Annotated in this window: 43 protein-coding genes and 5 pseudogenes; 19 read left to right on the top strand and 29 right to left on the bottom strand. The window is 63.2% G+C overall.

Features of this window, described 5'->3' with window-relative positions; genetic code table 11:
- Window positions 1-98 precede the first annotated feature (98 nt).
- Together IVA87_RS03950 and IVA87_RS03945 are read right to left on the bottom strand one after the other, a co-directional pair.
- Window positions 99-938, bottom strand: a pseudogene (locus tag IVA87_RS03950) (toprim domain-containing protein); the annotation flags it as partial.
- Window positions 939-1,071: 133 nt separating this feature from the next.
- Window positions 1,072-1,381: pseudogene (locus tag IVA87_RS03945) on the bottom strand (DNA-binding protein); the annotation flags it as partial.
- A 1,570-nt stretch (window positions 1,382-2,951) separates the two neighbouring features.
- Between IVA87_RS03945 and IVA87_RS03940 the strand changes: the two are divergent.
- Window positions 2,952-4,253, top strand: coding sequence for a hypothetical protein (locus IVA87_RS03940; RefSeq protein ID WP_247332798.1), 1,302 nt, complete (start codon window positions 2,952-2,954; stop codon window positions 4,251-4,253).
- Window positions 4,254-4,301: 48 nt separating this feature from the next.
- On the opposite strand, the gene IVA87_RS03935 is transcribed toward IVA87_RS03940, so the two are convergent.
- Both IVA87_RS03935 and IVA87_RS03930 read right to left on the bottom strand, forming a co-directional pair.
- The gene (locus IVA87_RS03935) at window positions 4,302-5,084 is read right to left on the bottom strand and encodes an enoyl-CoA hydratase/isomerase family protein (protein WP_247332796.1); all 783 of its coding nucleotides are present in this window, start codon (window positions 5,082-5,084) and stop codon (window positions 4,302-4,304) included.
- A 136-nt stretch (window positions 5,085-5,220) separates the two neighbouring features.
- On the bottom strand, window positions 5,221-7,311 hold the full coding sequence (locus IVA87_RS03930; protein WP_247332795.1) for a molybdopterin oxidoreductase family protein: 2,091 nt from the start codon (window positions 7,309-7,311) through the stop codon (window positions 5,221-5,223).
- A gap of 234 nt (window positions 7,312-7,545) precedes the next feature.
- Between IVA87_RS03930 and IVA87_RS03925 the strand changes: the two genes are divergently transcribed.
- Genes IVA87_RS03925 through IVA87_RS03910 form a run of 4 tightly spaced genes read left to right on the top strand, consistent with a single transcriptional unit; the run spans window position 7,546 to window position 11,830 of the window.
- Window positions 7,546-8,520 carry a tripartite tricarboxylate transporter substrate binding protein gene (locus tag IVA87_RS03925; RefSeq protein ID WP_247332794.1) on the top strand — a complete coding sequence of 325 codons (975 nt, stop codon included), beginning with the start codon at window positions 7,546-7,548 and terminating at the stop codon, window positions 8,518-8,520.
- Window positions 8,521-8,535: 15 nt separating this feature from the next.
- Entirely contained in the window at window positions 8,536-9,006 is a 471-nt protein-coding gene (locus IVA87_RS03920; protein ID WP_247332793.1) for a (2Fe-2S)-binding protein, read from the top strand.
- Window positions 9,003-11,135, top strand: coding sequence for a molybdopterin cofactor-binding domain-containing protein (locus tag IVA87_RS03915; protein WP_247332792.1), 2,133 nt, complete (start codon window positions 9,003-9,005; stop codon window positions 11,133-11,135). The genes IVA87_RS03920 and IVA87_RS03915 overlap by 4 nt, the downstream gene beginning before the upstream one ends.
- A complete protein-coding gene (locus tag IVA87_RS03910) occupies window positions 11,132-11,830 on the top strand; it encodes a substrate-binding domain-containing protein (RefSeq protein ID WP_247332791.1) in 699 nt (232 codons plus the stop codon). Before IVA87_RS03915 ends, IVA87_RS03910 begins: the two co-directional genes overlap by 4 nt.
- A 12-nt stretch (window positions 11,831-11,842) precedes the next feature.
- Here the strand turns inward: IVA87_RS03910 and IVA87_RS03905 are convergent, their stop codons facing one another.
- The 4 genes from IVA87_RS03905 to IVA87_RS03890 form a co-directional block, all read right to left on the bottom strand.
- Window positions 11,843-12,649 (bottom strand): SDR family oxidoreductase, encoded by an 807-nt coding sequence (locus IVA87_RS03905; protein WP_247332790.1) that lies wholly within the window; start codon window positions 12,647-12,649, stop codon window positions 11,843-11,845.
- Between the two features lie 22 nt (window positions 12,650-12,671).
- Complete coding sequence (locus tag IVA87_RS03900) at window positions 12,672-13,964, bottom strand: TRAP transporter large permease (protein ID WP_247280617.1); 1,293 nt, start codon at window positions 13,962-13,964, stop codon at window positions 12,672-12,674.
- The gene (locus IVA87_RS03895; RefSeq protein ID WP_247332789.1) at window positions 13,955-14,506 is read right to left on the bottom strand and encodes a TRAP transporter small permease; all 552 of its coding nucleotides are present in this window, start codon (window positions 14,504-14,506) and stop codon (window positions 13,955-13,957) included. Before IVA87_RS03895 ends, IVA87_RS03900 begins: the two co-directional genes overlap by 10 nt.
- A 66-nt stretch (window positions 14,507-14,572) precedes the next feature.
- Window positions 14,573-15,544, bottom strand: coding sequence for a TRAP transporter substrate-binding protein (locus IVA87_RS03890; RefSeq protein ID WP_247332787.1), 972 nt, complete (start codon window positions 15,542-15,544; stop codon window positions 14,573-14,575).
- Window positions 15,545-15,849: 305 nt separating this feature from the next.
- Here IVA87_RS03890 and IVA87_RS03885 point away from each other — a divergent pair, with 305 nt between their 5' ends.
- Complete coding sequence (locus IVA87_RS03885; RefSeq protein ID WP_247332785.1) at window positions 15,850-16,632, top strand: cyclase family protein; 783 nt, start codon at window positions 15,850-15,852, stop codon at window positions 16,630-16,632.
- A 4-nt stretch (window positions 16,633-16,636) separates the two neighbouring features.
- On the opposite strand, the gene IVA87_RS03880 is transcribed toward IVA87_RS03885, so the two are convergent.
- The 3 genes and pseudogenes from IVA87_RS03880 to IVA87_RS03870 form a co-directional block, all read right to left on the bottom strand.
- Window positions 16,637-17,365, bottom strand: coding sequence for a Crp/Fnr family transcriptional regulator (locus tag IVA87_RS03880; protein ID WP_247332784.1), 729 nt, complete (start codon window positions 17,363-17,365; stop codon window positions 16,637-16,639).
- 292 nt (window positions 17,366-17,657) lie between these two features.
- The gene (locus IVA87_RS03875; RefSeq protein ID WP_247332783.1) at window positions 17,658-20,351 is read right to left on the bottom strand and encodes a bifunctional acetate--CoA ligase family protein/GNAT family N-acetyltransferase; all 2,694 of its coding nucleotides are present in this window, start codon (window positions 20,349-20,351) and stop codon (window positions 17,658-17,660) included.
- 65 nt (window positions 20,352-20,416) lie between these two features.
- Window positions 20,417-20,506: pseudogene (locus IVA87_RS03870) on the bottom strand (universal stress protein); the annotation flags it as partial.
- 188 nt (window positions 20,507-20,694) lie between these two features.
- Between IVA87_RS03870 and IVA87_RS03865 the strand changes: the two are divergent.
- The 3 genes and pseudogenes from IVA87_RS03865 to IVA87_RS35270 form a co-directional block, all read left to right on the top strand.
- The gene (locus IVA87_RS03865; RefSeq protein ID WP_247332782.1) at window positions 20,695-22,227 is read left to right on the top strand and encodes a bifunctional aminoglycoside phosphotransferase/ATP-binding protein; all 1,533 of its coding nucleotides are present in this window, start codon (window positions 20,695-20,697) and stop codon (window positions 22,225-22,227) included.
- Window positions 22,228-22,252: 25 nt separating this feature from the next.
- Entirely contained in the window at window positions 22,253-23,224 is a 972-nt protein-coding gene (locus tag IVA87_RS03860; protein WP_247332781.1) for a CHAD domain-containing protein, read from the top strand.
- A 2-nt stretch (window positions 23,225-23,226) separates the two neighbouring features.
- A pseudogene (locus tag IVA87_RS35270) lies at window positions 23,227-23,391 on the top strand (CBS domain-containing protein); the annotation flags it as partial.
- A 19-nt stretch (window positions 23,392-23,410) separates the two neighbouring features.
- On the opposite strand, the gene IVA87_RS03855 reads toward IVA87_RS35270, so the two are convergent.
- The 3 genes from IVA87_RS03855 to IVA87_RS03845 all read right to left on the bottom strand — a co-directional run bounded on the left by IVA87_RS03855 (window position 23,411) and on the right by IVA87_RS03845 (window position 26,242).
- On the bottom strand, window positions 23,411-23,872 hold the full coding sequence (locus IVA87_RS03855; RefSeq protein WP_247332780.1) for a RidA family protein: 462 nt from the start codon (window positions 23,870-23,872) through the stop codon (window positions 23,411-23,413).
- 15 nt (window positions 23,873-23,887) lie between these two features.
- Window positions 23,888-25,579, bottom strand: a complete 1,692-nt coding sequence (locus IVA87_RS03850) for a benzoate-CoA ligase family protein (RefSeq protein WP_247332779.1) — start codon at window positions 25,577-25,579, stop codon at window positions 23,888-23,890.
- Window positions 25,580-25,723: 144 nt separating this feature from the next.
- Window positions 25,724-26,242 (bottom strand): MarR family transcriptional regulator, encoded by a 519-nt coding sequence (locus IVA87_RS03845; RefSeq protein WP_247332778.1) that lies wholly within the window; start codon window positions 26,240-26,242, stop codon window positions 25,724-25,726.
- 250 nt (window positions 26,243-26,492) lie between these two features.
- Between IVA87_RS03845 and IVA87_RS03840 the strand changes: the two genes are divergently transcribed.
- A complete protein-coding gene (locus IVA87_RS03840) occupies window positions 26,493-27,668 on the top strand; it encodes an ABC transporter substrate-binding protein (protein WP_247332777.1) in 1,176 nt (391 codons plus the stop codon).
- A gap of 27 nt (window positions 27,669-27,695) precedes the next feature.
- Complete coding sequence (locus IVA87_RS03835; RefSeq protein WP_080136282.1) at window positions 27,696-28,151, top strand: cupin domain-containing protein; 456 nt, start codon at window positions 27,696-27,698, stop codon at window positions 28,149-28,151.
- A 9-nt stretch (window positions 28,152-28,160) separates the two neighbouring features.
- Here IVA87_RS03835 and IVA87_RS03830 read toward each other — a convergent pair whose 3' ends face one another.
- The 4 genes from IVA87_RS03830 to IVA87_RS03815 form a co-directional block, all read right to left on the bottom strand.
- Window positions 28,161-29,411, bottom strand: coding sequence for a flavin-dependent oxidoreductase (locus IVA87_RS03830; RefSeq protein ID WP_247280606.1), 1,251 nt, complete (start codon window positions 29,409-29,411; stop codon window positions 28,161-28,163).
- A gap of 51 nt (window positions 29,412-29,462) precedes the next feature.
- Complete coding sequence (locus IVA87_RS03825) at window positions 29,463-31,814, bottom strand: bifunctional salicylyl-CoA 5-hydroxylase/oxidoreductase (RefSeq protein WP_247332775.1); 2,352 nt, start codon at window positions 31,812-31,814, stop codon at window positions 29,463-29,465.
- Window positions 31,815-31,909: 95 nt separating this feature from the next.
- The gene (locus tag IVA87_RS03820) at window positions 31,910-32,746 is read right to left on the bottom strand and encodes an enoyl-CoA hydratase family protein (RefSeq protein WP_247332773.1); all 837 of its coding nucleotides are present in this window, start codon (window positions 32,744-32,746) and stop codon (window positions 31,910-31,912) included.
- A 43-nt stretch (window positions 32,747-32,789) separates the two neighbouring features.
- On the bottom strand, window positions 32,790-33,551 hold the full coding sequence (locus tag IVA87_RS03815) for an SDR family oxidoreductase (RefSeq protein ID WP_247332771.1): 762 nt from the start codon (window positions 33,549-33,551) through the stop codon (window positions 32,790-32,792).
- Between the two features lie 210 nt (window positions 33,552-33,761).
- Here IVA87_RS03815 and IVA87_RS03810 point away from each other — a divergent pair, with 210 nt between their 5' ends.
- From IVA87_RS03810 to IVA87_RS03790, 5 genes are read left to right on the top strand one after another with little or no spacing between them, the layout of a single operon-like run.
- Window positions 33,762-34,559 (top strand): alpha/beta fold hydrolase, encoded by a 798-nt coding sequence (locus IVA87_RS03810; RefSeq protein WP_247332769.1) that lies wholly within the window; start codon window positions 33,762-33,764, stop codon window positions 34,557-34,559.
- Between the two features lie 12 nt (window positions 34,560-34,571).
- The gene (locus tag IVA87_RS03805; protein WP_247332766.1) at window positions 34,572-35,861 is read left to right on the top strand and encodes an acyl-CoA dehydrogenase family protein; all 1,290 of its coding nucleotides are present in this window, start codon (window positions 34,572-34,574) and stop codon (window positions 35,859-35,861) included.
- 2 nt (window positions 35,862-35,863) lie between these two features.
- Complete coding sequence (locus IVA87_RS03800; RefSeq protein WP_247332764.1) at window positions 35,864-37,399, top strand: long-chain-fatty-acid--CoA ligase; 1,536 nt, start codon at window positions 35,864-35,866, stop codon at window positions 37,397-37,399.
- Entirely contained in the window at window positions 37,396-38,484 is a 1,089-nt protein-coding gene (locus tag IVA87_RS03795) for an NAD/NADP-dependent octopine/nopaline dehydrogenase family protein (protein WP_247332761.1), read from the top strand. The genes IVA87_RS03800 and IVA87_RS03795 overlap by 4 nt, the downstream gene beginning before the upstream one ends.
- Before the next feature lie 3 nt (window positions 38,485-38,487).
- Complete coding sequence (locus IVA87_RS03790) at window positions 38,488-39,480, top strand: 3-hydroxybutyryl-CoA dehydrogenase (RefSeq protein ID WP_247332759.1); 993 nt, start codon at window positions 38,488-38,490, stop codon at window positions 39,478-39,480.
- Here the strand turns inward: IVA87_RS03790 and IVA87_RS03785 are convergent.
- The 6 genes from IVA87_RS03785 to IVA87_RS03760 form a co-directional block, all read right to left on the bottom strand.
- On the bottom strand, window positions 39,477-40,523 hold the full coding sequence (locus IVA87_RS03785; protein WP_247332758.1) for a peptidase M29: 1,047 nt from the start codon (window positions 40,521-40,523) through the stop codon (window positions 39,477-39,479). The two genes, IVA87_RS03790 and IVA87_RS03785, sit on opposite strands and share 4 nt — an antisense overlap.
- Window positions 40,524-40,560: 37 nt before the next feature.
- Complete coding sequence (locus IVA87_RS03780; RefSeq protein WP_247332757.1) at window positions 40,561-41,328, bottom strand: ABC transporter permease subunit; 768 nt, start codon at window positions 41,326-41,328, stop codon at window positions 40,561-40,563.
- Window positions 41,325-42,110 carry an ABC transporter permease gene (locus IVA87_RS03775; protein WP_247332756.1) on the bottom strand — a complete coding sequence of 262 codons (786 nt, stop codon included), beginning with the start codon at window positions 42,108-42,110 and terminating at the stop codon, window positions 41,325-41,327. The genes IVA87_RS03780 and IVA87_RS03775 overlap by 4 nt, the downstream gene beginning before the upstream one ends.
- Complete coding sequence (locus IVA87_RS03770) at window positions 42,107-42,952, bottom strand: ABC transporter ATP-binding protein (RefSeq protein ID WP_247332755.1); 846 nt, start codon at window positions 42,950-42,952, stop codon at window positions 42,107-42,109. The genes IVA87_RS03775 and IVA87_RS03770 overlap by 4 nt, the downstream gene beginning before the upstream one ends.
- 126 nt (window positions 42,953-43,078) lie before the next feature.
- Window positions 43,079-44,773, bottom strand: a complete 1,695-nt coding sequence (gene ilvD, locus IVA87_RS03765; protein WP_247332754.1) for a dihydroxy-acid dehydratase — start codon at window positions 44,771-44,773, stop codon at window positions 43,079-43,081.
- A 77-nt stretch (window positions 44,774-44,850) separates the two neighbouring features.
- On the bottom strand, window positions 44,851-45,834 hold the full coding sequence (locus IVA87_RS03760) for an ABC transporter substrate-binding protein (RefSeq protein ID WP_247332800.1): 984 nt from the start codon (window positions 45,832-45,834) through the stop codon (window positions 44,851-44,853).
- Between IVA87_RS03760 and IVA87_RS03755 the strand changes: the two genes are divergently transcribed.
- On the top strand, window positions 45,728-46,936 hold the full coding sequence (locus IVA87_RS03755) for an NAD(P)-dependent oxidoreductase (RefSeq protein WP_346658336.1): 1,209 nt from the start codon (window positions 45,728-45,730) through the stop codon (window positions 46,934-46,936). The two genes, IVA87_RS03760 and IVA87_RS03755, sit on opposite strands and share 107 nt — an antisense overlap.
- Before the next feature lie 5 nt (window positions 46,937-46,941).
- On the opposite strand, the gene IVA87_RS03750 is transcribed toward IVA87_RS03755, so the two are convergent.
- The 5 genes and pseudogenes from IVA87_RS03750 to IVA87_RS03730 all read right to left on the bottom strand — a co-directional run bounded on the left by IVA87_RS03750 (window position 46,942) and on the right by IVA87_RS03730 (window position 51,199).
- Window positions 46,942-47,505, bottom strand: coding sequence for a flavin reductase family protein (locus tag IVA87_RS03750; protein WP_247332752.1), 564 nt, complete (start codon window positions 47,503-47,505; stop codon window positions 46,942-46,944).
- A 9-nt stretch (window positions 47,506-47,514) separates the two neighbouring features.
- Complete coding sequence (locus tag IVA87_RS03745; protein ID WP_346015552.1) at window positions 47,515-48,744, bottom strand: acyl-CoA dehydrogenase family protein; 1,230 nt, start codon at window positions 48,742-48,744, stop codon at window positions 47,515-47,517.
- A gap of 178 nt (window positions 48,745-48,922) precedes the next feature.
- Window positions 48,923-50,188, bottom strand: a complete 1,266-nt coding sequence (locus tag IVA87_RS03740) for a CoA transferase (RefSeq protein ID WP_247332749.1) — start codon at window positions 50,186-50,188, stop codon at window positions 48,923-48,925.
- A gap of 417 nt (window positions 50,189-50,605) precedes the next feature.
- Complete coding sequence (locus IVA87_RS35265) at window positions 50,606-50,821, bottom strand: hypothetical protein (protein WP_346015895.1); 216 nt, start codon at window positions 50,819-50,821, stop codon at window positions 50,606-50,608.
- 79 nt (window positions 50,822-50,900) lie between these two features.
- Window positions 50,901-51,199 (bottom strand): annotated as a pseudogene (locus IVA87_RS03730) (hypothetical protein).
- A 183-nt stretch (window positions 51,200-51,382) separates the two neighbouring features.
- Between IVA87_RS03730 and IVA87_RS03725 the strand changes: the two are divergent.
- Window positions 51,383-51,619 carry a hypothetical protein gene (locus IVA87_RS03725; protein WP_247332748.1) on the top strand — a complete coding sequence of 79 codons (237 nt, stop codon included), beginning with the start codon at window positions 51,383-51,385 and terminating at the stop codon, window positions 51,617-51,619.
- Between the two features lie 55 nt (window positions 51,620-51,674).
- Entirely contained in the window at window positions 51,675-52,019 is a 345-nt protein-coding gene (locus IVA87_RS03720) for a response regulator (RefSeq protein WP_247468841.1), read from the top strand.
- Window positions 52,020-52,211 lie beyond the last annotated feature (192 nt).

Below are 52,211 nucleotides of genomic sequence, written 5' to 3'. Positions count from 1 at the left end.
TCCATGACTCGATGGAAGCCACTGTGGACCCTTATCCCGGGGTCCCGATTGGATGCCGATCACCCCGAAAACGGGGTCCTTATTCCATGCCGAAACACAATATAGAGCCGACGCAAGCCAGACGGCAGCAACATGGCCGCGAGGTGGTTGGCCGAAAGCGCAGCGGCCATCGGCATCGTCGGCAACACGCAGCGCAGCGACAGCATGGTCTCGATGCCCTCGCCGGCGGCGAGCACGTCGTCCGCCACGCCGAAACGAACGGCATTGCCGAGGAGGTCGCCCATCGCGCGTCGTGGCGTATCGATCGGAGCCTTGCCGAGCCGAACGCGATCAAAGCCGACCGGGTCGAGCCAGGTACGGTGTACCCCGGTGATCCTGTCATCGAGATCAGTGACAGAAGCGATCATCGCCGGCCAAGTCTCGGTCGGCTGGTGCTCGTCCGGCCGATAGTAGCAGCGTGGGTGGAAACGCAGACTGCCGCCATGGTGGACGTCGGCTATTCCGCGCCCCTGCAAATAAGTCTCGACCACGGTCCCCTCGATCGGGCTGGATATTGCAAAGAGCCGACGGGCGGCCTCTTGCGATGCGGCCGGTGCTGCCGGACCGACGGGCTTTGAGGCGAGTTCCGGTTCAGCGCGAGGCAATTTCAAGAAGCGCCTTGCCTCCGCGGCCACCTCGCGGAAGTCGCGCAAGCCCAGACTTTCGCGGATGATGTCGAGGAGGTCGCCATGCTCACCGGTCGCAGCATCTATCCACTTGCCAGGTCGGCCTTTAGGTGATTCCTGGAGCCGTACGAACAGCGAGCGGCCCGGGGTGTTGTGGACGTCGCCGACGACCCAGTACCGACCCGACCGCTTGCCATTGGAGAGATAGTGTCGGCACACCGCCTCCGCCTCGCGCGCGAGGCGGCGTGCCAATTCAGACGCATCGCGAGACATTACGCAGCCTCCTGCTCGCCGATGCGTGCAAGCGGATAGCTGTCAAGCACTTTCGACCGGATCTCGGTGCCGCTTGCGTCCGTGGGCACGAACATGCGCAGCTTCCAAGAGATGATCTCGTCTCCATTGATGCCCCCTCGCGCACGATAAAAGGAACGGCTTGCGCCTTCGCCATTCGCTTCTGCATCGTGAGAAGTCCGAGCGCGCGGGTAGCGAAGACCGTCCGCCGGCACATCAAGCATGCCAGTCCCGTTGCCTTCCGCCTCCACAATCGGCCGTACATTGAGGCTCTGCAGCAGCGAACGGTGCGTGATACTTTGGCGAATTGCTCGATCGAACTTCCGGCCGTGAGCCGCCGAACGTTCGATTGTCTGTGTACCAGTTTGTTCGAGGGGGATGTCGCGCGAAGGCGACAGGGTGATCTTTTGGACAGCCTCCGTCATCTCGATGCTCCACGACGGGTTGCCGGGAGCCACTCTCTCGGCCTCCAACCCATCGCGGAAAACCCGCCGCAACCCTTTCACTCTCCTCCCGCCTCCCGCGCCGCTGGTGGTCATCATATCGACCGCAGCTCCGGCAAGGATCCAAGGAGTTAGTTCAGGACCTTGCGAGCTTGTGAAGAAGCCCGCACCATCACGTTGTTCTTTCGAAGGCTGTCGTATAACCCGCCACGGCAAGCTCGGCGTTTGCATCAGAAAATGCGACAATCTACGACACAGCCGCCTTTCGTCCCATTCTTGATGGGATTGAGGTGCCTAGGGCTGCAGGCGTGACCAGGCGCGCGCCAATGGCAAGTCGCCTCAACTGAAAATGGCACCCGGAGAGCGTGAGCATAGCGACCCGAAGGGGCACGCGGGTCCGAGTGCAGCGACGAGACCGGTTCAATAGCGGCACCCGGGAACGGGGCAGTGATAGCGATCGCCGCAGGCGAGCCCCTTTCCCGAGCGCCCCCGGCGAGGAGCTCCGCAAGTCTTTGCGCGAGGGATCGAAGCCGGACGGCCGAGACGCAGAGCGGCTCGGTTTCAACGAGAGCCCGGTGCGGCGGCAGCCGCACGCGCGCAAGCGAAAGAATCCGCCAATCGGAGGGCCGACATTTCCTTACGCGCACTCCTCTGCATTCCACAATCCTGATCTGGAGCATGGGAGAATGTTGTTCTTCTCACCTTCACCGGCGTCGCCTCTGGTTGCAAACTCGGCTTTGAATCGGGCGATCGCCTCAAGCATGTAGATAGAGGCGTCAGTTCACGGCTTGCTTATGCAACGAGGTGGTCGTGAATCACCGCATGGGTCGATAAGAGACCGGCCGATCATTTGCTCTGCGTCCACCACATTCCGACACCGTACAACGCTCGGACAGATTCAATGCAAGCTCACCGGCGAATCTGTGGGAAAGTCCATTGATGATGCATCTAGAGCAGTTGACTGCCTGCTAGCGGCGCCCCACTCCGCGAACGGAGATACCATTAGCTCCGCTTTCGGGGATTTCGCCGGTCAGAATTGGTTCTCGCCGAGAACTGCACGCTAGGCCTCTTTTTCGCGCGTTAATCTGGCCTATGCCCGCCACGGCGGCACTGCGCAGTAGAGCGGAAAAGTCTTTCATCGTAGAAGTTCGTTTTATGACCCACCGCGACTCTCGCTCCGCTGATCACGAGTCGAGCCCAATCTAGATCTTCCAGATCGGACGTCGTTGTTCAGTGAATTCGACTCTTGTTGGACCTAAGCGGCCCCATCAGTGAGATCAGACCGCCCACCTTCACGACGCACAGCGCTGCCTGCTCGCTACCCACCCGCTGGAACCTGGCCAGCGATGATGAGAGCGGATATGGCGGCCGCCTACCTGGACTTTGAAGACACAGGCGAACTTGCGTGCGCGATCCGCCGAGGAGATGCGCCGCCACCGGTCAGCTGTCGTGGAACAGGACGGCTGCGGGAGCCAGTCTGGTCGAAGGCGACCATGGACCATTTCGCAGCACCTCTTGGAAGAAGAGACGCCAGGGAGCCGGAGGATCTCTTATGTCTGGTATGATGTCACTTGATGCGGCACCGAAGCTTCCTCGATATTGTCAACGAAAACTGTTGGCGAACAATACGGTGGCTTACTATTTCGCGCCGCCAACCTGGGCTCGTCGGCAGGGCTGCCATTTGAGGCCTGAAGCTTTAGGGAGCGATTATGCGGGTGCCGTCGAGCGGGTTGAAAAAGTCCTCTTGCCGGCATTCGAGAGTTGGCGCTCACGGGGTCTAAGTGACATGATGCCGGCCTCTCCCGAGCCCGGCACGTTCGATTGGCTGGTCGGCATCTACCAAGCTCACCAGAAGTGGGGCGAAATCGAAAGCACCACTCAGCGGCAGTACAAAAAGAGTCTCGCGCTCTTTGCCAATCACGAGCTGAAAGATGGAAGTCGCGTTGGGTCGAAGCAATTGTCCGATTTCACCAAGGCCTTCGTCGACGCAGTTTATGGAAAGCTGCTAGTCGTAACAAAAGTAGGCAAGAATGGAGAGGTCGTCGTCCGCGAGCGTCGTCGCTACGCAAATGTGGCCATGGCGAGCTGCCGGCGGGCCTGGTTCGTTGGCCAGCGCGCTCAAGAAAAAATGGTACCAGCGAGCAATCCATTTTCACGGATGGGATTAAGATCACGTGCGCCCGGCCAGCCGATACGGCCCACACCAACCGCAACTTGGGATGAACTCGTCGCGTTCAGGGCTGCCGCGAAAAGGCTCGACTATCGCTCCATCGCAACTGCTGCTTTGTTGTCATGGGAATGGCTGCAGCGGGAGCAGCACGTATTTGGCTCCTTCGACATGTCGCACTACCGTCCTAGCGAACGGCCAAACAGCGTCAGGATCGTGCACCCAAAGAATGGAGAGGAAGCCTGGTGGCCACTGTTAGACGAAACGGGCGCCCCTCTCTTTCCTGAACTTATGGACGAGCTCGACGAGATGAAAAAGACCTCGCTCCCGGGGTTGGTATTCCGGCGTGACCATGCCCATCGTCGGTCGGGAACCCCGCTTCCATGGATTACGCCACGCAAGGACCTGCGCTATCTGCGCAGCGTGGTGAAAAAGATCATCGCAGCGGCCGACCTTCGTCAGGAACTTTCCTTTACTTCCTTCCGGCACGGAGGCTTCACCGAAGGTGCCGATAGCGATCTCACGGACGCAGAGTTGCGTGCCGCAGGCCGTCATAGATCAAGCCGCCAACTGCCAACCTACGCCAAGCGCACCGGCAAACAGTTGATCACAGCCACAAAGAAGCGTCGCGAGCAGCGCAGAAGAGCGCTCCTTGTTCGACTAAACGCCGATCACTCCTCGGAATAAAGCTGCTTTGAAGGACCACAGCATCCAACCGTGCCCTGACATGATCGCCTATTTTCCGGTCCAAGATGGCAATCGCTTCTCGCTGAACGCCTTCAATCCCTCCTTGGCGTCCTCGGTCATCGCGAGCAGCGCGATCTGGCTTTCGGTGTAGGCGATGCTCTCGTCGAAAGACATCGATGCGATGGCGCGCATAGCGTATTTGCCGCGGCGGATCGCGGTCGGCGATTTGTCGACGATGCGGCCGATCAGCCAGTCGACCTTGGCGTCGAGTTCGGCCGCAGGCACGACGTAATTGAGGAGGCCCGCGGCTTGCGCCGCCTTGACATCGAACGGCTCACCCGTGAGCGCCCATTCGTTGACAAGCCGCGGCGGCGCGATCCTCTGCAGCAGGCTCAGGACCTGCATCGGGAACACTCCGACCTTCACCTCCGGCAGGCCGAAGATGACGTGATCGGCTGCAACCGCCATGTCGGTCATGCACAATAGGCCCATGCCGCCGGCCATGCAGACGCCGCCAACCCGCGCAATCGCAGGCTTGGTGGCGTTCTGTGACAAACGTAGCAGATCCGCATAGTCGACATTTGGTTTGGAATGATCCATCGCGAAAGCCGCGCCGGAATTCTGCAGGTCGGCGCCCGCGCAGAACGCCTTGTCGCTCGCGCCCGTCAGCACAATGACGCGGACGTCCTTGTCGTCATGCGCGTCGCGATAGCCTTTGCTGATGCCGGCGATGACATCGCCGTTCAGCGCGTTGCGCTTCTCCGGCCGGTTGATGGTGATCCAGAGCGCCTGCCCGCGCTTCTCGGTAATGACGGCTGTGGTGTCGCTCATGGCACGCTCGCTTCCTTGGCCCGGTTTTGCTGTCATTTGCGGCAGCTCGGGCGCGAGGTGCAAGCGCAATCTGCGGCGAGGCGGAGCTTTAGCGCCTCGACACAAATTTAGAGAGCAATCGAAGCGACAGTGTGCTTCAGCCCGCGGCCGCCTTCCTGATCCAGACCTTGTTGTCGTGGAATGCCGCCCCGCCAATCGGCGCGATGGTGTCCGCGCCCGTCAGCATGTTGATGCCGCGGCCTCCGATATGGCCCTTGTTCGGGTGAACGGATTCGGCGATCAGAACGCCGCGCCGCACGCCCTCGAACAGCGTTGCGACCAGCGTGCTCTCACCACGGCCGTTGCCGAGCGTCACCGCATCGCCGTCGACGATGCCGAGCGCGGTCGCATCCAGCGGATGGATCATCACGCTCGCCCTGCCCTCGCGCGCCTGCGAGGACGGCGTCTCGTTGAAAGTCGTGTTGAGGAAGCTGCGCGAGGGGCTGGTCGCGAGGCGGAATGGATGGGCCTGATCCGTGTGCTCGATCACCGCCCAATGATCCGGCAGCGACGGCATCTTGTCGAAATCGCCCATCGTCTGACCGAACGGCGGATGCGCCCAATCAGCCTTGAAATGGAACTTTCCGTCGGCATGGGCGAAGCCGTCGAGATAATGCGAGGTGCGGAAATCGGGTTGCAGGTCGCGCCAGATATCAGCCTCCAAGCCGGCGATGTCGCCGTGATTGCTGAGCTTGAGCGTCGCGTCGATCAGTTCGCGGGGCGTCATGTCGAAACCCGGATGCTTCGCACCAAGCCGCGGCGCCAGCCCCTGCAACACCTCGTGATTGGAGCGGCATTCGCCGGGCGGGTCGATCAGCTTGGGCCCGACCGAAATGTGCTGATGGCCACCGCCGTAATAGAGATCGTCATGCTCCATGAACATGGTCGCCGGCAGCACGATGTCGGCCATCTCGGCGGTCTCGGTCATAAACTGCTCGTGCACCGCGACGAAAAGATCCTCGCGCGCAAAGCCCTGCCGTACCAGCGCCTGCTCCGGCGCCACCGTCATCGGGTTGGTGTTCTGGATCAGCATCGCCTTGACCGGGCCCCTGCCCTGCAGGGCTTCGGCATCGCCGGTGAGGATGCGGCCGATCTGCGACTGGTCGAGCGCGCGCGTGGTCTTGTCGATCGCATCGTGGCCTTCGATGATCGATTCGTTGAAATGCCAGAGCGCGTAATTGTTGAAGAAGGCGCCGCCGCCTTCATATTGCCAGGCGCCGGTCACGGCGGGAATGCACAGCGCCGCATGCATCTGCGTCGCGCCGTTGCGCGAGCGGGTGAAGCCGTAACCGAGACGCAGGAAGGTCCGCTTGGTCTCGCCGACGGCCTTGGCAAAGGCCTCGATCTCGGCCACCGGCACGCCTGAGATGGCCGAGGCCCATTCGGGTGTGCGCGTCTTCAGATGCGCCTCGAGCTCATCAGGGCAATCGGTGTATTTGTCCATGTAGGCGCGGTCGGCATAGCCGTCGCGGAACAGGACATGCATCACGCCGCAGGCAAACGCGCCGTCGGTGCCGGGTCGCAGGAGAATCTTGATGTCGGCCTGCTTCATGGTCTCGTTGTCGTAGATGTCGACCGCAGCGATTCTGGCGCCGCGCTCCTTGCGCGCGCGCGAGGCGTGCGTCATCACGTTGACCTGGGTGTTGACGGGATTTGTGCCCCAGATCACGACGAGGTCGGACAGCGCCATCTCGCGCGGGTCGACGCCGGCGATCTTGCCGGTGCCGATCGCGAACCCGATGCGCGCAACATTGGCGCAGATGGTCTGATAGAAGCGCGAATATTTTTTCACATGCGTGAGGCGATTGAGACCGTCGCGCATCACGAGGCCCATGGTGCCGGCGTAGTAATAGGGCCAGACCGATTCCGCGCCGAATTCGCGCTCGGCTTGATTGAAGCGATCGGCAATCTCATCCAGCGCCTCGTCCCAGGAGATCCGTGCGAATTGCCCAGAACCCTTCGGCCCAATGCGGCGCATCGGAAACGTCAGCCGCTCGGGGTGATGGATGCGCTCGGCGTAGCGGGCGACCTTGGCGCAGACGACGCCGGCCGTATAGGTCTGCTGCTTCGAACCGCGGACCCGGCCGATGCTGCGGCCCTCGACCACCTCGACATCGAGGGCACAGGCCGAGGGACAATCATGCGGGCAGGTCGAATGGCGGATTTCGATCTTGGCGTGCTGGTTCATGTCCCAGTTCGTAACACCAAAATACCCGTCAGCCGAGGGCATTTATCCGGCAATTCCCATGCGATTTGCTCAGATCACGTGCGCTTCCGGTTCCTGCCGCGACTGCGAAGAGCGGCGCGGCCACAACGAGACGGTCGCGACATTCCCGGCACGAGCGGCTTTGTGAGCCGTCGACAGTCCACATCCCCTGCCGCTACAGTGCCGGCCAACAAGAACGACATCAGGGAGGTGGGCATGAAAGCCCGAAGATTCATGCAGGCTCTGGCGGCCGGCGTGCTTGCCGCGTTCTCCGCGGCCTCCTCCTTGGCACAGGATTATCCGACCCGCTCGGTCCGCATCATCGTGCCCTTTGGCGCCGGCGGGCCTGCGGACGTCGCGGCCCGGCTGATCGGCAACGTGCTCCAGGAAAGCCTTGGCCAACCCTTCGTGATCGAGAACCGCACCGGCGCGGGCGGCGTCATCGGCACGGTCGAAGCGGCAAAGGCGGCCGCCGACGGCTACACGCTGTTGATGATGTCCAATACCCAGACCGCGAACGAATCCCTGCTGACGGCGGACAAGCGCAAATACGAGCTGATGCGCGATCTCGCGCCGATCGCGCCGGTGAACTCTTCCGATCTCGTCATCGTGGTGAATCCGCAAGTCGCAGCAAAGACGTTGCAGGAATTCATCGCGCTCGCTAGGGCGCAGCCAGGCAAACTGAACTACGCCTCCTCCGGCCAGGGCACGCCCTATCACATGGCCGGCGAGCTGTTCAAAGTCATGGCCGGCGTCGATATCGTCCATGTGCCTTATCGCAACAGTGGCGAGGCGCGCAGCGGCGTGATCGGCGGACAGGTGCAGATGATGATCGACGCCGTGCCGGCAATGGCGCCGAACATCGGTGAGAACCAGGTCCACGCGCTCGCCACCACCGGCAAGCAGCGCTCGGCCGTGCTGCCGAACGTGCCGACCGCGATCGAGGCCGGGGTGCCTGGCTACGAGGCGACGATCTGGCTCGGCCTGATGGCGCCGGCGGGGACGCCGAAGCCTGTCATCGACAAGCTCAACGCGGCCGTCAACGCAATGGTAAAGCGGCCCGACATCATCAGGCTCTGGACAGAACAAGGTGCCGTGCCCATGTCGATGACCCCGGAACAGTTCGAAAAATTCCTGCGCGGCGACATCGAGAAATGGGCCGACGTGGTCAAGAAGTTCGACAAGTCGTGAGGCCTTAGCGCGAGAATGCCTGCCATTCAATTCCAGCTCAACGGCGCAGCGATGGCCGTGGATGTCGATCCTGATCAGATCCTGCTCGACGTGCTGCGCAGCCGGCTCGCTGTCACCGGTGCGCATTTCGGCTGCGGCGCCGGTGAGTGCGGCGCCTGTTACGTCATGATCGACGGCCGCGCGATGGCTTCATGCGACATGCCGATGTGGTCGGTCGCCGGCAAGGACGTCATCACCGCGGAGGGCCTCGGCACGGTGGAGCAACCGCACGCGCTGCAACGTGCCTTCGTCTGCGAACAGGCGATGCAATGCGGCTATTGCGTATCGGGGATTCTGATCAGCGCTGCGGCGCTGCTGAAGCGCAATCCGTCACCGACGGAGGCCGAGGTTAGAGCCGCGCTGGACTGCAATCTCTGTCGCTGCGGATCGCACAACCGCATGGTCCGCGCCGTGCTGCGGGCGGCATCGGAGATGGCGACGTCATGAATGTGTCGTCCCCTGCCCCGAAGCTGTCGGCCAGCCTCGCGGCCAATCCAAGACTATCGTCCTGGGTGCGGTTCACCGCCGACGGCCGGGTAGCGATCTCGCCCGGCAAAGTGGAAATCGGCCAGGGCATCGTGACGGCGCTGGCGCAAATTGCGGCGGACGAGCTCGATCTCGATATCATCAGGATCGAGATGATCCGCGCCTCGACGGCAATGAGCCCGAACGAAGGCGTCACCTCGGGCAGCCTGTCGATCCAGCAATCCGGCCGCGCACTGCGCCACGCCTGCGCCGAGGTGCGCCAGCGCTTCCTCACTGCTGCATCGGAGCGCTTCGGCGTCGATGCGGCGCTGCTCCGTATCGATGACGGCACGATCTCGGGACCGGGCAATGTCAGCACCAGCTATTGGGAGCTGGCTGGCGAGGTCTCGCTGGACCACGACGTCACCGCGGGCGCGACAGCGAAAAGCGCCACCGAGCGTCTCGTCGCCGGACATTCCGTGCAGCGCGTCGACATTCCCGACAAGGTGTTCGCGCGGCCGCGCTTCATCCACGACTGGGCACTGCCGGGCCTGCTGCACGGACGCGTGCTGCGGCCGGAGGTTTCAGGGGCCAGATTGACTGCGCTCAATGAGGAGGCTGCGCGCGCTGTCCCCGCTCTCGTCACGATCGTTCGCGACGGCGGCTTTGCCGGCGTGGTTGCTGACAGCGAGGCAGCGGCGGAAGCCGCTCTGAAAGCCTTACGCAAGGGAGCGACTTGGTCGGCCGGCGATGCGCTGCCCGATGAAGATGATTTGACGGGCTTCCTAAGAAGCCAGCCCGTCGAGACCACCATCATCGAGATCAGGACCGGAGCGGCGACGACCAAGCCAGCCCAAACCCTGCGCCGCCAATACACCCGCCCTTACATCGCACACGGCTCGATCGCGCCGTCCTGCGCCATGGCGCAATGGGATGGCGATCGCGTCCATGTCTGGACCCACAGCCAGGGCGTCTATCTGCTGCGCGCCGATCTCGCGATCGTGCTGAAGCTGCCGGCCGGGAACATCGTCGTCAAGCACATGGAGGGTGCCGGCTGCTACGGACATAACGCGGCCGACGACGTCGCGCTCGACGCCGTGCTGCTGGCAAAGGCTGCCGGCGGCCATCCGGTGCGGGTGCAATGGTCGCGCCATGACGAGATGTCCCATGCGCCGTTCGGTGCGGCCATGGCTATCGAGATCGAGGCCGATGTCGACGCCGAAAACGAGATCGTCGGCTGGCGTCATACCATCTGGAGCAACGGTCACGCGGCGCGGCCGGGGCGCGCGGCGCAGCCGGCGCTGCTTGCCGCGACTGAGATCGCAAACCCCTACCCGCGCATGATCTCGTCCAACCCGCCGGCCGCCAATGGCGGCGGCGCTGATCGCAACTCCGTTCCACTCTATGACCTCCCGGCCTGGACGATCACGAGCCACCGGTTGCTGACGATGCCGGTACGCACCTCGGCGCTGCGGACCCTCGGCGCACAAGGCAATGTGTTCGCCATCGAATCCCTGCGCGACGAGATCGCCGCCCTGCGCGGCGAGGACCCGATCGCATTGCGTTTGCGCCATCTGCGCGACGAGCGCGCCAAGGACGTCATCCGCGCCGCTGCGCAACGCGCGGCGTGGAAACCGCAGAAGCGAACCGGCATCGGTCACGGCGTCGGCTTTGCGCGCTACAAGAACATGGGAGCCTACTGCGCCGCGATTGCCGAAATCGAAGGCACCGATGACATCCGCGTGAAGCGGCTGACGCTTGCCGTCGACGTTGGCGAAGCCATCAATCCGGACGGCGTCATCAACCAGATCGAGGGCGGCGCGATCCAGGCAACGAGTTGGGTGCTGAAGGAGCGTGTCCGCTTCGACCGGGCGCGAATTACATCGACGTCCTGGACCGACTACCCGATCCTGAGATTCAGCGAAGTGCCGGCAGTGGATGTCGAGCTCATCCAGCGGCCGGAGATCGAGCCAGTCGGCGCCGGTGAGGCCGCGCACGGCCCGGTGACGGCAGCGATCGCCAATGCGGTCTACGACTGCCTCGGCGTGCGTGTGCGCGACCTGCCAATCACGCGCGACAGGATCATTGCAGCTGCGGAGCTTGCATCGTGACGACAGTGAACATTTTGAGCGGCGGCGCAGCGCAAGGGCTGGTGCGCGGCCTCACCGACGCCTTCAAGGCGCAGACCGGCTTCGGCATCGACGGCGAATTTGGCGCGGTCGGTATCATGGCCGACAGGTTGCGCGCGGGAAAACCGGCGGACCTCGTGATCCTGACGCAAGCCCTTCTTGCAAAGCTCACCGGGGAAAAGCTTGTCACGGCCTCCTCGATCGCTGATGTCGGCCAGGTCGAGATTGCGCTGGCGGTCCGCAACCGAGATCCCGGGGTGACGGTGAGGACCGAAGCCGATCTCCGTCAAGTCTTACGCAGCGCCGATGCGATCTACGTCCCCGATACCAAGGCGTCGACGGCGGGACAGCATGTCGCCAAGGTGCTGGATCAGCTCGGTATTGGCTATGAGGTCGCGTCTCGCCTCATGATCTTTCCGAACGGAGCGACTGCGATGCGGGAGCTCGCGGCGTCCACCGCGCAAAGGCCGATCGGCTGCACGCAGGCGACCGAGATCATCGCAACCGACGGCATCGCGCTATCGGGATCGCTGCCACCGGGCTACGAGCTCGTGACGATGTACACGGCCGGCGCGACAGCGCGGGCCGCGCATCCAAAGGAGGCCGCCGCGCTGATCGCCCTGCTGACTGGCGCAGAGCAGAAGGAGCTGCGCCGGCGCGTGGGCTTTACCGGCTAATGCACATGGCCGCTATTTGTGCAGCTGGGTAAGGCCTGTCGGTGGGCCGTCCACGGCCGTCCAGCCGCCGTCGATGAACATCGTGCTGCCGCTGACATAACTCGCGGCGTCCGAGGCGAGATAGGCCACCGCGGTGGCGACCTCGTCGGCGCTGCTCCAGCGGTTGAACACGGTGTGGCCGGCGTAGAGATTGTAGATGTCAGGCCGCTGCTTGAACGGGCCGGTCAACGCGGTCTCGGCGATGCTCGGCGCGATCGCATTGACGCGCACGCCGGCATGCCCGACCTCGGAGGCAAAGCCCTTCACCAGAAGGCCGATTGCCGCCTTGGTCGAGCCATAGACGCCGAGGCCCGGCTCGATCGTGACTGCGCGCACCGAGGAGCAGGCGATGATGCTGCCGCCCTTCTGCTCGACCATGATGCGGCCAAAGGCCTGGAAGAACCAGACTGTGCCTTTGACGTTGAGGTTCAGGACGCGATCGAGATCCTCCTCGGTATAGTCGAGGATGGTCTTGCGGATATTGAGCCCGGGCGTCGTCACGGCGATGTCGAGCCGCGGAAACTTCTGCATCACGGTTTTGGCCAACGCGCTGACGTCCGCGGCGCTTGCGGCGTCGCAGCTAGCTGCTTCCGCCCAGCCGCCCTTGTCGCGAATGCCGGCGGCGGTCGCCTCCGCCGCATCAAACGCGCGATCGGCGCAAACGACGCGGGCACCGAGCCCGGCCAGCGCCTCGGCCGACGACTTGCCGATGCCGGATGCGGCGCCGAGAACGACTGCGGTCTTGCCGGTGAGATCGAAAAGCTTGCGATAGTCCGTCACTGATAGCTTCTCCCTGGTGCTGCTATCCCTTGTAGCCCATCAGCAGGCGGGGCAGCCACAGCGAGAACGCAGGGACGTAGGTCACAAACATCAGTGCTGCGATCAGCGCGGCATAGAACGGCAGGATGGTGCGCATCACCGCGCCGACCGAGATGCCGCCGATGGCGCAGCCCACGAACTGCGTCGTTCCGACCGGTGGCGTGTTCAGCCCCAGCGCGCAATTGATCAGCATCAGCATGCCGAACTGCACCGGATCCATGCCCGCTTTCATCGCGATCGGCAGGAAGATCGGGGTGCAGATCAGGATGGTCGCGGCCATGTCCATGAACGTGCCGAGCACGAACAGGATGACGTTGATGAGCAGGAAGATGACCCAGGGTTGGGTCGAGACCTTGCTCATCATCGCGCCGGCGAGATCGGCGACTTCATACAGCCCCATCAGATACTGGAACATGGTGGAGACGCCGATCAGCAACAGCACCACGCCGGTCGTCTTAACCGCCTTGGCGGCGGCACGCAGGAAGTTGCCCCAGGTCATGGTGCGGTAGATGAAGAACGTCAGCAGGATCGTGTAGGTGACCGCGACGGCTGCCGATTCAGTGGCCGTGAAGACGCCGGACAGGATGCCCGCCAGGATGATGCCGACGATCAGAAGGCCAGGCAGCGCGGCCGCGAGCGAGCGGAAGACCTCGGCCCAGCCCGGAAACTTGCCGGCCGGATAGCCGCGCTTCACCGCGACTGCGTAAGCGGCAACCAGCATGCACACCATCAGCACGAGCGCGGGTAGGAGGCCGGCGGCGATCAGCGCGCCGATCGAGACCTTGCCACCGGCGGCCAGGGCATAGATGATCATGTTGTGGCTGGTCGGCATCAAGGCTCCGACCAGCGAGGCATGGGTGGTGACGTTGACGGCGTAGTCGGTGTCGAACCCCTCCTTCTTCATCATCGGGATCATCACCGCGCCCATCGCCGACACGTCGGCCACTGGCGAGCCGGAGACGCCGCCGAACAGCGTGCAGGCGACGACGTTGGACATGCCGAGCCCGCCGCGGATGTGCCCGACGAGATTCTTGGCGAGCTGCACGATCTTGTCGGCGACGCCGCCATGCAGCATCAGCTCACCGCTGAAGACGAAGAACGGAATGGCGAGGAACGAGAAGATGTTCATCCCCGACATCATCTGCTGGAAGATGACGGCAACCGGCAGACCTTCGTAGAGGATGGTGCAGATCGCCGAGAGGCCAATCGCGAAGGCGACGGGGACGCCGAGGATCAGAAAGCCGAAGAACGTGGCGCCGAGGATGATCAGTTCCATGAGGGGACGACCTCTTCGCCGCGCAGGAGAGCAACGATGTGCTCGATTGAAAAGGAGACGATCAGGACACCGGAGGCGATCAGCGGCACGTAACGGATCACCTCGGGCAGGCCGAGATTGGGGATCTTCACCGTTCCAACCGACGCCCCCAGGATCCAGCCGTTATAGGCCATCGCAATGCCGAACACGGCCACCAGGACGTGGATCACGAGCTCGATCTTTTCCCGCATGTAATCCGGAAGCATCACAAGCAGACTGTCCATGCCGATGTGTCCGGCATCGCGCACACCGACGGCGGCGCCGACCAACGTGACATACAGGATCAGAACCAGCGCGAGGTTCTCCGTCCAGGTCGGGCTCGAATTGAGCACGTAACGCCCGAACACCTGGTAGAACACGATGATGACGATGCCGAGCAGGCCGGTCACGGACAGATACATGCCCGCGCGCGCGACGGGAGCATTGATCCGCGACAGCAAGCCGGTGGACGGGCGACCAGTGACCGCCACGTGCTCGTGGCTTGCGACGTGTGGATCTGTCATCCCGTGCCTCCCCCGCGAGGGTCCGGTGTCGCACGCTGGGCGGCTCCGGACCTGACACCGCTGTGCTTACTTCGTGTCCTGGATGCGCTTGACGAGGCTCTGGAGCTTCTCGTCACCGGCGAACTTCGTATACACCGGCTTCATCGCCTCGACGAATTCCGCCTTGTTGGCGATGGTCACGACCTGAACGCCGGCCGCCTCGACCGTCTTGCGGGAGGCCTGCTCGCGCTCGTCCCAGAGCTTGCGCATGACAGGCACCGATTCCTTGGCCGCCTTGCGGACCATCGCCTGATCTTCCTTGCTCAGCGTGTCCCAGACCTTCTTCGACATCACGAGAACTTCCGGCGCCAGCGAGTGCTCGGTGACGTTGTAGAACTTGGCGGCCTCGAAATGGCGCGAGGACTCGTAGGACGGCCAGTTGTTCTCGGCAGCGTCCACGAGGCCGGTCTTCAGGGCGGTATAGACCTCGCCATAGGGCATCGGCGTCGGGTTGGCCCCGAGGCTCTGGATCATACCGACCCACAGATCGGATTGCTGGACGCGGATCTTCAGGCCCTTGAGGTCGGCGAGCGACTTGACCGGTGCCTTGACGGTGTAGATGGACCGGGCCCCGCTATCGTAATAGGCAAGTCCGACCAGTCCCGCCGGCTCCATCGCCGCCAGGATCTCATCGCCGATGGGACCGTCAAGGACGGTGCGCATGTGCTGCGTATCGCGGAAGACGAAAGGCAGGCACAACGCGATGGTTTCCGGCACGAAATTGTTCAGCGGCGATGCGTTGATCCGCATCATGTCGAGAGCGCCGATCTTGAGCTGCTCGATGGTATCCTTCTCGGAGCCCAGGGCTCCGTTGGGAAACACCTTCACGCCGAGCTTGCCGCCGCTCGCCGCCGCGAGCTGCTTGCCCATGAACTTGACGGCCTCGACGGTCGGATAATCGGCGGGGTGGATGTCGGCGGAGCGGAAATCGCGTGCGGTCGCCAGGGGCGCTGAGACCGCCAAGGCAACGGCTGTGATGATACCGGTGAGCGTCTTCATCTGGGCTTTCCTCCTGGTCGATTGAGTCGATTATGTCGTTGTCGGCCGGCTGCGGGCCGCCTTGGGTCGCTCCACTTCAGGTGTGAAGTCAAGCGCCAATGTCGTCCGTAGGGCGGGCGGCATTCTGAGTCCAAGCCAAATCCAGCATTGATCAATGCAAGACTCGCATCGATCAATTTCGGGCGCAATTCGCATTATGGTGGGGTACGGCGGGCTGGCTCGACGTCGCCGGCACGTGACTTGACGCCACCTACGGAGCCCCCTCAACATGTTCGAAACAGCGGACCATATCGAGGGAAACGCCCATGCCGCGGAAGCTGATCGATATCTCAGTGCCGCTCCGAAACGACATAACGGCCGATCCGCCAGGCAACCATCCGACGATCCAGTACATCGATCACCAACAGGGCCTGCCGCGCATGCTGCAGTTCTTCGACGGCCTCAAGGCGGAAGACCTTCCGGATGGCCAGGGCTGGGCCGTCGAGCAGGTCGCGCTGTCGACCCATAACGGGACGCATCTCGATGCGCCCTGGCACTTCCATCCGACGATGAACCGCGGCGAACGGTCGTGGACGATCGACGAAGTGCCGCTGGAATGGTGCTTTCAACCCGGCGTGAAGCTCGACTTCCGGCATCTGCCCGATGGCTACGTGGCGAGCGCCGGCGACGTCGAGAAGGAGCTGAAACGGATCGGACACACGCTGGCGCCGCTGGAGATCGTCGTCGTCAACACCAGCGCCGGCGCGAAATTCGGCCAAGCCGACTACGTCAATTCCGGCTGCGGCATGGGCTATGAGGCCACGATGTACCTGCTCGAGCGCGGCGTCCGCCTGACCGGCACCGATGGCTGGAGCTGGGACGCGCCGTTCGTCTACACCGCGAAGAAATATGCCGAAACAAGGGATGCCGGCCTGATCTGGGAAGGCCACAAGGCAGGGCGGCACATCGGCTATTGCCATCTCGAGAAGCTGCACAACCTCGATCAATTGCCCTCGACCGGCTTCACGGTCTCATGCTTCCCGGTCAAGATCGAACGCGCCTCCGCCGGTTGGACCCGCGCGGTCGCCATCCTCGACGATCACGTCTGAGATATCACTCGCCGGAGAGGCCGCTCTCCGCGAGTTCGCGCAGCGCATCGATATCCAGCACGACGATGGCGCCGTGCTCGAGACGAACCCAATTGCGGCCGGCCCAGACGCGCAATTGCTTGTTGATGCTCTCGCGCGTCATGCCCACCATCTCGCTGATCTCCTGCTGGGTGATCGCGAGTGTGCCGCTGCCGGAGTCGAACTTGCGCTCCTCGGTGAGACCGATCAGCGCGCTGGCAAGCCGGCCCGGCAGGTTCTGCAGGATCACCTGCTCGACCTGCTGGCTGGTCCAGCGCAGGCGCGCGCAGAGCAGCTCGATGAATTTCATCGCCAGCGCCGGCTGGCTCTTCACGAATGGCAGGAAATCCCGGCGATCGATGATGTAGAGCTCGCAATTGGTGTTCGCGGTCGCATCGGCCGACCTCGGCGCGCCGTCGAGCACCGCGATCTCGCCAAAGATCTCTCCGGGACCGATCAGATTGAGAATGGCATTCCGCCCATCCGGCGACGAAGAGGAGATCTTCACCGTTCCCGAAATCACCGCGAACAGATTGTTGCCGGGATCGCCCTTGGCGGCGATCGTCGCACCGCGCTTCACGGTTGTGTGCTTGGCATAGCGGCAGAGCTGATCGAGCGCCTCCGGCTCCAGATCCGCGAAGATCGGGTGCTTGCGCAGAACCGATAGTTTGTTGCCCGCTGACTGTCGGGGGTCGCCGGTCTTGTCCTGAGGCACGCCACGGGGCTCCTAAGACTGCGAGGCATCGAGGTTCCTGCGTAGTCAACGTTATCAGGCTTTTCAACCGGAAAGCATGGGCGCGGTTTTAGGCAAATGCCGCGAAAATGCCGCGGTTAGGCGAAAGGACGGCAACCAAAGGATGCGTCCATGCATTTAGGTCGCTGCAGAATTGCAGGCAATTCAAGTCGCGATTGCGTTGAGGCGCTGCCGAACGCCCGATTCCGGTCGAGCATCGGTTGGCCAAGGGGTCTGTCACATCTCGGGCTGAAGCCCCTCCTAGCGGGTGAGCTCAGAGCTTCAGCCTGACTTCGCAGATATCAGGTTCGGTCGGATCCGGCTTGACCTCGAAGCCGAGCTGGCGGCACATCTCGAGCATCACGATGTTCTCCTGGAGCACGTCGCCCGATATGGTCTTGAGCCCTTCCGACTTCGCGTAGTGGATGATCAGCTGCATCAGGGCCCATCCTAATCCCCTGCCCTTGAGGTCGGACCGCAGCAGGATGGCATATTCGCCGCTTTCGTAGATCGAGTCCGAGTGGAGCCGGACGACGCCGACCATCTCACCGGTCTCCTCGGCGAATGCGATGAAGGCCATCGCACGCGCATAGTCGAGCTGGGTCAGGCGCGCGATGAACTCGTGGGTGAACTCCTTCATCGGCGCGAAGAAGCGCAGGCGGAGGTCGTGCGGCGTGACGTGACGCAGGAATTCGTGGATGGTCGGCTCGTCCTCGGGGCGCAAGGGCCGCACGAAGATACGCCAGCCGTCCTTCAGTACCAGGCGGCGCTCCCATTGCGATGGATAGGCCCGAACGGCGAAATTGGCCGGGCCGGAGCCGGCGAACTTCCGCTGCGGCGGCGCCACGGCGACGCGGGCATCGACCGCGGTGACACCGGTTTCGTCCGCGAGTAGCGGGTTGATGTCGAATTCGCGGATTTCGGGAATGTCAGCGGCCATCTGCGCCAGCTTGACCAGCACCATGGCGACGGCATCCGGCTTCACTGCCGGTACGTCTCGGTAGGCGCGAAGCAGCCGTGACACGCGCGTGCGATCGATCAGGTCGCGGGCGAGTTGCAAGTCGAGCGGCGGAAGCGCAAGCGCCTTGTCGTTGATGATCTCCACAGCCGTCCCGCCCCGGCCGAAGACGACGACGGTGCCGAAGGTGGGGTCATCGGCAAGACCGAGGATCAGCTCGCGCGCCTTCGCCTTGACCACCATCGCTTGCACGATGACGCCGCCGATGCGGGCTTCGGGACGCAGTTTTCTGGCCCGGTCAAGAATATCGGTGGCAGCTGCGCGCACCGCATCCGGCGTGGTCAGATTGAGAACGACGCCGCTGACATCCGATTTGTGGACGATGTCACGCGACATGATCTTCAGCACGACAGTCAGGCCTTGCGCGAACATGTCGCTCGCATAGGCCACCGCCTGCTCGACATTGGTCGCAGCATAGGTCGGCACCATCGCGATGTCGTAGGTTTCGAGCAGGTGCTTGATCTCGACCGGCTCGAGCCATTTGCGGCCGTCGGCGATCGCAGCAATGACGATCCGCTTCGCGGCCGGCGCGTCCGGCACGAACGTATCGGGCATCGCCGGCGGAACCTTGCTCAGCTCCTCCACCACCTCGCGGTGCCGGACCAGATACATGAAGCCGCGCACGGCATCGTCCTCGGTCGGGTAGTTCGGAATGCCCGCGCCGGAGAGCGTCTGAATAATGTCTTGATCGGCTCCGACCCAGGCGGCAAGGACGGGCTTTGCCCATTGGCGGTGCTGCTCGCGGTATTTTCTGACGAACTCCGTCACGCTCGTGGCGATGTCGGCCGCTGAGGCGATCGCCGTCTGCACGTTGAGGACAAGCACGGCATCATTGTCGGGATCGGCGAGCAGCACCTCCAGCGCCGCCGCGTAGCGCGAGGCGTCGGCGTCGCCCACAATGTCGACGGGATTTGCACCGGACCAGGTCGGCGGCAGCACGTCATCGAGCTTCCTGCGCCCGTCCGCCGAGATCGACGCCGGGATTCCGCCAAGCTCGACCAATCGATCGATGGCAAGGACGCCGATGCCACCGCCATTGGTCAGGATAGCAAGGCGCTTGCCCGTCGGCGATTCAACGCGGCCGAGCGTCTCGGCGCAATCGAACAGCTCGCGCAGATCGGAGACCCGCAGCACGCCCGCGCGGCGGAACGCCGCGTCATAGACGGCGTCGGCGCCGGCGAGCGCGCCGGTATGCGTGCCCGCGGCCTTCGCCCCCTGCGCCATCCGGCCGGACTTCACCAGGACGACCGGTTTCACGCGCGCGGCGGCGCGCGCCGCCGACATGAACTTGCGAGCGTCCTTGATAGCTTCGATATAGAGCAGGATCGCGCGGGTCTTGTGATCCATCGCGAAATAGTCCAGCAAATCGGCAAGATCGACATCGATCTGATCGCCGATCGAGACAATGCCGGAGAAACCGACGCCGCGCTGCGCCGCCCAATCGACCATGCCGGCCGCGATCGCGCCCGATTGGGAGATCAGCGCGAGACTTCCCGCGCCTGGCATGTGTGCTGCGAAGCTGGCATTGAGGCTCACTCCAGGCATCATGATGCCGAGGCAGTTTGGACCAATCAGCCGCATGCCGTATTTGCGGGCAGCAGTGATAGCAGCCTCGTGCAGGGATCCCGGTCCGTGGCCGAGCCCGGCCGAGACGATCAGCGCGCCCGCCGACCCGCGACGTCCGGCCTGGTCGATGATGCCGGGAACTTCCCGCGCCGGCGCAGTAATGATCACGAGTTCGGGGACGAAGTCCAACCTGTCCAGATTCTTCACCGCGGCTATGCCGCCGATCTCGGCGTGACGCGGATTGACCAGGCCGAATTCCCCTTTGAATTCTGCGCTGCGGATGTTCTCCAGGACGGCGCGTCCCACGGAGACCGGGCGGGGACTCGCGCCGACCAGCGCGAGCGAACGCGGCGACAGCAGATTCTTGAGGCGGTACGTCGACATGAAAGCAAATGCGCCCGGTCGCTGGCGGTTCCGATGGTGGAAGATCGGGCCGCAAACTGTTCAGCTTAGTGCGAGATCATAACCCAGCAGGATGGCTGGCCAATGACGGTCTTTATCACACCGCCCCTAACGATCTCGTTCAGACGCGAATGATGGCAGATCGCTTTTCCTTGGCCGCCAGAGTAGTCCGGCTTTCGTCGCGACGCTTGATCCTCGGTCGAGCCCGGTACCGGCAGCTTGGAGGGACGTTGACCAAAATCAAGGACTGGCCACCATCTCGTTCCAGAGGGTAACCTGATTGCGGCCGGACTGCCGTCCGGCGCATCTGGATGTGCCAGCAGGAATGACAGACGAGTCCGCGACCCAGGACCGGATCTTTGCGGCTCTCACCGATTCCGCCACGCATCCGGGCGTGAGGCGGATCGATACGCACGCAGCTTCGGTGTTTCTCGACGGCGACCGCGCGCTGAAGATCAAGCGGGCCGTGCAGTTTCCCTTCCTCGACTATTCGACGCTCGACAAGCGCAAGGCGGCCTGCGAGGAGGAGATCAGGATCAACCGGCCGCTGGCGCCGCAGATCTATCATCGCGTCGTGGCGATCACAGAGGAGCCGGATGGGTCGGTGCAGATCGGCGGCCCCGGCCGGCCGATCGAGTATGCGGTCGACATGTCGCGCTTCGACGAAAGCCAAACGCTGGATCATCTGGCCAAGGCCGGCCCGCTGGATGACGATCGAGCCTCGGCCGCCGCCGACGCGATCGTGGCTTCGCATGCGGCGGCAGGCCACTCCGACGGCAGGGCGTGGATTTCCTCCATCCCTGGTCTGATCGATGGCAACAGCAATGGCCTGGGAAAAGATAATCGTTTTGACGCCGAAGAAATCGCGCAGCTCGGCAGAGCCTCGCACGCGATGTTCCTGCGCCTCCGCACCTTGCTCGAAGCGCGCAGCCACCGCGGCTTCGTGCGGCGTTGCCACGGCGACCTGCATCTTGCGAACATCGTCTTGATCGGCGAACAGCCGGTCCTGTTCGACGCCATCGAGTTCGATGCGCAGATGGCAACAGTCGACGTGCTCTACGATCTCGCATTCACGCTGATGGACCTGTTGCACCACGATCAAGCACGCGCGGCCAACGTTGTCTTGAACCGATATCTCGCTGCGACGCCAAACGACAATCTCGACGCGCTCTCCGTCCTGCCGCTGTTCATGTCGATCCGGGCGGCGATCCGCGCTCAGGTGGCGCTGGCACGGCTGAAGCCGCCGCGTTCTGACGACCCCGGCACCCTTGACGACGCACGGCGCTATTTCGGCCTCGCCCGGATGCTGATCCATCCTCCCGCTCCGCGCCTGATCGCGGTCGGGGGATTGTCCGGCACCGGAAAGACGGTTTTGGCGCGCGCGCTCGCACCAATCGTCGCGCCACAGCCGGGGGCGATCGTGCTGCGCAGCGACATCGTCCGCAAGCAGATGTTCGGGCTCAAGGACACGCAGCGGCTGCCACCATCCGCATACAGGCCAGAGGTCACGGCCCGCGTCTACGACACCTTGGCTCAGTACGCCCGGCGGGTGCTGGCGCAAGGCCATTCGGCGATCATCGACGGTGTCTTCGCCGCCGAGGAGGAACGGGACGCGATCGCCGCACTGGCGCGCGAGCGCAACGTGCCGCTGAACGGGCTGTTCCTCGTCGCCGACCTCGCGACGAGGCAAGCGCGTATCGGAAGCCGCCGGGGAGATGCATCCGACGCCACGCAAGAGGTTGCCGCGCAGCAGGAGCGCTATAATATCGGTCATGTCGGTTGGGCGACCATCGATGCATCCGGGCCACAAGAGCAGACGCTCCAGAGCTGTCGGGACGCAATTACTGAGGGCAAGTAAGGCAATCCGAGTGACGCGGGCAAGGATGGCGCGACCCAGCACGACCTCGACGGCCGCCCGCGCAATGCCGGCAATGCGGCGCAATGCACTGCCCGGCCGCCTCAGCCCCGGCATGGCCTGCGACACGGCGTTCCGGATCATCGCCCGCCGTCACCTCGATGCCGTCCTCGCCCAGCATGACGGCACCTGCCGCGGCGATCCCGATGCCCTGCACCAGATCCGGATCGCGCTGACACATCTGCGCACCGCCATCCGCTTCTTCTCGCCGATTGTCGACGATGCGCTGCGGCCGAATGTCTGGGCCGAACTGAAATGGCTCAACAGCCAGCTCGGCATGGTGCGTGATCTCGACGTCGCGATCGAGCGGCTCGTCGCCGAGACTGGCGACGAGCTCGCCGTGATCGCCGAGCTCCGGCACTGGGACGAGAAGCGCGCCGAGAGCCACCGCCTGCTTGCGCGCGCGCTGCAATCGGCGCGCTATCGCCGCCTGGTCGAGCAGACCTCGGCCTGGATCGAGAGCGGCCCCTGGTCGACTCGTCGCAGCAAGGAAGCCATCAGATTGCGTCGCTGTTCGCTCGCCGAGCATGCGACGGCGCAGCTGGCGGCGTGGGAAAAGACGCTGCTCAGGAAGGCGCGGAAGCTGAGCAAGCTTGACGTCGAGAAACGGCACAAGCTGCGGCTGCTCAACAAGCGGATGACCTATTCGATCGAATCGCTCGCGGATCTATTCACCGACGGGGCGGCGACGAAGCAGAAGTCCATGCTCAAGCAATTGCGCAAGGCGCAAAAGTCTCTCGGGCAATTGAACGACGATGCGCGAGGGCAAGCGCTGGCGGCCGCGCTGAACGGTGCCGGTCTCGAGGCCGCCGCTCGCTTTCTCAACCGCAAACGCGAAAAGAAGCTCCTGCAAACCGCCGCGGCGGCTTACCGCAAACTGGACAGGGCCGAGCCCTTCCGCTCCTCCGACCTCGCGCCGAACGCAGAGCCTGAGAATTAGGTGTGACGCAGTCGGTCATCTCGGGTAGCCCCGGGATCAGCATCGTCGAGACCGCGAACATCATGCTGAAGCGGCATGTCAGCGGCGATACCGGCAAGCTGGTCGGTGTTGTCTCGGAACGAGATCTCATCCGTCGCACCGAAATCAGCACCGGACGCAAGCGCGGCCGCCGCCCGACGGCCGAGCTCAGCGAGGAACGACGGCGGTGGCCTCAATTTCGACGCGCGCCGCCTTCTCGACGAGACGGACCACCTGAACCAGGGCCATCGCAGGATAGTGCGCTCCGAAGACGTCGCGGTAGGCCCTGCCCAGCTCCTTCAGATTGGCCAGGTATTCGTCCATATCGACGACATACCAGGTCAGGCGCACGAGGTGCTCGGGCCGTGCTCCGGCTTCGGCCAGGATCGCAGCGATGTTGCTCAGGGTCTGGCGTACCTGCGCGACGAAGCCGTCCGCGAGGCGCTCTTCGGCATCCCAGCCGATCACCCCGCCAGTGACGACGATCCGCCCCTCAGCAGCCATGCCGTTGGCATAGCCCTTCGGCATTGGCCAGCCAGACGGCTGGAGGATCTGCGCCTTGGGGCGGATTTCCTGCTCGGCTGCTATGGGCAGCACCGCGAGCTGCGGGCCTTTTGGCGTCACGGACAATTCTCTATCCTTCTCTCATTCCGCAGCGACGCCTGAGGACGTCGCTGCAGCCTGCGCCAGCTGACGCAGGGCAAAGCGCTTCAACTTGCCGGTCTCGGTTTTTGGCAATTGCGCAACGAATTCGATCGCGCGCGGATATTTATATGGCGCGATCTCGCGTTTGACATGCTCCTGCAATTCGGTCACGAGCTGCGCGTCCGGCGTCACGCCCGGCGCGACGACGACATAGGCTTTCACGATCATGCCGCGCGCCTCGTCCGGCGCGCCGACCACACCGCATTCGGCGACCGCCGGATGCGTGAGCAGCGCCGCCTCGACATCGGTTCCTGCGATGTTGTAGCCGGCCGACACGATCATGTCGTCGGAGCGCGACTGGTACCAGAAATAACCGTCGCCATCCATCACATAGGTATCGCCGGTGATGTTCCAGCCATTCTGGACGTATTTCCGTTGTCGCTCATCGGCAAGATAGCGACAGCCGGTCGGGCCGCGCACGGCGAGACGACCCATCGTCCCCGGCGGCAGGTCACGGCCTTCATCGTCGACGATCTTGGCCTCATAGCCTGGCACCGGCTTGCCGGTCGCGCCTGGGCGAATCTCGTCCTCGGTCGCGCTGATGAAGATGTGCAGCAATTCGGTCGAGCCGATACCGTCCATCAGCTTGATGCCGGTGGCCTTCAGCCAGGCTTCGAATGTTGGCTTGGGCAGCGTCTCGCCCGCGGAGACGCATTTGCGAAGCGAGGAGATGTCACGGCCCGCGAGCTTGCCGAGCATGGCCCGATATGCGGTCGGCGCAGTGAAGCAGACCGTGATCTTGTACTGCTCGATCGCATTCAGAATGTCGTCCGGCGTCGTCTTCTCCAGCACCACGAAGGAGGCGCCAATATGCATCGGAAACAACACGCCGCCGAAGCCGAAGGTGAAGGCGAGCGGTGCCGAGCCGACGAAGCGATCCTTCTGCTCGGCGCGCAAGATGTTGCGCGCATAGCCGTCGCAGACCGCGAGCATGTCCCGGTGGAAATGCATGGTGCCCTTGGGATCGCCTGTCGTGCCCGAGGTGAAGGCGATCAGGCAGACGTCGTCGGACGAGGTATCGACAGCCCTGAACTCGGGGCTCGCATCCGCGATCAGCGCTTCGAGCGAATCGGCCGCGCCATTGCCCCAATAGACCACGTGCTTGAGGCCGGGCGCCGCGGCCTTCGCCTTCTCCATCTCCTCGGAGAGCTTTCCGTCACACAGCGCGAGCCCGATCTCCGCCTTCTGGATCGGATATGACAGCTCCTTGGCCCGCAAGAGCGGCATGGTCGCCACGACGATGCCGCCGGCCTTGATGACCGCGAGATAGGTCGCGACCATCATCGGATTGTTGGCCGAGCGCAGCAGCACGCGTCCGCCGGTCACGAGACCCAGCTTGCCGACCAGCACATTGGCGATGCGGTTAACGAGCGCTTGCAGCTCGCCATAGGTGTAGCTGACGGCAGGACTGATGACGCAAGGCGCATCGCCGTGGCCTTGCTCGACCCAGCGATCGAGGAAATAGCTGACGCAGTTCAATCGCGCGGGATAGCGCAGCTCCGGTCGCGTGAAGATGAATTCGGGCCAGAGCTCGCGCGGCGGCAGATGTTGCCGCGCGAACGTATCGACATGGGCCGTCGCAGTATTGCCGTCACATGAGCCCGACACTTGAACCTTGGCAGCGTTGGCCATCGCACGCTCCTTTCAGCATGGATTGCACCCGGCAGCACGATCTGGAAAACATTTTAGGCTTAAAGCAATTTGGTGCAATAGCGGATTCTGGGCATTCCTTGCTTTTTCCTGCGGCAAATGGGGTCGGCGGCCCGTCCCGGCCGCCTACGGCCGGCTGCGCGCGGCCGATTTCTGCGCCGACGCCTTGGTCTTGGCCAGGAGCCGCATCAATTCCCGCACATCCTTCGGCGTCAGATCGGCGAACAGGTCGGCAATCCAAGTTTCGTGTTCCGCAGCCATCCTGCGAAACTCGGCACGCCCGAGTTTTGTGAGGCGGATCACTTGGACGCGGCGGTCCGTCTCCGAGGTACGCCGATCGAGGTGACCGGACTCAACGAGACGCTCGACAAGACCGGTGACGTTGCCGTTCGACACCATCATGCGCTTGGAGACATCGGACAGCGTCATGCCGTCCGGCGCCTTGTCGAGCTGCGCCATAAGGTCAAACCGAGGCAGCGTGACGTCGAACCGCTGCCGCAGCCGGCCGCGCACTTCCCCTTCGATCAGGGTCGTGCAGGTCAAGAGCCGCAGCCACAGCCGAAGCTCCTCGGCATGGTCCTCCGGCGTTTCCACGGCCTTGGTTTCGGAATCGAGCATTTTGATGCAGTCACTCACGGCCGGCATTGGCGCCGGCACAGATTCCCCAACGTTTTGAGCTTCAAATAAATCGGAGCCGGCCGCAAGTCCAAAGCTGCAACAATCGACCGCAGGTCAATTTCTTTAGGCTTCAAATAATTGGCGCGCCGCTTGCATGCGCTGCTGCCCGCAAGATGCGACGTCTTGAGCTCGGCTTGCCGCGGCGGCCATCATCGGCATAAGCTTGGATTGGAGTACGCGGCTTGCAGCGCAAGCCGATGGTCATGAAGGACAGATCATGAAGACGCAAATGACCTTGGCCGCAGCCGCCATGCTGCTCGGCACCGCGATGAGCCCTGCCCTCGCCCAGGAGAAAATCAAGCTCGGCGTGGTCGTAACCCTGTCGGGACCTGCCGCTGCGCTGGGCCAGCAAGTCCGTGATGGCTTTGCGCTCGCGGTGAAGGATCTCGGCGGCAAGATGGGCGGCCGCGATGTCGAGGTGATCGTCGCAGACGACGAATTGAAGCCGGATGCGGCGGTGACCAAGGTGAAAGGCCTGCTCGAGCGCGACAAGGTCGACTTTGTGGTCGGCCCGATCTTCTCCAACATCCTCCAGGCGATCCACCGACCCATTACAGAATCGAAAACCTTCCTGATCAGCCCCAATGCCGGTCCGTCGACGTTTGCCGGCAAGGACTGCAACCCGTTCTTCTATGTGACGTCCTATCAGAACGATCAGGTCCACGAGATCCTTGGGAAGGTCGCGCAGGATCGCGGCTACAAGCGCATGTACCTGATGGTCCCGAACTATCAGGCCGGCAAGGATTCGGTGGCGGGCTTCAAGCTCGACTACAAGGGCGAGATCGTCGAGGAATCCTACATGCCGCTGAACACGCTGGACTTCCAGCCGGAGCTTTCCAAGATTTCCTCGCACAAACCCGATGCGCTGTTCACGTTCATGCCGGGCGGCCTCGGCGTCAACCTCGTCAAGCAGTACCGGCAGGCGGGGCTTGCCGATACCATCCCGGTGCTCTCGGCCTTTACGGTGGATGAATCGACCTTGCCGGCGCAGCAGGACGCGGCCGTCGGCATGTTCGGCGGCGCGAACTGGGCGCCCAATCTCGACAATCCGCAGAACAGGAAGTTCGTTGCCGCCTATGAGGCCGCCTACAACAGCGTGCCCGGCACCTACGCCTTCCAGGCCTATGACGCCGCCATGCTGATCAACAGCGCGATCAAGGCCGTGAAGGGCGACGTCTCCAACAAGGAGGCAGTCGCCGCCGCCTTGAAGAAAGCCGATTTTACCTCGCTCCGCGGCGCCTTCAAATTCAACACCAACGGCTATCCGATCCAGGATTTCTACCTGACCAAGGTCGCCAAGCGTCCGGACGGCAAGTTCCAGACCGAGATCGTGCAGAAGGTCTTCGAGAATTACGGCGACCGCTACGCCAAGGACTGCAAGGCGGCGAACTAGGCTGAAGCGTATTACGGGAGGACTGCAATGAAGAGCGAAATCACCGGCATCACCCGGGCCAATGAGGGCATCCAGGGCATTTCCTGGAACATCCTCGGCCAGACCTATGTGCCGAAGAGCTACGCCGAAAACAGCTTCTCCTGGCATGCGACACTGCCGCCGGGCACGTTCGTGCCGCCGCACATTCACCCCGATCAGGATGAGTATCTGTACATGCTGGAGGGCAAGCTCGATTTCATGCTCGGCAATTCGGAGGCGCAGGCGACCGCGGGCGACCTGATCCGCCTCGGCATGGGCGTGCCGCACGGCATCTTCAACAAGTCGGAGCAGACCGCAAAGGTGCTGTTCTGGGTGTCGCCGAGCCGCAAGCTGTTCGATCTGTTCTGGGGGCTTCACAACATGAAGGAGCAGAAGCCCGAGGACGTGGTGGCGATGGCCGCCGAGTTCAACATCCACTTCCTGCCGCCGCCGCCCGGCGGCTAGCCGGGTCTTTTAAGCGCGCACCGCCGCAAGTCCCGGCACTGCGGCGAAGCCTGCCTTGGTGGCGTAGCCGCGCACGATCGCTTCGCGCTGGGAATAGCTCAGGACGTTCTCGACATTGTCGAAACCATCAGGCGCAAGCTGCTCGACGGCGTCGATGACGCCTTCGGGACCGCCGCGCCGGTTGGAGCGGACGATCTCCGCCGTCATCGGCAGACGCTTCTTCTCGTACTCGACCAGCGCCTGGCGCGGATGCTCGGCGCGCACCAGTGCATCGGCAAGGCAACGCGCATCGAGGATCGCCTGCGAGGCGCCGTTCGAGCCAACCGGATACATCGGATGTGCGGCGTCGCCGAGCAGCGTGACGCGCCCGGACGACCAATAGGGCAAGGGATCGCGGTCGCAGGTCGGATATTCGTAGAATTCGGGCGTCGCCGAGATCAGGCTCTTCACGTCGATATAGGGCACCGAGAAGCGCGCTACGTGCGGCATCAGCTCCTCGCGGCGGCCCGGCCGCGACCAGTCTTCTTTCCGCGGTGGGGGTGCATTGCCTTCGCCCACCTTGACCAGCACCGCCCAGTTGGTGAGCCGGCTCGCCGGGCTTGATCCTTCCGCGATCGGATAGATCACCACCTTGGCGTTGAGACCACCGGCCACGATCATGGATTTGCCGGTGAGGAACAGCGGCCAGTCGCGGGCGCCGCGCCACAGCATCAGGCCGTTCCAGCACGGCGGCCCCTCATTCGGGAACAGCGTGTCGCGGACGCGCGAATGGATGCCGTCGGCACCGATCAAGATATCGCCGCGCGCGGTGTGGACATGGGCGCCGACCCGATCGAAGAAATAAGCGGTGACGCCGCCCTCGTCCTGCGTGAAAGCGCCGAGCCGGCGGCCGGTGTGAATCGCTTGCTGCCCGAGCCGCTCCTCGACGGCGCGATGAATGACGCCCTGAAGGCGGCCGCGATGGATCGAGAATTGCGGCACGTCGTGGCCGGCGTCGATGCCGCGGGCTTCGCGCCAGACCTCCTGGCCGTGGCGATTGAGATAATAGAGCTGATCGGTGCGGATCGCGACCTCGTCGAGCTTCTGCAACAGGCCGAGCCCCGCCAACTCGCGCATGGCATGCGGCAGCGTGTTGATCCCGACGCCGAGCTCGCGAATGGTGTCGGCCTGCTCGAAGATCTCACAATCCAGGCCTCGCGAGCGCAGCATCAATGCCGTGGTGAGACCACCGATACCGCCACCGACGATAATCGCCTTCATCGCCCTCACTCCACTCGAAACACAGGCAATGGGTCAAGGTCGCACGGGCGGTCACTCCGCCGCAAGCGGCTTTGTCGCCTCCGCCTTGAGCTCGGCCCGGGTCTTGGGCTTAGCCTTAATTCTCAGCTCCTCGAGGTCCTCCCGGTCGCGAACGCTGTTGCGGAAAATCTGATCTTTTCCGGGCAGATATTGCGGCGGGCAGAACACGTCGTTTGCCCCGTACCAGGCTGCCGCCTTCATGGTGAAGAACGGGTCGACAAGATGCGGACGGCCGAGCGCGACGAGATCCGCCCGGCCGGCGGCCAAAATGGTGTTGGCCTGATCCGCCGTCGTAATGTTGCCGACGCACATGGTGGCCACGCGCGCCTCGTTGCGGACCTGGTCCGAAAAGGGCGTCTGGAACATGCGCCCGTAGACCGGCTGTGCGTCGCGCACGGTCTGGCCGGTCGAGACGTCGACGAGATCGACACCAGCCTCGGCAAAGGCGCGCGCGATGGCGACGGCATCATCGCCAGTGATGCCGCCATCAGCCCAGTCGGTTGCGGAGATGCGCACCGACATCGGCTTGTGCGACGGCCATGTCGCGCGTAGCGCCTCGAAGATCTCGAGCGGGAAACGCAGACGGTTGGCGAGCGAGCCGCCATAGTCGTCCGAGCGGGTGTTCGTGAGCGGCGAGATGAAGCTCGCGAGCAGATAGCCGTGGGCACAGTGCAATTCGAGCATGTCGAAGCCGCAGCGCTCGCCGCGCTCGGCCGCCGCGACGAAAGCGTCCCTCACCGCATTCATGCCGGCACGATCGAGCTCGCGCGGCACCTGACTGTCGGGGAAATAGGGCAGCGGCGATGCCGAACAGACCTCCCAACCGCCCTGCTCCAGCGGCCGGTCCATGCCGTCCCACATCAATTTGGTCGCGCCCTTGCGGCCGGCGTGGCCCAATTGCAGGCAAATTTTCGCGGCCGAATTGCCGTGGACGAAATCCACGATGCGCCGCCACGCGGCTTCCTGCTCGTCATTCCAGAGGCCGGCGCAGCCGGGCGTAATCCGGGCATCGCGGCCCACACAGGTCATCTCGGTGAAGATCAGCCCGGCGCCGCCGATCGCACGCGAGCCGTAATGCACCAGGTGGAAGTCGGTCGGCACGCCTTCCTTGGCCGAATACATGCACATCGGCGACACCACGGCGCGATTGGCAACCTCCATCTCGCGCAAGCGGAAGGGTTGGAACAGCGGCACGCTCGGGTTGTCGATGTCGACATCGAAGCCGCTGCTGCGCACCTGCCTGGCGAACGTTTTTTCGACCTCGGCCACGAAATCCGGCGCGCGGAGCTTGAGGTTGTCGTAGGTGATTGCCTTCGAGCGAGTCATGACGCCGAAGGCGAATTGCACGGGATCAAAATCCCAGAAGCGGTCGACGTGCTCGAACCAGACCAAGGAGACGTCCGCGGCATGCTGCGTCTTTTCGACCTCCTCGCGGCGGCCGTTCTCATACTCCGCCAGCGCCGCCTCGATGCTGGGCGCCTTCTCCATCGCTTCGGCCAGCGCGATGGCGTCTTCCATCGCGAGCTTGGTGCCCGAGCCGATGGAGAAATGGGCGCTCGCCTTGGCGTCGCCGAGCAGGACCATGTTGTCCTTGACCCAGCGCTTGCTGCGGATCATCGGGAAGTTGCGCCACATCGAGCGGTTGGTCAGCAGCTTGTGCCCATCGAGGAACCAGCCGAAGATCTCCGCCATCCGCGCGGCGGACTGAGCCTCGTCCAGCCCCATCAGCCCGGCGCGCGCAAACGTCTGCGGATCAGTCTCAAAAATCCAGGTCGAATGACCGGCCTCATACTGATAGGCATGGGCGATGAATGGCCCCCACTCGGTTTCCTGGAAGATAAAGGTGAAGGCATCGAGCGGCCTTGTCGAGCCCATCCAGGCGAACTTGTTGGAGCGGACGTCGACCTCGGGCTGGAAGTGATCGACGTATTTCTCGCGGAAGCGGCTGTTGATGCCGTCCGCGAGCAGGATGAGATCGACATCGGCGAAACGGGATTCGTCGTCGATATCCACTTCGAAATGCAGGGAGACGCCGAGCTCGCGTGCCCGCTCCTGAAGAATCAGCAGCAGCTTCTGCCGTGAGCAGCCGCAAAAGCCGTTGCCGCCGACCCGGTGCACCGTGCCGCGGAAATGCACGGCAATGTCGTCCCAATAGGCGAATTCCTGAGTGATGCGGCGGTAGCTCGGAAGATCGTGCTTCTCGAAATTGTCCAGCGTGGCGTCGGAGAACACGACGCCAAAGCCGAAAGTGTCATCGGCTCGATTGCGCTCATACACCGTGACTTCGGCGCCTGGGCGCTGCTTCTTGAGCAGGATCGCAGCGTAGAGACCCGCAGGTCCGCCACCGATGATCGCGATTTTCATGGGAGCCTCGCCAATTCACCTGCAAACTATTTTAAGCCTAAAATAATTTCGCGCAAGCCCCCGTCGCTGGTCTGGCCCCCGTACAGACGGTTATCCTAGTCGCCCCTGAAGACCGGCTTCACCTTGTTGGCGAAAGCCTCGAAGGCGCGCTCGAAATCGGCCGTCGTCATGCACAACGCCTGCGCGACGGCTTCCGCCTCGATCGCCTCTTCCACCGACATCGCCCATTCCATCGCCAGCATCCGCTTGGTCATGGTGTTGGCGAAGGTCGGCCCTTCCGCGACCTGCTTGGCCAGCAATTGCGCCTGGGGCAGCACCTGCTCGGGCGTAACGAGGCGGCTGAAAAAGCCCCAGCGCTCGCCCTCCTCCGCGGTCATGAACCGGCCGGTGTAGAGCAGTTCGGAGGCGCGTGACTGACCGATGATCCGCGGCAGGATCGCGCAGGCGCCCATGTCGCAGCCGGCAAGGCCAACCTTATTAAACAGGAACGCGACCTTTGTGCCACTCGCCGCGAGGCGCATGTCCGACGCCATCGCGATGATCGCCCCGGCACCGGCGCAGATGCCCTCGACGGCAGCCACGATCGGCTGCGGGCAGGCGCGCATCGCCTTGACGAGGTCGCCGGTCATGCGCGTGAAGGCCGTCAGCCCCTTGGTGTCCATCTTCACGAGCGGGCCGATGATCTCGAACACGTCGCCACCAGACGAGAAATTACCGCCAGCGCCGGTGACGACGATGGCCTTGACCGCTTCGTCGAACGCGCAGGCGCGAAAGAAATCGGTCAGTTCCCGATAGCTTTCGAAGGTGAGCGGATTCTTTCGTTCGGGGCGATTGAGCGTAACCGTCGCAACACCATCGACCACCGCCAGCAGGAACTGCTGCGGCGAGTAATCTGCAAGCGGTATGGTGACGGGATTGGCTGGTCTGCTCATGCGATCTCCTTAGCTTCCTTGTTCCGCGCCTGCGCCACACACGCTAGATTTCACCCCCGGCAACCGCGATCGCCTGCCCGGTGATCGCGCCGGCGCCCTCGCCACACAGCCACAGCACGGCATCGGCCACCTCTTGAGGCGTGATCAGCCTTTCTTGCGGATTATGTTTGGCGAGCTCGGCGATCGCCTGCTCGCGGGTTCTGCCGGTCTTCGCCATGATGTTTTCGATACTGCCGGCGACCAGATCGGTGTCGGTGAAGCCGGGACACACTGCATTCACCGTCACATTACTTCCGGCCATCTCGAGAGCGAGCGAACGCACGAGACCGACCACGGCGTGCTTGGCCGCGGCGTAGGCGCTGACATAGGCATAGCCCTTGAGCCCGGCCGTGGACGCAACTGCGACAATGCGGCCATAGGGACGGTCCTTCATGCCCGGCAATACACCGCGGATGGCATGGACCACGCCCATGAAATTGACATCCATCATGCGGCTGAACAGAGCGCTGTCCGACCTCGCGAATGGCGCCGATTCAGCACTGCCTGCGTTGGCAATCAGGATGTCGATCGGCTTGCGCGTACTCGCCTCAAGGATGGCCGTCTTCAATGAGGCTTCATCAGAGACGTCGGCAACAGCCGCGAAATGCGCGGCGCCTGCGTTGACGGCCTCTGCAAGAGTCGCGGCATTCCGACCGAGCACGGTCACAGTCGCGCCGGCACTGACGAGCGAGGCCGCGATGGCACGGCCGATGCCGCGACCGCCGCCGGTCACCAGCGCGTGCGGCGAATGCGGCAATCCGGACATGCGCTGGCTCCCTGAGATGCTGATCGTTCCCTGGATATATTTTAACCTTCAAATTTTTGCAACGAAAGCGCCGACTGACGATCGGGAACGGCCGCACGGCGATCGGCCCGAAAATTGCTTTAAGTATAAAATTATCCCTTCCCATCGCCCGCGAGCCTGTTAGCATCATAGAGCCAAGCAAAAGGATGTCGCGTGTCGCGGCCAGTGCCAATGATAACAAAGGACGGACGCTTCGCCTACGAAGCCGCGGGCGATCCGGTCGCGACACCTTTGATTTTCCTGCATGGCATTGGCGGCGCGGCGAGAGCCTGGCGGCACCAGCTCGCCACATTCGGCAACCGCTTCCACGCGATCGCATGGGACATGCCGGGCTATGGCGGATCGGCGCCGCTCGCCAGCGTCAGCATCGCTGCCCTGGCGGATGCACTCAAGAGATTCATCGAGCAGCTCGGCGCAAGCAGGCCCATTCTGGTCGGCCATTCGATCGGCGGCATGATCGTCCAGAAGTGGCTGGTGCAGTCGCCGAAACTGGCGCGCGCGGTCGTCCTGGCGCAGACCAGCCCGGCCTTCGGCAAGGCTGAGGGCGATTGGCAGAGATCCTTCATCGCAGCGCGGCTCGGGCCGCTCGATCGTGGGGAGACCATGATGTCGCTGGCGCCTTCGTTGGTGAAGGAGCTGGTCGGCGACGATCCCGATCCAAAGGGAATGGAGCTCGCCCGCGAATGCATGGCAAACGTGCCTGAAGCCAGTTATCGCGCCATGATGCTGGCTCTCATCGGTTTCGATCAGCGCAGCACGCTCAGGGATATTTCAGTCCCAACGCTGCTGCTCTCCGGCTCAAAGGACAACAACGCGCCGGCGCCGATGATGGCGAAGATGGCGACCTTTATTCCTGGAGCTGAATATGCCGAGCTCGCTGGCGTGGGCCATCTCGCCAATCTCGAACGCCCCGATACCTTCAACGAAGCGCTCGGCCGATTCCTGAACTCTCTCGCGACCAAAGCCTAAGGTGATTGCGCCATGACCATGCAAGTCGGCAAGAATATCGGCGCAAGCGACAAGGCCGTGCTCGATGCTCCGATCTTCGATCCTGTCGCATACCGCCTCAGTGACGAGCAGGCCGGCATCATCGCGCGCGCCCGCGAGATCGGCCAGAGCGTGTTCGCCGGCCGCGCTGCGACCTACGATCGCGAGGCGACCTTCCCGACCGAGAATTATCGCGATCTGCACCGCATCGGCCTGCTCGGCGTTGCCATCCCCAAGAAGCACGGCGGCCTCGGCGCGAACTACCAGACTTATGCCTTGGCGGCGGCCGAGATCGGCCGGTACTGCGGCGCGACCGCGCTGACCTGGAACATGCATGTGTGCTCGACGCTGTGGTCGGGCCCGCTGGCCGACGATCTCGACATGGACGCGGACACCCGCGCCGCGCACGAGCAGCGGCGCGCGGTCCATTACAAGCGCATCGTCGAGGACGGCGCGATCTACTCGCAGCCGTTCTCGGAAGGTGGTGCGGCGGCGGCGGGCGGTGTCGCTTTCGGCACGGAAGCAAGGCCGGTCGAGGGCGGCTGGATCGTCAATGGCAAGAAGATCTTTGCATCGCTCTCCGGTCATGCCGATTATTACGGCGTGCTCTGCACCGAGATCGAGGTAGGCGGGAAGGCATCGCGCCGCAATACGCTTTATCTGGCTATTCCTGCCAAATCGGAAGGCGTCTCGGTCGTTGGTGACTGGGATCCGCTTGGCATGCGTGGCACCGTCTCGCGGACGCTTCTGTTCACGGACGTGTTCGTGCCGGAGGATTCTGCGCTGATGCCGCGCGGCGTCTATTTTCAAGCCGCAATGCGCTGGCCGCACATGTTCCTGACGCTGTCGCCGACCTACATGGGCCTGGCGCAAGCCGCTTATGATTTCACCGTACGTTATCTACGCGGCGCGGTGCCGGGCATGCCGCCGGTCAAACGCCGGATGTACCCGACCAAGCAGATCGCGGTCGCTCAGATGCAGATCAAGCTAGAGCAGATCAAGGCAATCTGGTTCCAGGCCGTGACCGAAGCCCGCGCCAATCCAAGCAAGGAACAGGTGCTGCGGGCCTACGCCGCACAATATTCGGTGATGGAGGGCGCAAATGAGCTCGCCGCGCTCGCAATCCGCACCTGCGGCGGTCAGGCCATGCTGCGGTCGCTGCCGCTGGAGCGGATCTACCGCGACAGCCGCTGCGGTTCGCTGATGCTGCCCTGGACCGCCGAGCTCTGCCTCGACCGGATCGGACGCGAGGCGCTGTACGAGGCCGGCGAGACGGACGACTGACGGTGGACCTCTGTAGCCTGATCGACCGCAACGCGGCGTTCGCGCCAGACAAGACGGCCATTGCCTTCGAAGGGGAACGGCTGAGCTATGCCGCATTCGCCGCGCGCATCGAACGGACCGCAACTGCTTTGAAGCGGGAACTCGGCGTCGGCCACGGCGACCGCGTCGCGATCCTGAGCCTGAACCGGCCTGACTACCTGGTTCTGCTCTACGCTTGTGCGCGGCTCGGGGCGATGCTGGTGCCGCTGAACTGGCGGCTGGCGGTCGCCGAGCAGCTGTTCATTCTGAGCGATGCCGGCGCCAAGATCCTGGTGCTCGAGCAGGCATTTGAGGGAGTGCTTGGCGAACTTGGGCGGACTGCGCCAGGGACATCGGTCGTCGGCCTCGACTTCACGCCGCCTCGCGGCACGACATTCGAAGATCTGCTGGCTCGCAGCCCGAGCAGCGGCCGCAATCCGCACACCGATCTCTCCTGCCCGCTCCTCATCGTCTACACCTCAGGAACGACGGGACGGCCGAAGGGCGCGGTGCTGCGGCAGGAAGCGCTGTTCTGGAACGGCGTCATGAGCCAGCACATGCACAACATGACGTCGGACGACCACGTGCTGACCGTGCTGCCATTCTTCCACGTCGGCGGCCTCAATATCCAGACCACGCCGGCGCTGCAGTTGGGGGCAACCGTCACGATCCACGCCCGCTTCACGCCGGATACAGCGCTCGCAGCGATCGCACGCGAGCGGCCGACGCTGACCGTGATGGTGCCGGCGATCATCCAGGCCGTGAGCGAGCATCCCGCCTGGACGACGGCCGATCTCTCGTCGCTCAAGGCCGTCGCCACGGGCTCGACGATCGTGCCGCCGCACTTGATCGACCGTTTCGTCGCGCGGGGCGTTCCCGTGCTTCAGGTCTACGGCTCGACGGAAACCTGCCCCATCGCCATCTACACCCGCCTCGGCGGTGACCTCTCGAGGGTGGGATCAACCGGACTGGCCGGCCTGTGCTGCGAGGCAAAGGTGGTCGATCAGGCCGGAGCCGAGGTGCCGGCCGGCACACCGGGCGAAATCGCGGTGCGCGGCGCCAACGTGTTCTTCGAATATTGGGGCAATGCGGACGCCACACGTGATGCGCTGCACGACGGCTGGTATCGCACCGGAGATATTGGCCTGTGCGATGCGGACGGCTATTTCTGGGTGCGCGACCGCAAGAAGAACCTGATCATTTCCGGCGGCGAGAATGTCTATCCAGCTGAGGTCGAGCGCGTCCTGCTCGAACATCCCGATGTCAGCGAATGCGCCGTGATCGGCCGGCCGGACCCGCGCTGGGACGAAGTCCCCATCGCCTATGTCATCCGGCGATCCGGCTCGCATCTCGAAGCGGATGAGCTCAGAGCGTACATCCAGGCACAGCTCGCGCGATTCAAAGTTCCACGCGATATCGTCTTCGTCACCGACCTGCCGCGCACTGCGCTCGGCAAGGTGCAGCATTTCTTGCTGAAGCAGCTCGATTCGCAATCGCGCGCGCAGGGAGAAAGATCTTGAAGATTGCGGTTCTGGGTGGGGGAAACGGCTCGTTCGCAGCCGCGGGCGATTTTGCGCTGGCGGGGAACGAGGTCCGGCTCTGGCGCCGCGATGCGGATCAGGTCGCAGCGCATCGCGCCACCGGCTCGCGCATTCTGGTCAAGGATCATAACGGCCGCCACGACGTGGAGCTCGCGCTGGTCACGGCCGACATCGCCGAAGCCGTCAACGGCGTCGAGCTGATCCTCTGCCCCGCGCCTGCCTTCGCACAGCCGGATATTGCCCGTCAGCTCGCCCCGCATCTGCAGGACGGCCAGGTTATTTTTCTGCCGCCGGCGACATTCGGCTCGATGATATTCGCCCAAGCCGCCCGAGATGCCGGTAACCACGCCGAGGTGAGCTTTGCCGAGACTGGGACGTTGCCCTGGCTGACCCGCAAGCATGGACCATTCGAGGTCGCGATCACGATCCGTGCCAAGCGACTGCCCGTCGGCGTGTTCCCGCTCGATCAGGCCGCACATGCGCTCGAAGTCATTGGACGCGCTTTCCCCGGCGTGATCGAACCGTGCGGAGATGCGCTGTCCGGCGCGCTGATGAATGCAGGGCCTATCATCCATCCACCGTTGATCGTGATGAACGCCGGCCCCATCGAACATTTCGAGCGCTGGGACATTCACAAGGAAGGCACCCAAGCCGCGATCCGCCGGGTCACCGACGCGCTCGACGCGGAACGCATCGCGGTGCGCGAGGCGCTCGGTTACGGCGCGCCGCATTTCCCGCTGGCTCATCACTATGCGATGGAAGGCGACATTTGGATGTATGGCCGCGGCTCGCACGACCGGCTGACCGATTCCGGCGACTGGCGCGAACGGATCGTGCTGACCGAGCACCGCTACATGCGAGAGGATCTGCGGCTCGGGCTGTCGTTGCTGGTCTCCGTCGCCGCCTTGGCTAGCGTGGCCACACCGCTGGCCAAAGCGTTCCTCGCGATCGGCGGTGCGATCTGCGGCGAGGATTTTGCGCGAGAGGGCCGAACGCTCGAGACGCTGAGGCTCGGCAATCTCAACAAGGCTGAATTGCAGACGCTGCTTCGCAATGGATTCTGATCGATGACCAATCGCGTCAATATCGCCTGTCTCGGGGCTGGCCGCATGGGACGCGGCATCGCCGTCGCGTTCGCCTATGCGGGGCACAGCGTCACGATGATCGACATCAAGGCGCGCTCCGCGGACGATTTCGCCAAGCTGGAGGCGGACGCGCTCGGCGAAATCAGGAAGACCTTTGCCAGCCTGTCGAAGCTGGGGCTACTGACGGAGATGGACGTCGATCCGCTGATCGCGCGGGTCTCGGTGGTAGCGGCCGGCGACAGCGGCGCAACGCTGTCCGAGGCCGGTATGGTCTTCGAGGGCGTCCCTGAGGTCGTCGAGCTCAAGCGGGAGGTACTGGCGGCCGCCTCAAGGCAAGTCGGCCCGGACACGATCATTGCATCGACGACGTCGACGATCCTCGTCGACGATCTGTCCGGCGCGATCGTGAACCCTCGCCGCTTCCTGAACGTGCATTGGCTCAACCCGGCCTATCTGATCCCCCTGGTCGAAGTTTCGCCTGGCAAGGCCACCGACCCCGCCATCATCAACAAGGTCAAGGTGCTGCTCGAAGGCATCGGCAAGATACCGGTGGTCTGTGCGGCGACGCCCGGATTCATCGTCCCGCGCATCCAGGCGCTGGCGATGAACGAGGCCGCTCGGATGGTTGAGGAGGGTGTCGCCAGCGCGGAGGAAATCGACAAGGCGATCCGCTACGGCTTCGGCTTCCGCTACGCCGTGCTCGGCCTGCTCGAATTCATCGACTGGGGTGGCGGCGACATCCTGTACTATGCGAGCCGCTATCTCGAAGGTGCACTGGGGAGCGATCGCTATCGGGCGCCAGAGGTGATTTCGCGCAACATGAGCGAGGGCCGGATCGGCCTGCGGACGGGCGCGGGCTTCCTCGACTACTCCGGCCTCGATGTCGATGCCTATCGTGTCGAGCGACTCAGGGCCATGGTCGACCTGCTCCGCCACTTTGGCCTGGCGCGACCGCCCGTGCTCGATCGCGGCTAGCCGAAGACGTCCTGGAGCACACCTTCGCGGACGACGGCAACACCGTCGAGCTCGATCGTCGTTCCCATCATTGGCAGGTCGAAATGACCCGCCGTGTAGCGGCCCGCGAATTCATTCGCACCAGTCGAGAACAGGAAATTGCCCGACACAGCGCGAAGCTCGGTACCGTTCGTATCGCGCTGGTCGTACATCGAGAGCGCCTCGTACCGCGCGCCGGGGTTCATGCCAAAACCGACATGCGAGACCGCATAGGCTTCGCGATCACCCCAGGCGGCGAGATAGCTGCGCATCATCGCGGCATCCGTACCTTCGCCTTCCAGCTCGACGACGTAATCGTCCTTCAGCGTCATCTTCACCGGTGACGTCAGATAACGTTTGAAGGTCAGGTTGATGTCGCCGGGCGCCATCACCAGCGTGCCGTTGATGGTCCCACTCTTGGGGAAGCTGACGACGATGCCACCCGGCCAATGCGCGAGTGTGCCGGGTTTGTCGGTCCAGCCCCACACGCCGACCGTGGAGGCTCCGACCATGTCGACGTCAAGCGCCGTTCCGGCCTTTGAAGTGACCCGCATCCGCTTCGTTCCGCGCAGCATCTTCGCCGCGGCACGAACGCGCTTCTCGAGCGCGGGATCCGGCACCATCCGTTCCAGCGCCTCGGGATGCTCGTTCGAAATCACCAGAATGCGCGCGCCAGCCTTGAGAATTTCGGGTGTCTCCACCGCATGCATCAGGCCCTCGATGGTGCAATCCACCACAAAGCCGGCCTGCTGAAGCGCGCTGATCACCGGCCCCAGCTGCTGGATCGCCTCGCTCGCCCCGGTCGAGCGAACCGGAACGACATGACGGTTACGCGGTGTCGGCATTACCACGTGAAACGGCCGTGCTCCCATCCGCAGCAGCGCGAGCTCCGCCAGATGCACGTTCAACGCGCGCGACTGGGTTTCCGAGAGGATCGCCGCGGTATCGCCCGCCTTGACGGCGCATCGGTGAAAGATTTCGCAAAATGCGTCGATCCATTTTGCCTCGATGCGATCAGCCAGCATGGTCCACTCCCGGTCGTCAGGATTCTCTATTTGTCTGTTACGCTTCGGGGAAGCCCCGGAGCAGATACGATCGCACGGCGCCCAGCAGACCGTTCAGGATCAAACCCAGCAGCGAGATCGTGATCAATGGAACGAACATGTCCACGGCCTGGAAAGTTCGAGCCGCCGTCACGAGCGCATGGCCTAGTCCATCCGTTGACGTGATCATCTCGGCCAGAAACACCACGATGCAGGAAATGACAAGGCCGATCCGGCAGCCGGTCAGGATCGACGGCATCGCCGCCGGCAGCACGACCTTGAAGAGGATTTCATAGCGCGGCGTTCCTGCCGCCATTGCCGACCAGATCAGCTTCTGCTCCACGGTCGACGCGCCGTAATAGGTCGAGAGCAGAATGGGAAAGAGTGCGTCCGCGGCCACCAATGTGATCTTGGATCCGTGGCCGAAGCCGAGCAGCAACAGCAATGCCGGATAGAGCGCGACCTTGGGCAAAGGCGCCAATACGCGCACGATTGGTCGAACCACGGCATCGATCGCGGGACTGGCGGCGGCGGCGATGCCGATACTGACACCCAGCACGACGGCAATCGCGAATCCTGCAAACAGCCGGATCAGGGTCGCCGCGATCTCCTGCTGAAACGTCCACGTTACGAGTTGCTGGAGCAGCCGACTGAAGACATATCCTGGCGGCGGCAGCAGAGCCACAGGCGCAAGGCCTGTTGACACGAGGCCTTGCCACACTGCGATCACCAGTACGATGGGCGCGAGCCCGAGAGCAAGATTTGGGGAGAGAAGGCGCGACATCACGAGAAGCTCAGCGGCAGGTCGAATTGAGGCGCGGACCAGCGGACAAGGTGGGCACGAACCCTTTCGAAAATCGCGTCGAGGCAGATTCCCATTGCCCCCACGATGATGATCATCGCAAAGACGGTGTCGTATTGGCCCATGTCGAGTGCGTTGAACAGGATGTTCCCCGCGCCGGACTGACGGGCGATCATTTCGCTGGTGATCATCGTGATCAGCGCCAGCACCAATCCCGTGCGGCAGCCGGTCAGAATTTCCGGCAGGGCCGCGGGCAACACGATCCGCACCAGGCGCTGCGCCGGAGAAAGCCCCATCGCGGCGCCCGACCACAGCATCTTTTCCTCAACCGCTTTGGCACCCTCAAAACTGTGATAGATCACGGGCAGGCTGACGCCCAGGAAGATCACCAACGTCTTCGTAACGTCGCCAACGCCCAGCCACAGCATGATGATCGGCATCAAGGCCGCCTTCGGCACCGGATAGATCACCATCAGGAGCGGATTGAAGAAGGCCGCGACAGCAACGCTACGTCCCATTAACAGCCCAAGTGGAATCGAAACAAGCACGGCCACGCCAAACCCGATTGCCATGCGGCGGAGCGAGGCCAGGATATTGATCAGCGCTTCCCTGTCGCCAAGGATGTCCGGAATCGCGCGGATTGCTTCGATCGCCGTGGGAAAGCTGTCATTCTTCAGCGCGAGTGACGCGAGCTGCCACACCGCCAGCAGTCCGATGCAGGCGAGCACCGGGGCAGCGCGTTTCACTATGGCGGCCGACGACATCATGCGAGCGAGCCGGCTTGGTCGCTTTCATCGAACATGCGCTCGATGTCGACGACGTACTTCTGGTAGCGCGGATCAAGCAACAGCTCGCTGCGGCGGCGCGGCCGCGGCAGATCGATGTCGATGACCTGCCGGATGCGGCCTGGCGATTTCGACATCATCACGACCTTGTCGGACAGGAAGACGGCTTCGTCGACCGAATGGGTGACGAATAGCACCGTCTTGCGATCACGCTCCCAGATGTTCAAGAGGTCGTTCTGCAAGCGGGTCCGGGTATAGGCGTCGAGCGCGCCGAATGGTTCGTCCATCAACAGGACTTCGGGATGGTAGGCGAGCGTTCGCGCCAGCGCGACACGCTGCTTCATTCCGCCTGACAGCTCCTTGGGGTAGAAGTTCTCGTAGCCCTTGAGGCCGACCATCTCGATCAAGGTGCGGCTCTGGGCTTCGGCGTCGGTGGTGCGCACGCCTTGCTGGCGGGGGCCGTACATCACATTGCCGAGCACGGTCTTCCAGGGAAACAGCGCGAATTCCTGGAACACCGGTCCGCGATCCGGACCCGGCCCCGTGATCGCGTTTCCCTTCATCTTCGCCGCGCCGCTGGTCGGACTGACGAAGCCTCCGACTATGTAGAGCAGGGTCGACTTGCCACAACCGGATGGGCCGAGGATGGAAACAAAAGCGCGTTCCTCGATCGTCAGCGAGATGTCCGACAGCGCCACATGAGCTCTGCGCGCCGAGGTCTGAAAGACCTGCGACACGTGGTCGATCTCGATGATCGCAGGAGCCGGCTCTTGTCGCGTCACCGGTTTCACCCATTCGCTTGATCTTGAAGGCACTACCTTCATCGCGTCTCTCGCTTCGCTCGCGCGCGAACATCGCGCGACACGCCCCGCTGAATGTCCTCCATCAGCGGCAAGACCTTAGCAAGAAACTTGCCAGACTGACGCTCGTGTTCGCACGGCTGCAGTTCATCATTCGAACCAAGGCCATTCCGCCGGGCCCTCGTGCGTAACGGCTCCGCCCGGCGCCTGCCCGACAAGTCGCGCATACTTTGCGAGCGCGCCGGCGCGATGGCGCGGTGACCGCGGCTTCCAATGGCACCGACGTACCGCAAGTTCCTGCTCATCGACCAGCAAATCCATCCGTCGGTTTGTGGCATGAATCCGGATCCTGTCGCCGTCACGAACAAGCGCCAGGGGACCGCCAACAAAGGCTTCGGGAGACACGTAGCCGATACACATGCCGCGGGTCGCGCCAGAAAACCGTCCGTCGGTGATCAGGGCCACCTTCTCGCCCATGCCCTGCCCGTAGATCAGCGCGGTGACGCCGAGCATCTCGCGCATGCCGGGGCCGCCGACCGGCCCTTCATTGCGGATCACCAGCACATCGCCTGCCTTGTAGCTGCGGTCGCGAACCGCCGCGACGCAAGCCTCCTCGTCTTCAAAAACGCGTGCGACGCCCTCGAAGAACTGGCTCTTCAATCCCGCAACCTTGATCACCGCGCCGTCGGGGCAAAGATTGCCTTTCAGCACCGACACGCCGCCATCGGGCATGATCGGCGCGCGGGCCGCGTAAACGACCTCACCATCGGGCGCATTAGCCGCACCATATTCTTCGGCAAGCGTGCGGCCTGTGATGGTGATGCAGCTGCCATCGATATGCCCGCTCTGGATCAGTTCGCGGACCACCACGGCGGCGCCGCCGATGTCGTAGACGTCCTTCGCCGTATATTTGCCTCCGGGCCGCAGATTCCCGATCAGTGGTGTCCTGGCAAAGACCTCGCCGACGTCATCGATCGTGAACGCGATGCCCGCCTCGTTCGCGATCGCCGGAAGATGCAGAGCGGCATTGGTCGAACCGCCCGTCGCTGCGACGATCGCCGCACCATTCTCGAGGGACTTCCGCGTCACGATGTCGCGCGGCAGCGGACCGCCGCGGTCCAGCATCTCCATCATCAGGCGCCCGGCCCGGCGCGAGATCTGCGCTCGCTCAGCGTAGACACCGGGGATCATCGAGACGTTGGGGATGGTGAGGCCCAGCGCCTCCGACACCATACCCATGGTATTCGCAGTGAACTGGCCGGCGCACGCACCGATGGTCGGCAGGCAGGCGCGCTCGATCCGCTCGAGCGTGGCGCCGTCGATCTCGCCGGTCATAAAGCTGCCGACGGCTTCATAGGAGTCGAGCACCGTCAGGGTCCGCCCGTCCACGCGGCCCGGCAGCGAGCTGCCGCCGTAGATGAAAATGGACGGCACGTTGCAGCGAACCATGCCCATCATCACGCCGGGAAGCGTCTTGTCGCATCCACCGTATCCGATCAGGGCGTCGTAAGCCAGACCATGGACGACCGCTTCGATCGAGTCCGCGATCAACTCGCGCGAAAACAGGGAGAACTTCATCCCCTCATGATTCATGCTGATGCCGTCGGAAACCGACACGGTGGAGAACTCCCGCGGTGTGCCACCGGCCTCCTCGATTCCGGTCTTGGCCGCGGCGACCTGAAAGTCATGGGTCATGTTGCAGGGCGTCTGCTCGCCCTTCATGCTGACGACGCCGACCATCGGCTTGGCGATCGCGGCGTCGTCGAGACCCATTGCGCGCATGAATGCACGGTGTGGAGCTCGGTCGAGACCGTCTGTGGTGACCCGTGATCGCAGCTTCTTCATACGTGGATCTTCTTCATGCTGCGTTCCGGATGATCCGGGACGCCACGACCCCTGGCCTGGATAATTCGCCTGCTCGCTTATTGCAGCGGAGCGACGATCGTCGGATGCTTGAACTGTGCGACATCCAGCTTCGGCAGCATTCCCGTCTCTGCATAGATGTCCAGCATCTTCTGGATCGCGGGGAAATTCGGTGCCGCACCCGGATCGCGACCGAAATCGTTGTCCTTGAGCAGGTAAGTCTCAAGCACCGGAATAGGCGCCTTCAGAACTTCATTGACCACCTTGAGGGTCTCTTCGCGGTTTGCCAACGCTTTCTTCATGCCCGACGTGATGTCGCGGACATAGGTCTTGACCAGTTCGGGGTTCTTATCGACGAAATCGGCACGGCAGGCTTCCAGGATATGCACGATGTTTGGCATGGCCTGCGACAACGAGAACAATTTCCTTGTGCCGCCCTTCGCCTCCGCACGCGCGGCAAAGGGCTGGTTCATGTTGACCGCATCGACACGGCCCTGCCGGAGCGCGTCTTCAGAGACGGCAAAGCCAACCTCGACCAGCTTGATGTCCTTGGCAGGATCGACACCATTCTGCTTCAGGAGCAGGTTGAATGGCCCCTGCGTGCCGCCGCCGATCACAGAAATTCCGACCGTCTTGCCCTTGAGATCGGCAATGGTCTTGATCGGCGAGTCATCCATGACAGCCCAATAGACCGAAAAGCCGCCGGGCTTCTCGAAGACGTGCTGTGCCACGATGTAGGCTTTGAGGTTGCCTCCGACCACGCCATTGGAGAGCGAGAGTGGCGCCTGCGTCGCGCAATCCAGCGCCCCGGCTGCGAGTGCCTGCGTCATTGGGGCGGTGCCCTGAAATTGAGTCCATTCGATGTTGTAGGTCTTGCCGATGTTGGGAAACTCGGCCGGGCGCCGCATCATCCAATACTTGGATTCTTCGGCAGGGATGGTCCAGCCGACGCGGATTGTCTGCTGCGCCTGCGACGGGGCTGCGTCCGCGATCAGGGCCGCAACCGCGCTCATTGCCAGGATCCACCTCGAAACGGTTCGCATCATCCCACTCCGCTGCTCCGGCGCCGACGGGCGCCACCGAACCCGACCTGTCCAAATGTTTCATGGTTCAAACAATCAGGCAAGCCATGCATGCCGACCGGTGTCACCGAACGATACGCCATGTAAGGTAAGTCGGCGGTCGCACGGCGTTGCGCTGCGGCAGAGGAGGCAACCTATGGCTGATGCGAGCAGAACAAACCCGCAAGATGTCGAGAGGCTCGGTTATATCGGCCTTGGGCTCATGGGGGCACCCATGACCAGGCGCCTGCTCAAGGCTGGCCATCAGGTCACCATCTGGAACCGTTCGCAGGACAAGACGACTCCGCTGGTCGAGGCCGGCGCAGTTCGCGCAGCCACGCCCCGCGACGTGATGGCGAAATCGGACATCGTTTTCATGTGCGTGACAGACGCCGCCGCCGTTCAAGAGGTGATCTTCGGGCGCGAAGGTCTTTCATCGGCGCCCGGCGCCGGCAAGCTCGTGGTCGACTTCTCGTCGATCCATCCTGACGCCGCACGCGATCTTGCAGCGCGTCTGAAAGACGCGAACGATACCGGTTGGATCGATGCGCCTGTGTCCGGGGGTACGAAGGGCGCTGAGGAGGGCACCCTTGCGATCATGGCTGGCGGAGAAGCGCGCGACATCGAGAGGGTGCGGCCCTATGTGCTCGCCATGGCGCGCAGGTTCACCCACATGGGCTCGATCGGCGCCGGCCAGACCACGAAGCTGTGCAATCAGGTGATCGTCGGATGCGCGATGGCCGTGCTCGCGGAGGCAACGCGCCTTGCCGTGAACGCCGGAATTGACGCCAACCGATTGCCCGAACCGCTCGCCGGCGGCTTTGCGGATTCCATCCCACTCCAGCTCTTCGTGCCGCGAATGGTTCAGGGCATTCACACCCCACCGCTCGGTCACATCGCAACGATGCTCAAGGACCTCGATACGGTCGCGGACGTCGCACAGGCGACGTCGACGCCGGTGCCGATGGCCTCGCTTGCAGGGCAACTTTTCAGGTTGGCGAAGGCGGCGCGCGGCGCGCAAGCGGATGCGCTTGAGATCTACAAGCTTTCAGGGCAGAGCCTTGCATCGTTGAACGCGACCTAAGTACGCTACGGCGCTTTCTTGCGCTCATCGTCGGACCGGAACCGACCAAATGTCCCACGCGCGAAGAGCAGCGGCTCTTTCGCGTTGTAAGTATAGGCCTCGACCGCGCCGAGAAAGATCACATGGTCGCCGCCATAGTAACGATTCACCGAGCGGCATTGAAAATTGGCAACGCTCTCAGCGAGCACGGGCGCATTGCCGAGGCCCGGCGACCAAACCACGCCAGTGAACTTGTCGTCCGACGACTTGGCGAATTTGTTCGCGAGCGCCTGTTGCGAAGCGCCAAGCACGTTGACCGTAAAATGACTGGCGTTTTGGAATACGGTCAGACTCGAGGAATAAACGACGAGGCTCCACAGAACCAGCGGCGGATTCAGCGAGACCGAGGCGAACGAATTGCAGGTCAGGCCATAGGGCTTCCCATCAGCGGCCGCGGCCGTGATGATCGTCACACCCGTCGCGTAGGTGCCGAGCGCGTTGCGAAAATCGCGGGGGTCGATTGGCGAGTTGTCGCTCGCGAATTCGTTGGCTGGATCGGAAGCGGCCGGCTTCTTCGGCAGATCATTCATCGGCCGGCCTCACAGCGTGAGATTCTCGGACGGCAGGCCCAGCGCCACGCGTCCGTAATTGGTCCCGGCCGCGTCGAAGTTGAACGCCAGATGCGAGTTGATCGCGTGCGCATCGCGGAACTGCCGCTGCAGCACGCCCGTCGTGAACAGGCCGCGCGCTCCGCTCGCGGCAAACAGCATGGAGACCGCCTCGGTGCACAGATTCACCGAAAAGGCTCCATCGCGCCGATATCTGGTCTTGGTCGCCATATCTGGAATACGACCGCACCGAGCGTCCTCCATCGCATTAAGGCAGGCCGAGCGCATGATCAGGCGTCCAGCGTCGATCTTGGCCGAGGCCTCAGCGATCTTGATTTGCGTGCTTTGAAAGTCGCTCAGCTTGGCGCGGTTGTAAGTCGAAATGCGATGACGCGCGACCTCGGCGTAATCGTCGAGGCAGGCCTGCGCGTTTCCAAGCGCAACACCGGACAGGACGTAAGGAAAAAGCGAGAAGACAGGGAGCGCATACAGCGGATTCGGATTGACCTTGCTGCCCGGCGTTGGGCCTCCGGCGAGTTCGCCGACGGCGACCGTCATATGGTCAGCCACGAAGGCGTCCTTGACCTCCACGTCGCATGATCCCGTCCCGCGTAATCCCGCGACATTCCAGGTATCGAGGACTTTGTAGTCGCCTTTGGGCAGCAAGAAGATTCGATACGCGATGCCGTCGGCCTCGTCATCGGAGTAAACGACGCTTGCAAGCATATTCCATTCGCAGGAGGCAACGCCGGAGGAGAACGGCCAGCTACCATGCAGCCGATATCCACCCGCGACCCTGGTGGCGCGGCCGGCCGGAAAAATGAAGGAGGACGCAATCAACACGTCCGGATCGCGGTCCCAGACCAGATCCTGAGCCTTCTGCTCGAACATGCCGAGCATCCAATGATGACTCGCCAGGTTGGCGAGGTTCCAAGCCACGGAGGCATCCGCCGATCCGAGCAGTTCGGCGCAGTCGACCAGGGCGACGTAATCAAGCTCGGCGCCGCCAATCCGCCTCGGCTGCAGCATCCGGAACAGACCGGCATCGTGGAGATCCCTTTCAGTCTCCGGCGGAAGACGCCGCAGCTCCTCTGTCCGCGCCGCCCGCTCTCGCAACCGAGGTAGGAGCGCCCGGGCCTTCGCGATCATTGCCGCATAGGCGCGCTCACCGGCTTCCAGCCCGGCGGGCTCGCTCATGCTCGGCTCTCGACCAGGCGCCATGCCGTATCCCTCCTCACATATTTATGCGGCTGGGCCTTCACCAAATCAAGGGAGGGCTAGCAGGTGCGGTCGCGGGGCACCTCGGCCGGACAATGAAGCAGGATCGCTTGCGCGAGCATTGCAAGGCGGTGATCCGCGGGCATCGCCATACTTCCCCCGTGGCGATCAACTGCCTAGCTCAATCGGTCGAAGGCTTGACTGATCCAAAGGCGCCCTTTTTGGCGAACTCCGCGATGCGACGTTCGTCGTAGCCGAGCGTATCGTGCAAGACTTGTCTCGTATGCTCGCCCAGCAGCGGAGCAGCCACGGGATCAATGGCCGCAGTCAGGCTCATCGTGATCGGGGGCTCGATGTTGGGGACCCATTCTGCTGTACGATGCGGAATCCGGCTCAAGCGGTGGCGCTCGCGCGCCTCCGGCGCATTGAACCCCTCCTCAACCGTTCGAAGATAGCCGACCGGGATATTTGCCAGCTTCATCTTTGCCATCCAGTTCTCGAGGGTATCGCTTGCAAAGACCTCCGCAATAGCTGCCCGCAGGAGCTCCTTGTTCTCGGAGCGGGCCTTCCGCGTTGCAAATCGCGGATCGGTGATCAGATCGGGCCGGTTGAGCACCTCGACCACGAGCCGGCGATAGAGCCGGTCGTTGGCACAAGCCATGTAGAGCGGCCCATCGGAGGCCTCGTAGACGCCGACGGTGGGAGAGCCGCTCGGCGAATTGCCAAACCGGCCAGGATTCTCGCCGTTGATCAGATAGGCCATGCCGTAGAAACCCGTCATCCCCATCGCGACATCGAACAGCGCCACCTCGACATGCTGCCCGCGGCCGAGCCGGTCCCGCGCCAGTAATGCCAGCAGGATTGCGTTGCAGGCAGACATTCCCGTTGCCATATCCACGATCGGCGGGCCGGTACGAACCGCCGGCCCGTCGGCAAACCCGTTGAGCGACATGAAGCCGCTCTCCGCCTGCGTGATGGGATCGAAGCCCGGGCGCGAAGCGAACGGTCCGGTGCGTCCGTAGGCGGAGATCGAGCAATAGACCAGCCGCGGATTGAGCGAAGCGACAGCTTCGTAATCGAGGCCGAACCTCTTCATGACCCCGCTGGAAAAATTCTCGACGACGACGTCCGCTTTGCGGATCAGGTCGAGCGCGATTTCGCGGGCCTCTGGCACGGCAAGATCGAGCACGATGCCACGCTTGTTGCGGTTCAGGCTAAGATAGGCGGCACTCTCTCCGCCGATTTCGGCGTGTTCGTAGGCACGTGTGTCGTCGCCGCCGTCGGGATTCTCGATCTTGATGACTTGCGCGCCGAAATCAGCAAGCGTCTGTGTGCAGGCCGGGCCGGCAACGACACGCGTAAAATCGACAATCAGCAGACCATTGAGCGCAGTTGGCCCTTCCGTCGTCCGCGACGAACGTTCCGGCAATTGAGGCTTGGTAGGCATTGATGGCGCTCCTTTACATCGGCTTATGGCCGCCGAATTTCCTGCAAGACCGAATTTAAAGCCCGACGCCACCGACTTCGCAAGTGCTTCACCCGGATCACCTGAAACGCAAAAGGGCCCGGCAGCCATCCGGCTGCCGGACCTCTTGACACCCTGCGCATTTGGGCTGCGCCACATCTCGCCAGCGAGGTTGGTAGTCGCGTTCCGCATCACGGGAAGCTCAGCGCCACCACTTTCGCCAGCAAAGCGTATGAGACCAGACCCAGCGCACCTCGGGCTGATAGAGGCCGACAGCCCGTCTCGATGAAGTATTGGCGGACACGGGATCGTCCATCGTATCCCAAACGACGCTGTCCCAGCCGATACGGCGCCCCCTTGCCTCGATGGCCCCCATCAACCTGATTTGGAGCCCGCGCCTCAATGCCGCCGCAAGACCCCGAACGTTGAAAAGTAGCCGCAATGTCGCACGTGCGTGGACGATACAACATCGGCAAAAGGCGACTGCGTCATCGCCAGATAGACCAGGCACCAGGTTCCAATGTCGAACCGGGGCATCGCCGCGGCGTCGAAAAACGTCAGCTGGTGCAGATCGGCGAAGCTGCCGGCAACGTCATCATCAGACGCTTCGGCCACACAAATTCTGTACATGGCATACCCATCGGTGAGAAGTGACCTTGATCCGTCGTGCGGCGATGTCGCCGCAGTGGAAGCCTCACTTGCTCAGCACGACCTTGACGCCGACCCAGATGGCCCCCATCAGACCGGTGGCGATCACCGTGATTACGACCTTGAATGCATAGCTCTGCGCCTGCTCCACGCTCTTCCGCCATCGCCGCAGATGCTGGAAGTCCGCCCTGAGCTCTTTCCGATCGTCATCCTCAATTCCAAAGAGGCCAGCACCGACGCCATTGCTTTCAATACGATCGCATCGATGCTCTCCTGCCGCAGTCTGTGTTGCGCGGCCAGCGTCTCGGCAACGATGGCCTTGATTTCGTCGTCCGGCATCTTCACCGCCTGATGATCCTTGCAACGTTCTCGAAGCCGCGCTTGGCGAAGTAGAATGTGGCGACGAGATTGGCTGTGACAGCTGCAAATCCTGCGAGAGCGTCCGTAGAGTCAAGACCAAGCACTTTTACCCAACGTTCAAACGAACTTGCGGGTCTGGCAAAAGTTAGCCGATCAGGAGAATCGGCCATGACACCCAAGGCGACGTCCGAAGAGAGATCGCGAAACCTGCCGGCAGCCAAGCCGCGCAGCGACAACAAGCCGCGGAGCGCTGATAGGCTGCGCATCGACAAGGCGCGAGAGACGCAACAAGTGATCATTGAAGACGCCAGCGAGACCGAGGACAGGGACCCCGACCTCGTGCACGGCGATGGCGGCACCATCGACCTTCCCACTAAACCCGGCGATTTGTCGAAGGACGATTAGGCGGAACCTACCTGACGCGAGGCGCGTTTACTCTCGTTGGAAGGAACGTTCGTCGATGAGTCACACTGTCCTGGTTGTTGACGACGACCCCGCCGTCCTCGAGGTGATCGTCGGCATGCTGGAAGATCTCGGCTGCCAGGTGGTCAGCGCCCAAAACGGTCGGGATGCGCTCGATCAGCTCAAGGAGAACCAGGACATCTCCGTCCTGATCACGGACATCAATATGCCGGGCATGGATGGTCATGAACTGGCCGAGCTGGCCAAGCGAATCCGCCCCGAGTTGAAGATGCTTCAACTATCCGGTCGCGAACCCCGGCGCGGCGGCCTGCCGATGATCAGGAAACCGTTCTCGTTCGAGGAACTCGCTGACGTCATCCAGCGAACCACCGGCATTTGCTGACGTCACGCCCAAAAGAAAGGCCCGCAGCGGAATGCTCCGTGCGGGCTGAACCAAACTCTTTGGACGATGCCATTCTGCCAGTGTTTTGCCCGACGAGGCTGGGCAAGAACTCGGGCATTTTCGTTGGTCGGTGTACGCTTTGTTCATGACGAATCGCACATTCAAGACCGGCGAGAGCCGCGACCAGGCCAG

The organism is Bradyrhizobium sp. 147, assembly GCF_023073935.1.
In the GTDB taxonomy this organism is placed as follows: Bacteria; Pseudomonadota; Alphaproteobacteria; order Rhizobiales; family Xanthobacteraceae; genus Bradyrhizobium.
The sequence above is the reverse complement of the archived record's forward strand: the minus strand, read 5'-3'. Positions and strand labels throughout refer to the sequence as shown.

Bases quoted from the DNA above. Each gene is read 5' to 3' on its own strand.
- IVA87_RS03925 (WP_247332794.1), top strand. From the start codon at position 7,546: ATGAAAGCCCGAAGATTCATGCAGGCTCTGGCGGCCGGCGTGCTTGCC.
- IVA87_RS03940 (WP_247332798.1), top strand. From the start codon at position 2,952: ATGTCTGGTATGATGTCACTTGATGCGGCACCGAAGCTTCCTCGATAT.
- IVA87_RS03845 (WP_247332778.1), bottom strand. From the start codon at position 26,242: ATGCCGGCCGTGAGTGACTGCATCAAAATGCTCGATTCCGAAACCAAG.
- IVA87_RS03770 (WP_247332755.1), bottom strand. From the start codon at position 42,952: ATGAAGGTAGTGCCTTCAAGATCAAGCGAATGGGTGAAACCGGTGACG.
- IVA87_RS03915 (WP_247332792.1), top strand. From the start codon at position 9,003: ATGAATGTGTCGTCCCCTGCCCCGAAGCTGTCGGCCAGCCTCGCGGCC.
- IVA87_RS03760 (WP_247332800.1), bottom strand. From the start codon at position 45,834: ATGCGAACCGTTTCGAGGTGGATCCTGGCAATGAGCGCGGTTGCGGCC.
- IVA87_RS03725 (WP_247332748.1), top strand. From the start codon at position 51,383: ATGACACCCAAGGCGACGTCCGAAGAGAGATCGCGAAACCTGCCGGCA.
- IVA87_RS03820 (WP_247332773.1), bottom strand. From the start codon at position 32,746: ATGAGCAGACCAGCCAATCCCGTCACCATACCGCTTGCAGATTACTCG.
- IVA87_RS03775 (WP_247332756.1), bottom strand. From the start codon at position 42,110: ATGATGTCGTCGGCCGCCATAGTGAAACGCGCTGCCCCGGTGCTCGCC.
- IVA87_RS03720 (WP_247468841.1), top strand. From the start codon at position 51,675: ATGAGTCACACTGTCCTGGTTGTTGACGACGACCCCGCCGTCCTCGAG.
- IVA87_RS03830 (WP_247280606.1), bottom strand. From the start codon at position 29,411: ATGAAGGCGATTATCGTCGGTGGCGGTATCGGTGGTCTCACCACGGCA.
- IVA87_RS03885 (WP_247332785.1), top strand. From the start codon at position 15,850: ATGCCGCGGAAGCTGATCGATATCTCAGTGCCGCTCCGAAACGACATA.
- IVA87_RS03930 (WP_247332795.1), bottom strand. From the start codon at position 7,311: ATGAACCAGCACGCCAAGATCGAAATCCGCCATTCGACCTGCCCGCAT.
- IVA87_RS03920 (WP_247332793.1), top strand. From the start codon at position 8,536: ATGCCTGCCATTCAATTCCAGCTCAACGGCGCAGCGATGGCCGTGGAT.
- IVA87_RS03810 (WP_247332769.1), top strand. From the start codon at position 33,762: ATGATAACAAAGGACGGACGCTTCGCCTACGAAGCCGCGGGCGATCCG.
- IVA87_RS03875 (WP_247332783.1), bottom strand. From the start codon at position 20,351: ATGTCGACGTACCGCCTCAAGAATCTGCTGTCGCCGCGTTCGCTCGCG.
- IVA87_RS03935 (WP_247332796.1), bottom strand. From the start codon at position 5,084: ATGAGCGACACCACAGCCGTCATTACCGAGAAGCGCGGGCAGGCGCTC.
- IVA87_RS03750 (WP_247332752.1), bottom strand. From the start codon at position 47,505: ATGAATGATCTGCCGAAGAAGCCGGCCGCTTCCGATCCAGCCAACGAA.
- IVA87_RS03850 (WP_247332779.1), bottom strand. From the start codon at position 25,579: ATGGCCAACGCTGCCAAGGTTCAAGTGTCGGGCTCATGTGACGGCAAT.
- IVA87_RS03745 (WP_346015552.1), bottom strand. From the start codon at position 48,744: ATGGCGCCTGGTCGAGAGCCGAGCATGAGCGAGCCCGCCGGGCTGGAA.
- IVA87_RS03785 (WP_247332758.1), bottom strand. From the start codon at position 40,523: ATGCTGGCTGATCGCATCGAGGCAAAATGGATCGACGCATTTTGCGAA.
- IVA87_RS03790 (WP_247332759.1), top strand. From the start codon at position 38,488: ATGACCAATCGCGTCAATATCGCCTGTCTCGGGGCTGGCCGCATGGGA.
- IVA87_RS03740 (WP_247332749.1), bottom strand. From the start codon at position 50,188: ATGCCTACCAAGCCTCAATTGCCGGAACGTTCGTCGCGGACGACGGAA.
- IVA87_RS03815 (WP_247332771.1), bottom strand. From the start codon at position 33,551: ATGTCCGGATTGCCGCATTCGCCGCACGCGCTGGTGACCGGCGGCGGT.
- IVA87_RS03755 (WP_346658336.1), top strand. From the start codon at position 45,728: ATGGTCCAGCCGACGCGGATTGTCTGCTGCGCCTGCGACGGGGCTGCG.
- IVA87_RS03835 (WP_080136282.1), top strand. From the start codon at position 27,696: ATGAAGAGCGAAATCACCGGCATCACCCGGGCCAATGAGGGCATCCAG.
- IVA87_RS03895 (WP_247332789.1), bottom strand. From the start codon at position 14,506: ATGACAGATCCACACGTCGCAAGCCACGAGCACGTGGCGGTCACTGGT.
- IVA87_RS03865 (WP_247332782.1), top strand. From the start codon at position 20,695: ATGACAGACGAGTCCGCGACCCAGGACCGGATCTTTGCGGCTCTCACC.
- ilvD (WP_247332754.1), bottom strand. From the start codon at position 44,773: ATGAAGAAGCTGCGATCACGGGTCACCACAGACGGTCTCGACCGAGCT.
- IVA87_RS03900 (WP_247280617.1), bottom strand. From the start codon at position 13,964: ATGGAACTGATCATCCTCGGCGCCACGTTCTTCGGCTTTCTGATCCTC.
- IVA87_RS03825 (WP_247332775.1), bottom strand. From the start codon at position 31,814: ATGAAAATCGCGATCATCGGTGGCGGACCTGCGGGTCTCTACGCTGCG.
- IVA87_RS03840 (WP_247332777.1), top strand. From the start codon at position 26,493: ATGAAGACGCAAATGACCTTGGCCGCAGCCGCCATGCTGCTCGGCACC.
- IVA87_RS03805 (WP_247332766.1), top strand. From the start codon at position 34,572: ATGACCATGCAAGTCGGCAAGAATATCGGCGCAAGCGACAAGGCCGTG.
- IVA87_RS03890 (WP_247332787.1), bottom strand. From the start codon at position 15,544: ATGAAGACGCTCACCGGTATCATCACAGCCGTTGCCTTGGCGGTCTCA.
- IVA87_RS03860 (WP_247332781.1), top strand. From the start codon at position 22,253: ATGGCGCGACCCAGCACGACCTCGACGGCCGCCCGCGCAATGCCGGCA.